This is a genomic window from Cronobacter sp. EKM101R (genome assembly GCF_963888145.1).
GTDB classification, from domain to species: Bacteria; Pseudomonadota; Gammaproteobacteria; order Enterobacterales; family Enterobacteriaceae; genus Cronobacter; species Cronobacter turicensis.
Genome location: NZ_CAWPHW010000023.1, coordinates 326,694 through 384,364 on the forward strand (window position 1 = coordinate 326,694; position 57,671 = coordinate 384,364).

46 protein-coding genes (2 of these 46 cut by a window edge) are annotated in these 57,671 nt (G+C 56.1%); 30 read left to right on the top strand and 16 right to left on the bottom strand.

The window, feature by feature from the left end:
• The 5 genes in view from AACV31_RS14150 to tssF are tightly spaced (at most 53 nt apart) and all read right to left on the bottom strand, a layout consistent with a single transcriptional unit that may run on beyond the window.
• On the bottom strand, positions 1 to 791 hold the 5' portion of the coding sequence (locus AACV31_RS14150; RefSeq protein ID WP_165153269.1) for a GlcNAc-transferase family protein. Its footprint begins 550 nt before the window's first position; the window shows 791 of its 1,341 coding nt (coding positions 1-791); its start codon is at positions 789 to 791; its stop codon lies beyond the left edge, outside the window.
• A gap of 11 nt (positions 792 to 802) precedes the next feature.
• Positions 803 to 1,798 carry a fimbrial protein gene (locus tag AACV31_RS14155; protein ID WP_165153271.1) on the bottom strand — a complete coding sequence of 332 codons (996 nt, stop codon included), beginning with the start codon at positions 1,796 to 1,798 and terminating at the stop codon, positions 803 to 805.
• Between the two features lie 4 nt (positions 1,799 to 1,802).
• Positions 1,803 to 2,846 carry a type VI secretion system protein TssA gene (locus AACV31_RS14160; RefSeq protein WP_165153273.1) on the bottom strand — a complete coding sequence of 348 codons (1,044 nt, stop codon included), beginning with the start codon at positions 2,844 to 2,846 and terminating at the stop codon, positions 1,803 to 1,805.
• A 53-nt stretch (positions 2,847 to 2,899) separates the two neighbouring features.
• The gene (tssG, locus tag AACV31_RS14165; protein WP_075198150.1) at positions 2,900 to 3,928 is read right to left on the bottom strand and encodes a type VI secretion system baseplate subunit TssG; all 1,029 of its coding nucleotides are present in this window, start codon (positions 3,926 to 3,928) and stop codon (positions 2,900 to 2,902) included.
• Positions 3,928 to 5,808 (bottom strand): type VI secretion system baseplate subunit TssF, encoded by a 1,881-nt coding sequence (gene tssF, locus AACV31_RS14170; protein WP_165153275.1) that lies wholly within the window; start codon positions 5,806 to 5,808, stop codon positions 3,928 to 3,930. The genes tssG and tssF overlap by 1 nt, the downstream gene beginning before the upstream one ends.
• A gap of 561 nt (positions 5,809 to 6,369) precedes the next feature.
• Between tssF and tssH the strand changes: the two genes are divergently transcribed.
• From tssH to AACV31_RS14260, 18 genes are all read left to right on the top strand, one after another.
• Positions 6,370 to 9,051: a type VI secretion system ATPase TssH gene (gene tssH, locus AACV31_RS14175; RefSeq protein WP_165153581.1), complete on the top strand. Its 2,682-nt coding sequence runs from the start codon at positions 6,370 to 6,372 to the stop codon at positions 9,049 to 9,051.
• 73 nt (positions 9,052 to 9,124) lie between these two features.
• Complete coding sequence (locus AACV31_RS14180; RefSeq protein WP_075198148.1) at positions 9,125 to 9,655, top strand: fimbrial protein; 531 nt, start codon at positions 9,125 to 9,127, stop codon at positions 9,653 to 9,655.
• A 90-nt stretch (positions 9,656 to 9,745) separates the two neighbouring features.
• Positions 9,746 to 10,504, top strand: a complete 759-nt coding sequence (locus tag AACV31_RS14185; RefSeq protein WP_165153277.1) for a fimbrial biogenesis chaperone — start codon at positions 9,746 to 9,748, stop codon at positions 10,502 to 10,504.
• Between the two features lie 93 nt (positions 10,505 to 10,597).
• Entirely contained in the window at positions 10,598 to 13,201 is a 2,604-nt protein-coding gene (locus AACV31_RS14190; RefSeq protein WP_105538614.1) for a fimbria/pilus outer membrane usher protein, read from the top strand.
• Positions 13,201 to 13,782: a fimbrial protein gene (locus AACV31_RS14195; RefSeq protein WP_165153583.1), complete on the top strand. Its 582-nt coding sequence runs from the start codon at positions 13,201 to 13,203 to the stop codon at positions 13,780 to 13,782. Before AACV31_RS14190 ends, AACV31_RS14195 begins: the two co-directional genes overlap by 1 nt.
• Before the next feature lie 96 nt (positions 13,783 to 13,878).
• Positions 13,879 to 14,409: a type VI secretion system contractile sheath small subunit gene (gene tssB, locus AACV31_RS14200; protein WP_165153279.1), complete on the top strand. Its 531-nt coding sequence runs from the start codon at positions 13,879 to 13,881 to the stop codon at positions 14,407 to 14,409.
• Positions 14,410 to 14,431: 22 nt separating this feature from the next.
• Positions 14,432 to 15,928 carry a type VI secretion system contractile sheath large subunit gene (tssC, locus tag AACV31_RS14205; RefSeq protein WP_165153281.1) on the top strand — a complete coding sequence of 499 codons (1,497 nt, stop codon included), beginning with the start codon at positions 14,432 to 14,434 and terminating at the stop codon, positions 15,926 to 15,928.
• 158 nt (positions 15,929 to 16,086) lie between these two features.
• Positions 16,087 to 16,572 (top strand): Hcp family type VI secretion system effector, encoded by a 486-nt coding sequence (locus AACV31_RS14210; protein ID WP_007791657.1) that lies wholly within the window; start codon positions 16,087 to 16,089, stop codon positions 16,570 to 16,572.
• A gap of 136 nt (positions 16,573 to 16,708) precedes the next feature.
• Positions 16,709 to 17,287: a type VI secretion system lipoprotein TssJ gene (gene tssJ / locus AACV31_RS14215; protein WP_255491218.1), complete on the top strand. Its 579-nt coding sequence runs from the start codon at positions 16,709 to 16,711 to the stop codon at positions 17,285 to 17,287.
• The gene (tssK, locus tag AACV31_RS14220) at positions 17,274 to 18,620 is read left to right on the top strand and encodes a type VI secretion system baseplate subunit TssK (protein ID WP_075198144.1); all 1,347 of its coding nucleotides are present in this window, start codon (positions 17,274 to 17,276) and stop codon (positions 18,618 to 18,620) included. The genes tssJ and tssK overlap by 14 nt, the downstream gene beginning before the upstream one ends.
• Positions 18,620 to 19,963 carry a type VI secretion system protein TssL, long form gene (gene tssL / locus AACV31_RS14225; protein WP_165153283.1) on the top strand — a complete coding sequence of 448 codons (1,344 nt, stop codon included), beginning with the start codon at positions 18,620 to 18,622 and terminating at the stop codon, positions 19,961 to 19,963. The genes tssK and tssL overlap by 1 nt, the downstream gene beginning before the upstream one ends.
• An 83-nt stretch (positions 19,964 to 20,046) precedes the next feature.
• On the top strand, positions 20,047 to 23,760 hold the full coding sequence (tssM, locus tag AACV31_RS14230; RefSeq protein WP_255491219.1) for a type VI secretion system membrane subunit TssM: 3,714 nt from the start codon (positions 20,047 to 20,049) through the stop codon (positions 23,758 to 23,760).
• Positions 23,761 to 23,773: 13 nt separating this feature from the next.
• On the top strand, positions 23,774 to 24,433 hold the full coding sequence (locus AACV31_RS14235) for a hypothetical protein (RefSeq protein ID WP_185155284.1): 660 nt from the start codon (positions 23,774 to 23,776) through the stop codon (positions 24,431 to 24,433).
• 40 nt (positions 24,434 to 24,473) lie between these two features.
• A complete protein-coding gene (locus AACV31_RS14240; protein WP_165153287.1) occupies positions 24,474 to 26,831 on the top strand; it encodes a type VI secretion system Vgr family protein in 2,358 nt (785 codons plus the stop codon).
• A gap of 57 nt (positions 26,832 to 26,888) precedes the next feature.
• Positions 26,889 to 27,149 carry a PAAR domain-containing protein gene (locus tag AACV31_RS14245; RefSeq protein WP_075198140.1) on the top strand — a complete coding sequence of 87 codons (261 nt, stop codon included), beginning with the start codon at positions 26,889 to 26,891 and terminating at the stop codon, positions 27,147 to 27,149.
• Positions 27,150 to 27,154: 5 nt separating this feature from the next.
• On the top strand, positions 27,155 to 27,925 hold the full coding sequence (locus tag AACV31_RS14250) for a TagK domain-containing protein (protein WP_165153289.1): 771 nt from the start codon (positions 27,155 to 27,157) through the stop codon (positions 27,923 to 27,925).
• Positions 27,926 to 27,947: 22 nt separating this feature from the next.
• Complete coding sequence (locus AACV31_RS14255; protein ID WP_165153291.1) at positions 27,948 to 28,739, top strand: type VI secretion system accessory protein TagJ; 792 nt, start codon at positions 27,948 to 27,950, stop codon at positions 28,737 to 28,739.
• Between the two features lie 9 nt (positions 28,740 to 28,748).
• A complete protein-coding gene (locus AACV31_RS14260; RefSeq protein ID WP_075198137.1) occupies positions 28,749 to 29,231 on the top strand; it encodes a type VI secretion system baseplate subunit TssE in 483 nt (160 codons plus the stop codon).
• A gap of 483 nt (positions 29,232 to 29,714) precedes the next feature.
• Here AACV31_RS14260 and AACV31_RS14265 read toward each other — a convergent pair whose 3' ends face one another.
• Both AACV31_RS14265 and AACV31_RS14270 read right to left on the bottom strand, forming a co-directional pair.
• Complete coding sequence (locus AACV31_RS14265; RefSeq protein ID WP_165153293.1) at positions 29,715 to 31,622, bottom strand: methyl-accepting chemotaxis protein; 1,908 nt, start codon at positions 31,620 to 31,622, stop codon at positions 29,715 to 29,717.
• Between the two features lie 264 nt (positions 31,623 to 31,886).
• On the bottom strand, positions 31,887 to 33,002 hold the full coding sequence (locus AACV31_RS14270) for a YbdK family carboxylate-amine ligase (protein WP_165153295.1): 1,116 nt from the start codon (positions 33,000 to 33,002) through the stop codon (positions 31,887 to 31,889).
• Between the two features lie 182 nt (positions 33,003 to 33,184).
• Between AACV31_RS14270 and AACV31_RS14275 the strand changes: the two genes are divergently transcribed.
• Complete coding sequence (locus tag AACV31_RS14275; protein ID WP_165153297.1) at positions 33,185 to 33,898, top strand: GNAT family N-acetyltransferase; 714 nt, start codon at positions 33,185 to 33,187, stop codon at positions 33,896 to 33,898.
• Here AACV31_RS14275 and entD read toward each other — a convergent pair.
• Both entD and AACV31_RS14285 read right to left on the bottom strand, forming a co-directional pair.
• Positions 33,867 to 34,535 (bottom strand): enterobactin synthase subunit EntD, encoded by a 669-nt coding sequence (gene entD, locus AACV31_RS14280; protein WP_185155285.1) that lies wholly within the window; start codon positions 34,533 to 34,535, stop codon positions 33,867 to 33,869. The two genes, AACV31_RS14275 and entD, sit on opposite strands and share 32 nt — an antisense overlap.
• Before the next feature lie 35 nt (positions 34,536 to 34,570).
• On the bottom strand, positions 34,571 to 36,844 hold the full coding sequence (locus AACV31_RS14285) for a TonB-dependent siderophore receptor (RefSeq protein ID WP_165153301.1): 2,274 nt from the start codon (positions 36,842 to 36,844) through the stop codon (positions 34,571 to 34,573).
• Between the two features lie 279 nt (positions 36,845 to 37,123).
• Between AACV31_RS14285 and fes the strand changes: the two genes are divergently transcribed.
• From fes to AACV31_RS14300, 3 genes are read left to right on the top strand one after another with little or no spacing between them, the layout of a single operon-like run.
• The gene (gene fes / locus AACV31_RS14290; RefSeq protein ID WP_165153303.1) at positions 37,124 to 38,368 is read left to right on the top strand and encodes an enterochelin esterase; all 1,245 of its coding nucleotides are present in this window, start codon (positions 37,124 to 37,126) and stop codon (positions 38,366 to 38,368) included.
• A 3-nt stretch (positions 38,369 to 38,371) separates the two neighbouring features.
• Positions 38,372 to 38,593, top strand: a complete 222-nt coding sequence (locus AACV31_RS14295; protein ID WP_012815731.1) for an MbtH family protein — start codon at positions 38,372 to 38,374, stop codon at positions 38,591 to 38,593.
• Position 38,594: 1 nt separating this feature from the next.
• A complete protein-coding gene (locus AACV31_RS14300; RefSeq protein ID WP_165153305.1) occupies positions 38,595 to 42,509 on the top strand; it encodes an enterobactin synthase subunit F in 3,915 nt (1,304 codons plus the stop codon).
• 146 nt (positions 42,510 to 42,655) lie between these two features.
• On the opposite strand, the gene AACV31_RS14305 is transcribed toward AACV31_RS14300, so the two are convergent.
• From AACV31_RS14305 to AACV31_RS14315, 3 genes are read right to left on the bottom strand one after another with little or no spacing between them, the layout of a single operon-like run.
• The gene (locus AACV31_RS14305) at positions 42,656 to 43,198 is read right to left on the bottom strand and encodes a 1,2-dihydroxy-3-keto-5-methylthiopentene dioxygenase (protein WP_075199683.1); all 543 of its coding nucleotides are present in this window, start codon (positions 43,196 to 43,198) and stop codon (positions 42,656 to 42,658) included.
• Positions 43,195 to 43,884 (bottom strand): acireductone synthase, encoded by a 690-nt coding sequence (gene mtnC / locus AACV31_RS14310; protein WP_165153307.1) that lies wholly within the window; start codon positions 43,882 to 43,884, stop codon positions 43,195 to 43,197. Before mtnC ends, AACV31_RS14305 begins: the two co-directional genes overlap by 4 nt.
• Entirely contained in the window at positions 43,881 to 44,495 is a 615-nt protein-coding gene (locus tag AACV31_RS14315) for a methylthioribulose 1-phosphate dehydratase (protein WP_165153309.1), read from the bottom strand. Before AACV31_RS14315 ends, mtnC begins: the two co-directional genes overlap by 4 nt.
• A gap of 136 nt (positions 44,496 to 44,631) precedes the next feature.
• Here AACV31_RS14315 and AACV31_RS14320 point away from each other — a divergent pair, with 136 nt between their 5' ends.
• Positions 44,632 to 45,792, top strand: a complete 1,161-nt coding sequence (locus tag AACV31_RS14320) for a pyridoxal phosphate-dependent aminotransferase (protein ID WP_075199684.1) — start codon at positions 44,632 to 44,634, stop codon at positions 45,790 to 45,792.
• Here the strand turns inward: AACV31_RS14320 and citR are convergent.
• Positions 45,787 to 46,749, bottom strand: a complete 963-nt coding sequence (gene citR, locus AACV31_RS14325; protein WP_075199685.1) for a DNA-binding transcriptional repressor CitR — start codon at positions 46,747 to 46,749, stop codon at positions 45,787 to 45,789. The genes AACV31_RS14320 and citR overlap by 6 nt on opposite strands.
• A 487-nt stretch (positions 46,750 to 47,236) precedes the next feature.
• Between citR and ahpC the strand changes: the two genes are divergently transcribed.
• Positions 47,237 to 47,800 (top strand): alkyl hydroperoxide reductase subunit C, encoded by a 564-nt coding sequence (gene ahpC, locus AACV31_RS14330; RefSeq protein WP_012815738.1) that lies wholly within the window; start codon positions 47,237 to 47,239, stop codon positions 47,798 to 47,800.
• Positions 47,801 to 48,061: 261 nt separating this feature from the next.
• Positions 48,062 to 49,627 (top strand): alkyl hydroperoxide reductase subunit F, encoded by a 1,566-nt coding sequence (ahpF, locus tag AACV31_RS14335; protein WP_007767969.1) that lies wholly within the window; start codon positions 48,062 to 48,064, stop codon positions 49,625 to 49,627.
• Positions 49,628 to 49,794: 167 nt separating this feature from the next.
• Here ahpF and uspG read toward each other — a convergent pair whose 3' ends face one another.
• Positions 49,795 to 50,223: a universal stress protein UspG gene (gene uspG, locus AACV31_RS14340; protein WP_075199686.1), complete on the bottom strand. Its 429-nt coding sequence runs from the start codon at positions 50,221 to 50,223 to the stop codon at positions 49,795 to 49,797.
• 242 nt (positions 50,224 to 50,465) lie between these two features.
• On the opposite strand from uspG, the gene AACV31_RS14345 reads away from it, so the two are divergent.
• Complete coding sequence (locus AACV31_RS14345) at positions 50,466 to 51,698, top strand: zinc-dependent alcohol dehydrogenase (RefSeq protein WP_012815741.1); 1,233 nt, start codon at positions 50,466 to 50,468, stop codon at positions 51,696 to 51,698.
• A gap of 67 nt (positions 51,699 to 51,765) precedes the next feature.
• Here AACV31_RS14345 and rnk read toward each other — a convergent pair whose 3' ends face one another.
• Both rnk and AACV31_RS14355 read right to left on the bottom strand, forming a co-directional pair.
• Entirely contained in the window at positions 51,766 to 52,176 is a 411-nt protein-coding gene (gene rnk, locus AACV31_RS14350; protein ID WP_007767977.1) for a nucleoside diphosphate kinase regulator, read from the bottom strand.
• Positions 52,177 to 52,327: 151 nt separating this feature from the next.
• The gene (locus tag AACV31_RS14355; RefSeq protein ID WP_165153311.1) at positions 52,328 to 53,704 is read right to left on the bottom strand and encodes a GntP family permease; all 1,377 of its coding nucleotides are present in this window, start codon (positions 53,702 to 53,704) and stop codon (positions 52,328 to 52,330) included.
• A gap of 399 nt (positions 53,705 to 54,103) precedes the next feature.
• Between AACV31_RS14355 and AACV31_RS14360 the strand changes: the two genes are divergently transcribed.
• From AACV31_RS14360 to AACV31_RS14375, 4 genes are all read left to right on the top strand, one after another.
• The gene (locus AACV31_RS14360) at positions 54,104 to 55,369 is read left to right on the top strand and encodes an ABC transporter substrate-binding protein (protein ID WP_161577201.1); all 1,266 of its coding nucleotides are present in this window, start codon (positions 54,104 to 54,106) and stop codon (positions 55,367 to 55,369) included.
• 463 nt (positions 55,370 to 55,832) lie between these two features.
• The gene (locus AACV31_RS14365) at positions 55,833 to 56,786 is read left to right on the top strand and encodes a carbohydrate ABC transporter permease (protein ID WP_041923317.1); all 954 of its coding nucleotides are present in this window, start codon (positions 55,833 to 55,835) and stop codon (positions 56,784 to 56,786) included.
• Positions 56,786 to 57,631, top strand: coding sequence for a carbohydrate ABC transporter permease (locus AACV31_RS14370; protein WP_007767996.1), 846 nt, complete (start codon positions 56,786 to 56,788; stop codon positions 57,629 to 57,631). Before AACV31_RS14365 ends, AACV31_RS14370 begins: the two co-directional genes overlap by 1 nt.
• Positions 57,632 to 57,634: 3 nt before the next feature.
• Positions 57,635 to 57,671, top strand: partial view of an ABC transporter ATP-binding protein gene (locus AACV31_RS14375; RefSeq protein WP_012815747.1) — the 5' end (the start) only. The gene runs 1,079 nt beyond the window's last position; 37 of the gene's 1,116 nt are visible here — the first part of the coding sequence; the start codon lies at positions 57,635 to 57,637; its stop codon lies off the right edge, out of view.

Sequence of the window (57,671 nt, forward strand, 5' to 3'; positions counted from 1 at the left end):
GCCTGATTGCTGTGATCCCCCCAGACTTTCGGGTGCTGTCGACGTCCATAAAAATGCCAGAGCATAATCTTATCAGGGCAGTAAATATCGTAGCCGCTGGTCCAGGCGCGCGCCGCCATGGCTATTTCTTCCCCCGCGAAAAAGATAAGCGGATCGTTTGGCACCTCTTTCACAAAGCTGCCGTCCGCAAAAATAAACCCGCCTGCCAGATAGCCGCAACGCAGGGGAAAGGACGGCGTTACCGGCCGGGAAGACAGCATAACAATGCCATGTGCAGTAAATTCCCGGAAAATCAGCCGACTGATATAACGTTTTTTGTCTTCATTATTTTCAGGGTCATAAGGCGGCGGGTAGGTAGACAACACAGGTTTAGGGCTACAGGCACGCAGTTGTTCAACCGTGTTAATCATCTCCTCATCCCAGTTTTCAGTGAAACGGCAGTGGGAATCGACCTGGAGAAAATAGTCTTCGTCATCAAACCGGGCTTCGGCCATATGGCGCGCCCAGCAGGCCCCCTGACTGGCATAATAATGCAGGCTGATAATCTGAATGACCACGCCTGCGAAACTGAGCTTATATAAAGCGCCACCCTCATAGCTTTCCACAAACGCTACGGTAAAACCGTGGTTAAGAAAATACTTAATATCGTTATCGTCCTGCCAGCATACCGTGATATGCAGTCGGGCAGGGTTAATCGCCATCTCCAGCATATTTTTAAGCGTGGGAATAAGCTCAGGATCCCGATAGCTGGCGATACTGATAAATATCGTCGACGTCTTATTTTTGTTCATTATTCAGGCCGTTATTTTATTTGCAGGATAACTTCGGCCTCTGCGGTGAAATCGCCGTTTGCAGGGTGAAGAACCCCTGCGGTCGGCTTAAGGTGCGCTTTCCAGTGAAACGTCGCCGGGGTATTTGCCACAACATTAGCCAACAGTTCGCTGGTACTGCCATCTAATAACATCGTCTTTCCCTGACTGTCTTTGATTTCAATACCAAGCCGGTCGCTATTACCTGCACTATCTTTTACTTTAATATACTGTTTATCTGACGAGGGCGTATTACTGGTAATGGCTGCGATGGCGGAATAGTTACCGTAATCAGACTGGCAGGTAATATCAAAAGAAAGATCCTTTTCTATGCCGTCCGCGGTGAGGTCGGCTGAGGTAACAAGACCGAAATCCACGACTTTATTGTTGTTGAAAGCACAGGCTGGCGTACTGATCACCATTATCTGCCCGATATTCAGTTTTTGCGCGTAGCTACTGATATTATTCATTTCAACCCAGTTATAAGCGATATCGCCGGGGGGTAAAAGAATGTCGCCGTTCGGATCCTTTAGTGACACCCGTGGTTGCGTTTTATAAAGCTCAATGCGGAAATAGGAGCCTGTGGAATAAATGAACCGCCCCAGCGGAGTTTGAAAGCTCATCTTATTTTCAGAGGGGAAATCACCGAAAGCGGAACCGTTGTTCCAGCGCAGTTTTATCCCAATACCGGGTACGGACGTTGGGTAAATTTTTGTACTGGTATCTTGCGGACCAAGATTATAGGGGCTTTTGCCAAATGGCGTGCCATTCAGACAATTAATATAAGAAATCTGAGTGCTTTGCAAAGAGGAGTCATAGCTAAATATGGGTACAGAGGTACTGGTTTGTGCATCAGCATCGATTCGTATGGTCTGTGAGGGAATGGATAATGTGGTGGGACCAACGCCATCACTCAGGTCGACCTGACAAGCCTCTGCGTTGAAAGCAGTAAAAGCAAACAGCGCAACAATGAAAAGCGATTTTTTCATCTTTTTATTCCTTTTCAGCATCCAGTCGAGAAATTAATTCTGCGGGGATAAACTTCAATAATTCATTAAAGCTCATACCGATAGTCTGTTCGGTAAAAGCGAGCAGAGGGATAACAGGGCTGCTTGGTTCAGAATTAAGAAACCAGGCGCGGATTTCTTTAATTCTGGAGAGCGCCTCTGCCCGGGTGCGAATATTTTGCTCTTTCCCGGACGCTATTGCCGGTGCCGGTTCCTCTCCGGATATTGTCAAAGAGGGCAGAGCATCATTTTCTGGAATAGCCGGCATTAGCACTTCAGGTTGTGGCATTGAGAGTGATGGCTGCCCACTATGCGAGGAAAACAGCATAAGCAATTGGCTCAGTTGTGGAAAGTCAGGCAAATCAGTACCTGCAAAGCCGGGTAATATGCTTTTTATCCGATCGAGCCACGCTTGTGCTGCCTGCAAGGAGTTAATGACAGGATCGTTATGCGTTTTCCATTCATGGCGTAATGTGGAAAGCATAATTTCAGGTAACGCATCACTTTCACGCGGCACGGCATGGGATTTTTCAAATATCTTAAGCGTAATTTGCGTACCGGCCGCTTTAGGCAATATCTGGTTACGCAGGTCGCCAATAAGACCGTGAGTATCTTCCAGCTCGTTCAGGGCGTTAATCCGCATTAAAGGATCAAACTCGCCTTCGTCATAGAGTTGAGGATGAATATCGTCGGGCCACCGTTTAATTAAAGAAAACAGGGCGGTGAGTCCTTCTTCAAGCGCGGGCAGGCCAATCTGTCTCAGACGACAACGTATAAGGATAATCATTAACCTGAGATCTTTGCTGCGCTGAAAAAGGGCATGGCAATCCCGTTCGGCCTCCGCCCAGTTCACTGGTTCTGCCGCCTCGGTGAAATGACCATATTCCGCGTCAAGTCTGGGCTGCAGACGTGACAGCAGCAAAATGAAGTCGGGATCATATTCAAGGTTCACACCGCAGGAAAGCGAGCCAGGCAGAGGCCGCATAAGCGGCTGATAATATTCAGGCACCTGCAGGGTATTTATATCCATAATAATGTTTATCCTTTACGGTACGATATATTGCCATTGAAAACCGTTGCCACTCAGCCGTTTAGCTTAAACTCGGGCTCGAAACACATGCCGTAGAGCGGTTTAAGTGACGCTTCTCTGGCAAGCCAGCTGGCATAACCCAACTGATGTGCGCCATCCAACGAGGTACAAGGCACTTCCTGTGCCTTGAGAAGCAACTGCACCTCCCAGGCATATTCAAAACCGATGAAGTTGCGTACCCATTCTTTCAGGACAGGGAGATCCTGCCCCCATGGACTAAAACGCAGGTATTGCTCAAGAGTAAGCGGCCCGATAATGAGCTGAAATTTATGCTGACGATCCAGTACGGTTTCGCCCAGAATCGCGCTTTTACCGAGCAATATCGCGGTGTCGCCGTTGCCAAGATGCGTCTGATCGGGGCGGTCTAACTGGATCCAGTGACCGACAAATTCTTTTATCTGGACAGGCACCTGGAAGTAATCCTGCAGGGCGCCAAGCAATCCTTCGGGGTTGCGGGGCTCACGGACAAGATGGGCGCACGAGGTCAGGCGAGCATGGGCAGGAAGAGAGGAATGGGCAATTTCCTGAAGATCCAGACCAGCAAGACTGCCGACATAAAAGGCAAATTTTTCATCATCCGTTCTGTCAAGCGTCGCGGTATCCTGCGCAATGAACCAGGCGCGATAAAAATGTGAGAGCGCCCGGTGATGAAACAGATCGACAAAATCCGCCAGCGCATAATCGTGATTCTCCATCCGGCTATACGTCAGCTCGGTAAAATGGAGCGGCATTGCGCCTTGTGCGCCCCACACGCCCGGACAGAAAATGTGCAGATTGACTTTGCCGTCACGCCAGTTCAGTTGTGCGATTTCGCGTGGCGCGAATGCCATATGCGCGCGTTGTCCAATTCTGAAGCTTTCCTGTGAAGGCAATGCGGCGTGCCCGACAGGCGGCTGATCGGGCGTTTTTGCCGCAATAGCGCGCAGCGTGCTGATGAAGCCTGATTTCCAGGGAGTATCACTTTGACACCAGGCATTCAGATCCGTGGGCAGAGGCGCTTTCGCTGTGAGTACAGATGCCATTACAGGATCCCCCGTCTTCCGGGACGCGCTTTCCAGCAGCTGATGCGTCCTCGCTGCATAGATACTAATTCCGTTTCGGTGAAAACATTAATCGCGGCGTGCCGGGCGACGTAATTTTCCATAATGAGCCCAAAGAGATACGGGCTAATACCGGAGAAGCCCCTTTCATCAACGGTAAGCGTGCAGCGGACGCCTCTGCCATAAATAAGCAGGCCGTTGTCTGGCAGGCGGCGAATAACCGGCTCGCTTTTACATCCCACCAGAGCATCTATATGAGTGTTGGCCTCACTGTCATATTGGCTGACAAACAAACGCAGCATCTTACGTAGCGCTTCTCCGCCTGGGCTGTGATCCATGTCCGCCAGAGGCTGGTAATTGAAACTGAGTTGGCGAATCAGCCGCCAGGCTGATTCATCCTCGGCAAAAGGCGGTTGGGGTACGGAGGGGGTACACACAAATCTTGCGCCCTCAACGGGGGCGGCGTCCGTCATGGTGAGTTCAAAATTTCCCGTACGGGCAAGCAGCGCGGGAAGATCGCGGTTAGTGACCAGCGCATCGACAGATAAGTAGCGGATGGCGTCACCATAGGGCGCTTCGTGCTGGTCGACAAGCGAGATGAAAACTTCAGTTCCCCGGTATGACGTTCGCGTTTCGTAATGGCGGACGCTCTTTTCCTGCGTTCTGGGGCGTCTGGTGTATGAAAAGTAGCGCCCGGCATTGCCGTGGTGATAATGGCGAGTCTGAAACAGCGGATTGAATACTACTTCGTTACTGGTTTCTGCCTGCTGTCCGATAACGTTATTGATGGAAAAGACTTCGTAATCCAGCGGACGGCTGCGATCGGCGACGACATGAAATTCATTTAATGCTCTGTTAATTTCCACCTTGTCCATTTGTTTAGGAAACAGGTTAATCACAGGCGTACAAAACAGCAGAAACCGTGAAGCGGTAATATGGCCGACCAGCTCCTGGGGTGCGTTATCCAAGAGAATGATGATCTCCGCTTCATTACTTTCTATCTTTTTTAGCCCCTTGCTTAACTGGGTAAGCGTAAAAAAGTAAAAACGTTGTCGGCAGGCAAAGTACTCCTGGATAAGCGTATGACCATGAAAAATATTCCACTGAGCAGGTAGTAATCCCTGCTCAGGCGTCAGGCCCTCAAAAGCTAACGGCTCTTCTGTAACAAGCGTGTCTTCGATTCCCCCATGCGACTGGCCGCGAATCATCATCGCAACATTCGCGGTATGGATAAGCTCGAAGATATGTGAAACAACGCGTTCATCTCCGTCGATATAAATGGGAAGTTGCTCAAATCCGCTAAGTTGTGAAAAATGCAGGCCCTCATGAATTTTGAGCCTGATACGCAGCGCGCCTTTAAGCCTCTGCAGCGGCAAATTGAATTTTGCAGACGCCGGAATATCCGGTGGTAAAGAGGTCAGTCGGGCTTCCGCGATTTCCAGTGGCCAGAGCGTAACATTATGGCCGCTGCGAAATTCACAACGAGTTGCTTCGCCGGGAGCAATCGGGGTGTAGAACGCACTGTGGCGAGGCACGATATAGCCCTGCGTTAAGTCGCCTTCCTTTAAATCAGGTTTCAGTTGCACCACACCCATAGAGGGGATCGGGGATGTATAATTAGGATAAATAATGTCCAGCAAACGCTGCGTAAATAAAGGAAATTCCGCATCCAGTTTAATCTGCATACGCGCGGACATAAAACAGAATGCTTCAATCAAACGTTCTACATACGGGTCCGCTATTTCTATGCCATGCATCCCCAAACGTGCTGCTATTTTGGGATGGCGCGAGGCGAATTCTTGCGCCATTTCACGCATATAGGTGAGTTCTTTATTGTAATAATCAAGAAACTTATTATCCATGTTCTACCCTGATTAAACATAAGTCGTTAAAGGACTACTCCGGTATACCTCACCCTTTTATGCGCTTGCCCGCTACGTTTGAATGTAATGGAGCTTTAACGTCATTCGCGCCTTACAGACTAAACAGAGTTATAAAGCCAGACAGATAAATGGTGATGCTATCACGCTCGGCGCGATAACAGCGTAAGCTACTCAAACATTCATCAAATATATATTGAAGGTTCCATTTATAGATTAACTGGGAATTTCTGAGTCGCTTTTTTGGATATCATTCCTGATAAAAGTATGTCACGCCAGTAAAACTCGCTCAACGCATAACACAAAATCAAATAGCTTTGCTGATGTGTCCTTTTTAAATAAATCCAATATAAACAGTGTGTTATGTTTTATTGTTGACTGTTTTTAGGAATTTAACTTGGATTGATTTCTTAAATGGTTCCTGTAACAGGATTAGGTCTTTATCTCCGTTTGTTTTTTCTCTATTTTCTAAAAAAAGAAATGGCGCAATCTGGTAATCAGGCTGCAGTTCTTTCCGAAAACTATGTTAAGAGAAAACATCACGTGACTATCTCAAGGAAGAATCTTTTTTCAACGCTGGGCGAAACGCTTTTCAGGAGCATTGAAAGCGCAACGACCTTTTGCAAGTTACGTGGTAATCCTTATGTTGAACTAGTTCACTGGATTAATCAGCTTTGGCATCAGGAGGACAACGATTTAAAACACATCGCACATTACTTTAATGTTGATAGCGAAGGACTGGAGCGTGGGTTAAGTTATTCCATTGAACGTTTGCCTGGTGGCGCGACGGCGGTTTCTGATTTCTCTTATCTTATTGAACTCGCTATTGAACGAGCCTGGATATATACCAGCCTTGAGCGTTGTGAAAATAAAATACGCAGCGGCCATCTTTTAATGGCTCTTCTTACCACTGTAGAGCTGCGCCGCGCGTTACTGGCGGTGGCGGCTCCTCTTGATAAAGTGGTTCTTGAACAACTCAGTCATGATTTTGACTATATAACCCGTCATTCACCTGAGGCGCAGGAAAGAGAATCGAATGCTTTTCTCAGCAGCCAAAGCGCCGTGCCGGGTGAAGCCAGCGGGGCTATCAAGCTACAAGGCACCGGAAGTCTTGCGCAATATTCGACCGATCTGACTGCGCTTGCCAGGGAGGGGAAAATTGATCCTGTGCTGGGGCGCGATCGCGAAATCAGCACGGTTATCGATATCCTGTTACGCCGCCGTCAAAACAACCCCTTACTCACCGGCGATGCTGGCGTTGGTAAAACCGCCGTTGTCGAAGGACTGGCACGCGCTATTAGCAGCGGCGATGTTCCTCCGTCGCTCTGCGATGTGCGCTTATTAAGCTTAGATATTGTGGCGCTCTCTGCGGGTGCCAGTATGAAAGGGGAGTTTGAAGCTCGCCTTAAAGCTGTGCTGGAAGAGGCTGCTTCATCCGAACAGCCCGTTATTCTATTTGTTGATGAAATACATAACCTGGTTGGGGCCGGTAATAGCGCAGGTACTGGCGATGCGGCAAACCTGCTGAAGCCAGCGTTAGCCCGGGGGCAATTACGGACTATCGGAGCCACTACCTGGAGCGAATTTAAACGGCATATCGAAAAGGATCCGGCACTCACGCGTCGGTTCCAGGTTTTGCAGGTGGAAGAGCCGGATGAAAACAGCGCTACAGATATGTTGCGTGGGATGGTACCGGTGCTCGAATTGCATCATAACGTCTGGATTTTGGATGAAGCATTGCGCGCCGCCGTAAAACTTTCGCATCGTTTTATCCCTGCGCGACAGCTGCCGGATAAAGCCATTAGCCTGTTGGATACAGCCTGTGCAAGGGTAGCTGTTGGGCAGCATACGCCGCCACGCGTACTGCAGGATTTAAAATATCAAATTGAATCTGCAAACAGGCAGCTTTCGCTAGCTATCAAAGCCAGTACTTTCGGTAAGGAAGATCAAGCCTCTATCGATACATTAAAAAGCGTTATTGCGCTGAGGTCTAAAGAGGCTGATTTACTTGAGTCGCGTTGGATACAGGAAAAGACGAGTGTCAGTAAAATTATCGCTGCCCGGGCGACGTTGCAGCATCTTTACCAGAATGAAGAGATCGATCGCGCAGAGCGGGAGGCATTAAAGCAAGCGCTTTTAGAGACAGAGGCTGAGCGCAATGCGATTCGTCATGAGCAGGCGATGGTTCACACGGAAGTCAGTGCAGAAGTCGTTGCTGCGATTGTCAGCGAATGGACCGGCATCCCGATAGGCCAGATGCTGCAGGATGAAATGAATGTTGTTCGTGAACTTCCTGTGCGCCTTGCCGAACGCGTTACTGGCCAGCCTTTTGCTCTGAAACAAATCAGCGAACGCATTTTAATGGCACGGACAGGGTTAGCCGATCCTGTACGTCCTACAGGCGTCTTTATGCTCACCGGGCCATCCGGGACGGGGAAGACCGAGACCGCGTTGACCATTGCGGAAAATATGTATGGTGGTGAGCATAACCTTATCACCATCAATATGAGTGAATATCAGGAAGCGCATACCGTTTCAGCGTTAAAAGGATCGCCGCCTGGGTATGTGGGCTACGGTGAAGGAGGGATCCTTACGGAGGCTATTCGCCGTAAACCATACAGCGTTATTTTGCTGGATGAGATCGAAAAAGCGCATCCTGATGTTCATGAGCTTTTTTTCCAGGTATTTGATAAAGGGCGTATGGAAGATGGTGAAGGTCGACAAATCGATTTTCGCAATACCATCATATTATTAACCAGCAATGTCGGTAGTGAAAAGATTAGCCTGTTATGCCGTGATGAGAATACTGTGCCTGATGAGGAAGGCTTACTAACGCTGCTGAATAATGATTTATTAAAAGTGTTTCCTGCTGCTTTTCTCGGAAGGGTGACGGTAATCCCTTATCTGCCGCTAAAAAACGATGCGTTGATGTTTATCGTGAAGATGCAGCTTAAGCGAGTGGCTAATCGTCTGTATGAAAACCATAACGTAACGCTTCAATATAATGATGAGGCCATCAGATATATTGTTGAACAATGTCATGTGGCCGAAACCGGTGCGCGGATATTAATTCGTTACATCGAGCAAAAAATTATACCAAAGATAGGAGGGATTCTTATGGATAGCGCTCTTAAAGCAAGGCTTTTGGGCGTGACGATTAGAACAGGAACAGAGTGTCTCCTGATTGAGCCTTATATCAACGATGACATTGCTGAAATAAATTAAGAAATGCAGTAACCGGGAACCATACAAGGATGGTTCGTTTTCGAAAGTTGAATTGAACAAATGAAGGATTATTATGCGTAAAATAAATCTCGTATACTGTGCATTGGCGCTTGGCTTAATTTCAGGTTATGCGGAGGCCGTATCACAGGGGACAGTAACATTTAATGGGAAGCTGATCGCTGAAACCTGCGAAATCGACACAAACGATGTTGATAAAACTGTCACTCTACCTACCATTTCTACGCAGACGCTTGCCAAAGCGGGAGATGAAGCGGGTAGTACTACTTTTACTATTAAAGCGGTCAATTGCCCTGCTGCCATTACTAAAGTAGCGGCTCATTTTGAGGCCCTTGACTCAACCGGATTCAACCCTGTTACCGGCAATTTGACAAATGCCGCCGCAGCGGGAGCCGCAAAAAACGTTGAAGTACGGTTATATAACACTGACTCCAGCGTGATCTCCGTTGGTGAGACGGGCGCCGCGTTTGACGTACAGTCTGACCAGACGGCTGAGATGCGTTATATCGGCGGCTATTATGCCTCTGCGGCTACAGAAGCTGGCGACGTCACTGCCAAAGTTAATTACACGTTAAGTTATCCCTGACAAGTATGTATGGCGATCCGTGAAAACGGCTCGCCATTAATACTAACTGCTGCATCATATTCACGACAAATAATTAATTAAGGCTTTGCTATGTCTTTCAATCTTACAAAGATAATGGCTGTTTTTTTGTGTGGTATTTCTGTCTGCTCAGCCTCAATGACAATTAGCGGCACGCGAATTGTATTTCCTGGTGATGAAAAAGAAACTAGCGTTCGTACTACAAATAAAGGCAGTCAGCCCGCTTTAGTCCAGGTTTGGGTCGATGATGGTAAAGCCGATGCTGATATAAATGCAGTAAAAATTCCTTTCGTCGTTACGCCGCCGGTTTATCGCGTGGAGCCAGGCAGGGGACAAAGCGTACGTCTCGTTTATAATGGAATGAACTTACCCCAGGACCGGGAATCGGTTTATTGGTTTAATATGCTGGAAATCCCTCCGGCACCTGCTGGCGCTGTGAAGAAAAACCGTCTGGAACTGGCGTTTCGCACGCGAATAAAAATTTTTTTTCGACCGCAAACACTGTCCAGCAATAGCGAGGGAAGCGTTGATAAACTTCACTGGAAGCTAATTAATGACAATGTTAAAGGCACAGGCATAGAAGTGACCAACCCCACACCGTATTTTTTCTCTTTTGATACTGCGAAGCTAAATACCTCGATGGGTAAAATTGATTTAGCAATGGATATGGTAGCCCCAGGTGCTACTGAAAGGTTTTATTCCGTTAAGAATATGAATGCCCCGGCATCTGTTAGTTCAGTGACATTTTGGTTTTTGAATGATTATGGTGCCTCTGTCATGAAAACCCTCAAGCCTGGTGCTGGGGGAGATTTGAAAATTTCTGAAAAATAAAAACAAGCCAGTAATGCATTCTGTGCCTGACATTAACTCAGGAGTTCACAATAAATATGCCGGAGGTCATTCTCTTTGGGAGAAGCTAAGATTATGAACAGAATTTATTTTAACCGAATACACCTTCTTCCAGTATTTCAAGGGATTGTTTTTAACCTTAAACCCTTTATTAGTGTATCCATAACCGCCTTTTCCACACTGGTGATATTTAACGTGGCGGCAAAAGAAACCAATGCTGTTACTGCAGCAGAATCGGTTAATTTCAACCAGTCTTTTATACATGGAGAAAAGTTTGATATCTCCCGTTATACTGAAGGCAACCCTGTCCCTCCGGGTACTTATGACGTAACGATAATTGTCAATGGGCAAAACCACGGACAGCATGGTATTCGTTTTGAACAATACGCAGCCGAGAAAAACGCCCGTCCCTGTTTGCTTCTCAACCAACTGGAAGAAGCTGGCATTCGCCTGGAACGTCCCATTACTGATAAACAACTTGAGGATACCCGCTGCTATCGCTTCGATGAGCTGATCCCCAAAAGCCAGGTGAATTATAATCCTGCCGATTTTGAGCTAACGCTTGAGGTGCCACAGATAAATTTAATACCCCAACCGCGAGGCTATATCGATCCCAGCCGTTGGGATGCAGGCAGCACGGTGGGATTTTTGGATTACAGCAGTAACTTTTACAGCCTCTTTCAGAATGCGAATAATGGCGGAGATGGCGATTCCTGGCAAGGCAACCTCGGCTTATTAACCGGCCTGAATTTTGCGGGCTGGCGGTTGCGTAAACGCATAAATTCCGACTGGACTAATGACAAAAGTCTTCGTACACAAAATCTGGCAGGTTATGCGCAAACCGATATCACACCACTCAAAAGCCAGATGACGCTGGGAGATTCGAATACTTCTGGCGATCTCTTTGACAGCTATAACATTCGGGGCGCGCAGCTTGAATCTGACGAGCGAATGTTGCCTGAGAGTTTACGTAATTATACGCCAGTGGTGCGCGGTATTGCGGATACAAACGCGAGGGTCAAGATTACTCAGCGTGGCCAGACCATTTATGAAACCGTAGTGCCACCGGGTGCGTTTGAAATCACCGATATTGGCGCGATGGGTTATGGCGGCGATCTTGAAATGACCATCATCGAAGCCGATGGCCGTCAGCGTATTCAGAACATCCCTTTTTCTGCGCCGCCGATGCTTTTACATCAATCGGTTTCGCGCTTCGCGATTTCAGCTGGCAAACTAAAAGATGATGCCGTTCATGACGAACCCACTATTTTTCAGAGTGTTTATCACTATGGTCTGACCAGTAATTATACCGTTTACACGGGTTTTCAGATCTCCGGTCACTATTATTCAATGGCTGTGGGGCATGCCGTGAATACGCCGATCGGCGGGATATCCATGGACATTACCCATGCGAAAAGCGATCTGGCGGATTCAAAAGAGTCCAGCGGCAACAGTTTTAAAATTGGTTTGACAAAATATGTTAGCCCTACGGATACCAACCTGACGCTGGCTGCTTATCGATATTCCTCTAAAGGCTTTTACAGCTTCAGGGAGGCCAGCATTGCGCGTTCGGGGGATGATGAAGATTACAACGCCAGTGATTACCGGACCCGGCAGCGTCTGACGGCAAATATTTCGCAGTCGCTCTGGAGTGGCAGCTTTATCAACTTTAGCGCCAGCATTTACCGTTACTGGAATAACCGGGAAGCCTCAAAGCAGTACTCCGTTTCCTGGACACAGGCGCAGCGCTATTTTTCCTGGACGCTTAGCGCGATGAGAACGCGTGATGAAGATGATAATTATGACGATACGTATATGGTTACCATCAATGTTCCTTTAGGCCGGGGGGCGAATGAAAAGCCGCTCTTTAACTCGTTATATTCGACTGTATCAAACACTGATTCCGGGGATTCTCTCTGGCAGCTTAATGCCACCGGCACCCAGGGCCAACAAAATGAAATTAACTATGGTATTGGCACTACGATTAATAAAAATGACGATACGCCCAGTGAGGAGCAGCTAAGAGGAAATATTAGCTACGATTCACCGGTAGGGCAGTTCGCGGCGACGGCCTCAATGAACAACCGCTCAGCGCGCCAGCTATCAGCAACGGCGAACGGTAGCCTGGTTGCGCATAAAGGTGGGATCACCGCAGGCCCGTCGATTGGCGACTATCCATTCGCCGTTATTGGGGTACCGGGTGGCGAAGGCGCAAAAGTCTTTAACGGACATGGCGCAAAAGTAGACGGTGCGGGTTATGCGATTGTTCCGTCCCTGACGCCCTATCAGGAAAATATTGTCTCGATCGATTATTCCGGCTTACCAGATACGGTTGATGTTCTGGAAAACCAAAAAACGGTCGTCCCGCGTATGGGATCGGCAATTACGGTGGATATGAAAACCCTCGTCGGACGTCCAATGATACTCATTGTTAAAGATGCTGCCGGGCAATTTTTACCAATAGGCGCACAAATTGTTGATGATAAAAATGTCAGCCAAAGCATTATTGGTCAGGGCGGTATGGCATTCGTGCGAGGATGGGACCCGGAAAAACAAAATCTTTATACCGAATGGGATAAAAATAAATGTCTCGTAAGAACGACGGGTACGAAACAATATGCGCATGATTTACCGGAAGGCAAAATCGTGCAGATGGAGGTGACATGTATACCGCAATAATGTCATATCGGTTAATACGTACTTTATCTGAAGCAGGTTTGCTATTGATACTTTTCTGTTATGCCGGTTTTTGTTTCGCGGATAAATGCGTGAATGCTGGCGACTGCAAAATCAATGTCTCTTTTACCGGGACTTATATGGAAGAAACATGCGGCGTCAGCATAAATAATGCTTCTTCATCCGAGACGATTACGTTGCCAGTATTGTCAACCACTGTATTGCAAAAAGCAGGCGCAGAGGCGGGAAGCCAACAGTTTTCTGTGACGCTTACCCATTGCCCGATTGATAAGTCGGTGATGTTGAGATTTGTGAATGATAACGGTTTTGCTGACGTAAAAACCGGTAATCTTATTAACGAAGCCGGAACCGGTTATAGTGAAAATGTTCAGGTCAGGCTACGTAAAGCCGACGGTACTCAAATGAGCATTAACGATGAGACCAGTACTCAGGAGTACGTTATCCCGGCAACAGGGGATGATATTACGCACTATTACATTGCCGCCTACTATGCAGCCGGGTCAGGTAACGTTACTCCAGGCGAAGTCGGTACGCTTGCAAATATAGACATAATTTATAAATAACGACGCTTGTGAGAACGCGTTCTTATTTTTAGAGATTTGTAACATAAGGCTTTAACTATTTTTATTGCTGTTAACCGGATAGGGATGAAGGTATATATGGTAAGTAAAAGTAACTCGCAAAAATTTATTGCACGGAACCGGGCGCCACGCGTACAGATTGAGTACGATGTGGAAATATACGGTAGTGAAAAAAAGATTGAGCTCCCTTTTGTTATGGGGGTGCTGGCTGATTTATCGGGTAAGCCTCTGGAGCCGCTGCCTGCCGTCGCAGACAGAAAGTTTCTGGATATCGATATCGATAACTTCGATGAACGCATGAAAGCAATGAAGCCTCGTGTGGCTATTTGTGTTCCAAACACGCTTTCCGGCGAAGGGCAACTGATGGTGGATATTTCTTTTGAAAGCATGGATGACTTTTCTCCGGATGCCATTGCGAAGAAAATTGAGCCATTAGCCCAATTACTGGAGGCACGAACGCAATTAGCCACGCTGCAAACTTATATGGACGGCAAAGCCGGCGCTGAAGGGCTGGTAATGCAATTACTGAATGATAAATCTTTACTGAAAACATTAGCTTCCTCGCCGAAACCGCAGCAGGCTTCAGCTGAAATCGAGCGGGAAGAGTAAGCGGAGATAACGGAATATGTCCATGACTCAAACACAGAAATCCCATAGCGCCGCTGCGTCTGCCGTTGAAATCGATGATTTTAATGCGCTGCTTGCAAGAGAGTTCAAACCACGTTCGGATCAGACTCGCTCTGCCGTTGAAGGGGCCGTCAAAACACTGGCGGAGCAGGCGCTGGTCAATGCCGTCACGCTATCTGATGATGCTTACAAGTGCATTGCATCAATCATCGCGGAAATTGACAGAAAACTCTCCGAGCAAATCAACCTTATCTTACATCACGACGAGTTTCAGACGCTGGAGAGCGCCTGGCGCGGCCTGCATTATCTGGTCACCCATACCGAAACAGACGAAAAGTTAAAGTTACGCTTTCTGGATATTTCCAAAACCGACCTGCGCCGTACGATGAAACGCTATAAAGGCGTCGCATGGGATCAAAGCCCGCTATTTAAAAAAGTCTATGAAGAAGAGTACGGGCAGTTGGGCGGCGAGCCCTACGGTTGTCTGGTTGCCGACTATTATTTCGATCACAGCGCGCCTGATGTCGATCTCCTGGCCTCGCTCGCTAAAGTGGCGGCATCTGCGCATGTTCCCTTTATTACCGGCGCTTCGCCATCCGTGCTGCAAATGGAATCCTGGCAGGAGCTTTCCAATCCACGCGATCTGACAAAAATCTTCACGCAGAATCTTGAGTATGCGGCCTGGAACTCGCTGCGCCTGGCGGAAGATTCTCGCTACATCGGTCTTGCCATGCCGCGCTTCCTGGCACGCTTGCCCTACGGCATTCGCACCAATCCGGTTGACGAGTTTCATTTTGAAGAAACGACTGACGGCGCAGACCATTCAAAATATGTCTGGTCAAATGCCGCCTATGCGATGGCTGTTAACATCAATCGTTCCTTTAAAGAATATGGCTGGTGTACGCTCATTCGCGGCGTTGAAAGTGGCGGTGTCGTGGAAGGGCTACCGTGCCATACCTTCCCGACAGACGATGGCGGCATTGACATGAAGTGCCCGACGGAAATTGCTATATCCGATCGTCGCGAAGCTGAACTCGCTAAAAATGGTTTTATTCCGCTCGTGCATCGTAAAAATACCGATTATGCCGCCTTTATTGGCGCACAGTCTTTGCAAAAACCCGCTGAATATTATGATGCAGACGCCACGGCCAACGCGAATTTATCGGCGCGTTTACCCTATATGTTTGCCTGTTCGCGTTTCGCACATTATTTGAAATGTATCGTCCGCGATAAAATCGGTACTTTTAAAGAGCGCGACGACATGCAGCGCTGGCTGAATGACTGGATCATGAATTATGTCGACGCCGATCCCACTAACTCGTCGCTGGAAACGAAATCGCGCCGTCCGCTCGCCGCCGCTGAAGTTATTTTGGAGGATGTGGAAGGAAATCCGGGTTATTATCAGGCGAAATTCTTTTTACGTCCCCATTTCCAGCTTGAAGGCTTGACGGTGTCATTACGCATGGTCGCGAAACTACCGTCATTGAAACATGTTTCCTGATATTTTACATCATAGTAGCCGGTAAGCCGGAAATTTTATAACAGCAAGTATGACAGGAATAAAAAGCAGGTTGATGCTGCCTGTGACGGGCCTCATCGCTTGTTTTTTAAGGTGGCGTTATTCGCCATATATATCTAACCGTGCTCAAGAGGAATGATATGGCACAGGATATGTTTATTAAAATTGATGGTATCGAAGGGGAGTCTTTAGATGCCACTCATAAGAATGAAATTCAGGTTCTGGCATGGCACTGGAGTGTTTCGCAGCATTCTAATATGCATAGCGGTTCCGGTGGGGGTTCCGGTAAAGCGACCGTGGCTGACTTCTGCTTTGAGCACTATGTTGATAAGGCCACGCCTAATCTGGTGAGTTACTGCCTGACCGGCAAGCATATTAAAAATATACAGTTTGTTATTCGTAAAGCGGGCGGCGATCCGCTGGAATATCTGCTGATCAAATTCACTGATGTCATTATTACCGGCGTGGATGTTATGGGCTCGCTGGAAGATGAAACACGGCCGCGTGAATCGGTACGCTTCTCGTTTACCAAAATGACTGAAGATTATGTGATGCAGAATGCGGAAGGTCAGAAAGCGGGTGTTATTTCTGCCAGCTATGACGTTAAAGCTAACCTGCACGGCTAATTAAGGCCGCAAGGGCTAAAACTTGCCGTTAAATGACGGCAAGTTTTTACGCCTGAGAGGTATTTATGGCGATCAGAATTCATTACGTAATAAGACATGGCTCAATAAACATGGCTGATTTAATGAGTTATTTCGAATGATGTCTGGCTGGAATTTATTTGCCCGGGCGACAGAGTTTCGCCCCGCCAGCTCGTCTGGCTGGCGGGCTTGCCTGTTTATCGCGCTGGGCATGATATCGGCGTGTCGGTCCGCACCGCCCGACGACAACGAAAATAAGGTAGCGTTAACGCTGGTTGCTGGCGCGAATATGAACCCGAATGTGCGTGGCGTGGCGAGTCCGCTGAAAGTTTTTGTTTATGCGCTCACTCACGATGAAGCGTTTCTGGACGCGGGTTACCTGACAATTACCGGTTCACCCGATCCTGAATTAAAAAAAGAGATGCATCCATTATGGGAAGGCATTTTGCGCCCCGGTGAGACAAAGCACATCACCGTCGCGGTGGACGATACGACCCACGCGCTCGGCATTGTTGCCGCTTATCGGGACATTCAAAAGGCGCAGTGGAGCGAGACGTATCAACTGACTGAAAAGCAGCAGCCCGCCTGGTACCAGTCGCTCTGGCCATGGCAGACCGAGGCGCCAGCGCCAACTGTCGACGTCAGCTTCGATAAATTACATATCACTATCAATGGATTGAACCGTGAGAACGAATAAAGTTATCTGGAGTGAAGGTCTGTTTTTACGCCCGCAACTGTTTCAGCAGCAGGAGCGTTATCTGGAGTATTTCTCGCATAAGCGAGCCGCCACCATAACTCCCTTTTTCTGGGGTTTTTCGCGTTACAGCATTGATAAAGAAGCGCTCGCCTATGGCAAGCTCGTTCTGCATTCGGGCAGCGGCGTTTTCCCCGACGGCACGCCTTTCGATATTCCGGAGCATGTTTCTCCACCGGAGCCGTTAACGATCCGTCCCGAGCATTTAGGGCAACGACTCTTTCTGGCCGTGCCGCTGCGCCTTGATAACAGCGACGAAACCATTTTTGATCAGCATGATGTCAGTTCGCTTGCGCGCTTTTGTGCCTTTGAAACGCAGCTGACCGACGCCAATGCAATTCGTCAGGGACCAAAACCGGTCCAGATGGGGCGTCTTCGCCTGATGCTGACGCCTGAAAGCGAGATGACGGAGTCCTGGATTGGTTTGCCGCTGGCACGCATTCGCGCCATCCAGCCGGATGGCAGCGTGTTATTGCATGAACAGGACTATATCCCGCCGGTCACCAGCTGCGCGGCGAGCGCGCTGCTCGTTGAATGGGTAACGCATCTTAACGGGCTCGTTAAATTGCGCGCCGAAATGCTGGCAGGCAGGCTCTCGAACAGCGACGGCAAAGCCAGCGCCAGCGCGGAAATCGTCGATTACCTGTTGCTGCAAATCTTTAATAAATACGAACCGGTGTTGGATCATCTGCGTCACGTGCCGGAGCTTCCGCCGATTGCCCTGTATCAGGAGCTGGCGAAGTTTGCTGGTGAATTGTCCACTTTCATTCGTACCAAAACGCGGCGACCACGACCCGCGCCAGGCTACGACCATGCGCGGTTGTACCCCAGCATTCGACCGTTAGTCGATGAAGTTCATGAGTTACTGAATCAAATATTGATTCGCGCCGGGCAGATTATTCCTCTGCATGCGAAAGGCAATGGCGTCTGGAGCGCGGCGGTTCTGCCTGGTGAATTGCGTACTTTCTCAAATCTGGTACTGGCCGTGAATGCGCAACTGCCGGCAGATGTTTTACAACAGCATTTTTCCGCGCAGGCAAAAATTAGCGCGCCCCAGCAGTTGCATGAACTGGTGCGGTCGCATTTGCCCGGTCTTGAGCTTCTGGCGCTTCCGGTGCCGCCGCGACAGATCCCCTATAACGCAGGGCATGTCTATTTCGAGCTACAAAAAAGCGGCGCCTTCTGGGAGGCCATTGCGGTTACCGGCGCGCTGGCCATGCATGTCGCCGGTGAATTCCCTGGCCTCAAAATGGAGTTGTGGGGGATCCGTGACTGATGAGCACACTGGATGCGTTAACCCCTGGCGATGAAGCGCTAAGCCTTCAGGCATTAGGTAAATTCCTTGTGGATGAGCAAAACGGTTCGTTCGATTCACAGGCGGCTTTAACTGACCCTTTAAGTGGCGAAAAAGAAAGCGCTTCGGCGTGGCGTTATCACGCTCGCCTCAAAACGGAGAGCATTCAACAGCGCGTCGCAAAAGTGCGCGCCGCGCAAATTCCGCTGCTGGAAGCCGCTCTGCCGCTATTACGCGCGCTCAGTGAAATGCCGGAAACCATTCCGGCGGTTCGTGACGTTGAATCACTCAAAGATATCCTGAAACACGAAATCACGGTTTTCGGGGTGGTCTGTGATGAGGCCGATATTCCCTGGAAAAAAATGGCCATTGTGCGCTATTGCCTGTGCACGGCGCTGGATGAGGCGGCCCATGCGACGCGCTGGGGCATTCAGTCAGGCTGGTCGCAAAGCAATTTGCTCAACCACTTCGAAGGAGATAACGATGGCGGGAATAAATTCTTCCTGCTGGTGGGCAGGCTTTCTGCCAGTCCACATGAATTTCCCGACGTGCTCGAAATTATGTTGCATATCCTGGGGCTGGGTTTCGAAGGGCGCTACAGCATTATTGACGATGGCGAGCGACAACTGACTCGTATTCGCCAGCGGCTGTTAACGCTGATACAGAGCACGCGCGAGACGCTTCCTCCGGCACTTTCCCCTCATGCTTATTGCGATGGTCATACGTCGCGCCGACAGATTTTCTTTCTGCCGGTACGGGTGTCGCTGGCGGTCTGTAGTTTTCTGGTCGTCGCGCTGTTTCTGGGCTGCAAATATTACTTGTCAGTGCCGCAGGAGTTATTCACACAGCAGCTACTGGCGATGCAGCGTTTGCCTGTTACCGAGCCTCGCCCGGCAGAGCGGCTACGCCTTGCCGTCCTGCTTAAAGAAGAGATTGCCCGCCACTGGGTCAGCGTGGATGAGTCGCAGCGGGAAAGCCGCGTCATCTTTCATGGCGATTCCATGTTTTCGTCAGGCGCGGCCAGCGTCAGGCCGGATCGCGTCGACATTATTCGCCGCGTTGCCGCTGAAGTGCAGCGGGTGGATGGCGCGGTGGTGATTATCGGCCATACCGATTCCACGCCCATACGCAGCGGGGCCTTTGCCAGTAATCAGGCGCTGTCGGAAAAGCGGGCGGAGGCGGTTGCCGCCTATTTCCTGGCTCAGGGCATTGCGCCTGAAAAAATCACGCCCAAAGGTGCCGGAGACACGCAGCCGATTGCCAGTAATCACGATGAGAAGGGACGCTCGCAAAACCGACGCGTTGAAATTTTTGTGACCTATTAACGAGAACGACAATGACTTTTTTGAATCGGTTATTTTCCGGTCGGTCTTTAACATTCCTGCTGATGGCGGCCTGGTTTTTTCTTATGGCCTGCGCGATCGGATACCTGGGGCCTTATATCGGTTTTGGCGAGGCGCGGCCTTTTGCCCCGGCGGGTGCGCGCCTGCTGTTTATTGCGCTCGCGCTCCTGTGGCTCGTCGCGCTCTGGTATGGCATTCCGCTCTGCCTGCCCGGCGCGTTAACCGTCTGTGCAGCCATCTGGGTCGCGGGGCCGTATGTGCTGATCGGGGAGCGCTATCCCTTACAGCGCGCGGCAATCCGGCTGGCGGCTATCGCGGCCATTATGACGCTGGTGCTTCTTTATGCGGCCTGGCGGCTGTTGCTGTTCACGCTTAATCATCCTGAATGGATTGAGAAATTACGCTTTCGCAAAAACGCCAGTACGCCCAATGCGGCGCTCTCAGAGGTGGCGCGTATCATCCGGGACGCGCAAAAATTCAGTCGCCGCATGTACGCGCAGGAAAACCGCTGGCGTCGTTTTTTTTCTGCGCGAACCGGGCGCGACGCACCGCCTTGTTGGCTCGTTCTTGGTCCGGAAGGCGCGGGAAAAACCTCGCTGGTTCTCTCATCGGGGCAGGAATTTCCGCTACCCGAGCAGTTAAACCGCACCGGTAAAGAAAATCCGCCCACCGCCAGTTGCGAATGCTTTTTCGCCAATGACGCGCTGTTTATTGATACCTCGGGTAAATATGTCACTCAGGCGGGCGAGAATCGCCAGGAATGGCAGGGGTTGCTACAGGCTATACGTAAATATCGCCCGGCGACAGGCATCAACGGCGCGCTGCTGGCATTTTCCGCACGCGATATTCTGGGCCTGCCCCGGACGCAGCAACTGGAACTTGCCGCCACGCTGCGCGCGCGTCTTGAAGATTTACGCACGATCCTGGGCGCGTGCTTTCCCGTTTATCTTATCGTCACGAAAATCGATGAACTGACCGGGTTTGACGCCTGGTTTCGTCACTTAACTGCTCAGGAACGCGAACAGGTATGGGGCGTGACGTTTCCGTGGGGCGGCGCCAAAGGCGCGCCGACGCCTGAGAATGCTATCGCCGATGAGCTGCGGCTGCTGGAGAACCGGCTTTGCAATGCGGTCAGTGTTCGTCACCAGGAAGAGTACGCCGTGGCGGACAGAAAAAAAATGTATGCGGTTCCGCAGGATTTCCGGTTGCTCGCACAGAGCCTCACGGCGCTGGCGCGCCCCATTTTCTTCGCCTCCCGCTATGATGAGACGCAGGTTTACAGCACCCTGCGCGGGGTCTATTTCACCAGCAGCTGCCAGCCGGAAAGCCTGACGCTTCGCAATAGTACGACGCTGGTGCAGACGTGGCGGCAGTCGGTAACGCAAGCGGGCATCGACGCCAGCGTCTGCCTGCCAGAGGCGACACCTGAAGACGAACGGCCCGGCCCGGAGGTGGTGTGGGGAAAACGCTATTTTTTGCGGCGGCTTTTCGCCGACATCATTATTAAAGATGCGGGACTCGTGCGCTATAACCTGCGGGCGCAGTCAACGTATCGCGTTCGCAATCTCGCCGGTCACGTTGTCTGTTTAACGCTGTGCTTTTTCCTCGCCAGGGGATTGTTAACGAGCTATGCGCACAACCGCGCCTACCTTGAGGCGGTCAGCCGCCACGCGAAGCAGCTACAGAGTGAGGTACACGCTTTTATTAACACGCGCGATCTTCCGCTGTTGCCGACACTGTTAAATACGGCCCGCGATCTTGCCGCGTTTCCGGGGCTTGTTACGGACGAACCGGAGACGGCGTGGCGCTACGGGCTGTATACCGGGGCCGCCGTTTCAGAACAGGCCGACACGTTGTATCACTATTTTCTGCAACGTCTGCTGTTCCCGCTGATTGAGCGCGACGCGACAGCGCGTCTTAACGACGCGCTTCAGGGCGGCGATCAGACACGCCTCTTCGACGCTCTGAAACGTTACCTGATGCTGACCGGCGAGGAGCGGTTCGATCTCAACTATCTCATCGACAGCATTACGCAGGCCTGGAGCGAGAACGGGAAAATCGCGGCTTTCGAAGAGAAAACGGTCTTTACCCGTCATCTGAATGCGTTGTTCTCACAGCCGGAATGGCGGCGCTTCGGCCAGCCGCGCGATGAAAATCTGGTCAGGGCGGCGCGAAAACGGCTGGCGCAAACCACGCTGACGACAAGGCTCTGGGGCAGAGTCCGCGATCAACTGGAAGCCGATGCGCCTCGGGATCTGACCCTTGACCAACTGGCGGGCGAGTCGTCGGCCCATATTTTCACGCTGTCTGATAAGACGCTGCTGGCGCGCGGTATTCCGGGGCTGTACACCCAGGAGGGATACCATCAGATTGTTAAAAAAAAACTGCCGCTGCTGCTGACCAGCGCCTTTCAGGACGATCGCTGGATCATGGGTAATGACAAAGGCGGCCTGATCAACCCGGTGGTGCTGCGCAATGACGTGCTGGTGCGCTATCTGGATGAATACGCCGGTTACTGGGAGCGTCTGCTTAACGGGGTCACGCTTCTGCCCGTCGACGCCGCGCAAAGTGCGGGTATGGCGCCCAACATTTTTATGCTGCGCACGCTGGCCGCGGCTAACTCTCCGCTGGTGAGCCTGGTGCGCGAGGCGGTAAAGCAAACCACGCTGACGGCGAAAGGGCCGGATATCGCCGAAACGCTTAATCTCGCGAACCGCAGCGCGCTGTTAAGTAACGCCAAAAGAGTGAATGACCAGATGGCTTTTCAGGAGCGTCGGTTGCTACAGGAGCGGGTCGATAACCGTTTTGCGGCCCTGCGGGAGTTTTATAGCGGCAGCCCGCAGCCGGATGCCAAAACGGGGAGCGTGAGCGTGATGCCTGGCTCGGCGTTTAACCGGGTCATAGGCGAGCTTAACGATCAATACACGCTGTTCGTGATGTATGACAACGCGCTGCAAGCCGGCGATCCGCCTGCGCTTTCCGAGGCGGCCAGACGGCTCGCCGTGGAATCGGACACCTGGCCTGCGCCGCTTAAAAATATTATCGCGCCGCTGCTTAACCATTCGTTTCAGAAAGTGGAAGGAGAGTCGTTGACGCAACAGCAAGGCGCGATCGCGGCCGGGCCAGGCGAGCTGTGTCGTCGCGGCATTGAAGGGCGCTACCCGCTAAGCGACAGCGACCAGGAGATCAGCCTCAATCAGTTCGAGCGTTTTTTCGGCGCAGGCGGCGCGCTGGACGCTTATTTTCAGGCGCACCTTGCCGACAGCGTGGATACGACGGCGAGCCCGTGGCGTTACAAAGGCCGCGCGCAGGGAGAAGGGCTTGGCTTATTTGAGCAGGGCGCCGCGCTTCGCAGCGCGTTATTCCAGGGAGAAAACGGCAGAAAAGTCGCGCTCGATCTCTCGGTAGCCGTGGTTTACATGGACCCTTCCATCACGCGGCTACAGATGCAGTTCGATGATGTTAACGCGGAATACTCTCATGGACCGGTCACGCCGCTGTTCTTTCACTGGCCGGGCGGACAGTCGGCGAACCCGATACGTCTGGCCGCCCGGCCCGCGCAAAAAGCGGCAACCTCTGAGCTTTCGCTGGAAGGTCCCTGGTCGCTGCTGCATTGGGTGGATAACGCAAGCCAGGTGCGACAGGCGCCTGACGGGAAAACAATCCTGACGTTTTACCTCAATAAACGGCGTGTCGATTTTGAGGTGACAGGCCTGAACTGGGCAGGGCGCTTTGTGCCGGATCTGCTGAAAAGCTTTGCTTGCCCGGCCGCGGCGTAATGGGGGAATAAGCATGTCTGGAAGGAGGATATTTCCCGTTCGCATTACCAGCGTGCAGGAAGGGCGTAGCAGGTTTCACTCGCGGGCGCGGCGCGACCTGATCTCGCTGCTGAAAGCCCATGCGCCGTTGCTGACGCCGCTCGATGGCGCGCCGGGCGTTGATGACTATCCATGGTGCTTCGCGCTGGTCTTCCGACGCCGTTATTACCTGGGCGCGTTTCTTACGGGCGGTCGCGACGACGTGACGTTGCTTGCACTGGTTTCTCCTCTTCGTCATCAAGCGTTCCTGCGCCATGCGGCGCAAAGGCAAAGCCTCGCCTTCTGGCTCGCACGGATCCTGTGTCTGCGGGTTGAAGAACACCCGCGCATTGGGGAGAGCAGGGCGGTACGGCAGTGGGTGCGGGCGTTACGGTGGTCGTTCGCGCCCCGTTGGGTGCGCGGATGCATGCATCACGCCCGGCGTTTTGGGCGGCGCTCCGTGGCGCTGCTGAGGGAGCAGTGCGCAGCGGATTATCGTCTCGGCCCTGAGGCGGGTGTCGACGCGATGCCGTGGCGGGACTGGCCCGAATGCGCCGCAGAGGGAAACTATTTCTGGATCTGGAGACAAAGCCGACACGGTAAATATATCGACGCGCAGCGGATAGCTATTACACAAACAGGGAGGCAACGGTGAAAACGCCGTTGCGTGATTCACGCCAATATCAGGTGCCATTATGTCGCGTACAACGCAATTAAGCAGTCCGGCAATGCCTTTTCTTGCCGGTGAACCGGCATTAGTTCTTTCTAAATTAACCGGAGAAGAAGCGCTTTCCACGTTATATACCTACACCCTGACTGTTAAAACGCCCGCCAGTGCCGCCATCTCCTGGCAGGCGGCGTCAAATATCGATTTCAAAGCCCTGGTGGGTAAAGAAATGACGGTTGTGATGGAAATTGACGGCAGCGGGCTGGATCAAGGGGCGGGCACTGGCCGGGGGCGTCGCGAAATATCGGGGCTGGTAGAGCGCGCCCGCTATACCGGGCGTGACGCGAATCAGGCGATGTTTGAAATAGAGCTCCGGCCCTGGCTATATCTCGCGACGCTCACCAGCGACTTCAAAATTTTTCAAAATAAAAACGTGGTAGAAATTATCGATGAGGTGCTTGCAGATTACGCTTTTCCCTGTGAGAAGCGTCTGAGCGGCACCTATCCGCCGCTCGATTTTCAGGTGCAATATGGCGAAACGGATTTCACTTTTATCCAACGCTTAATGGAAGAATGGGGCATTTACTGGTTTTTTGAACACAAAGACGAGAAGCACCGATTAATTCTGGTCGATCATGTGGGCGCGCATAAACGCGCTGAAAGCCAGGCCTATCATGTTCTGCATTATTTACCCGAAACGCCCAAAGCGGGCGAAGAGTATATTTCTCATTTTACGGCGCAGGAAACGATTACGACCGGGCGCTGGGTGACTAATGATTACGATTTTACGAAGTCCCGCGCGGATATTTTGTCACTCGACAGCAAACCGCGAAATACCAGTTTTAATCAGATGGAGATGTATCACTGGCCGGGGGATTACGCGCAGCCGGGCATTGGCGAACAGCTGGCGCGCGTACGTATGGAAGAGCGCGGCGCGCTGGGCTCACGCGCGACAGGCGAAGGCGAGCTCAGAGGCGTCGTCTGCGGCTGTAATTTTGTCTTAAGCGGTTATCCCGTCGCGAAAGCCAACCGAGAATATCTGGTGATCGCCAGCCGCCTTGAGATAGAGGATAACGCGCAGGTCAGCGGCTATGAAGATTATCGCTGGCATTGTCATTTTCTTGTTCAGCCGACCAGTAAAATCTACCGGCATCCGCTGCAAACGCCCAGGCCGCGCACGCGCGGGCCGCAGACGGCGATTGTCGTCGGGCCGCCTGGCGAAGAGGTCTGGACGGATAAATATGGCTGCGTGAAAGTGCGCTTTGTCTGGGATCGCTACGGTAAAAACCGCGAATCGGACTCCTGCTGGCTGCGCGTCAGTCAGTCGTGGGCGGGCAATAACTTTGGCGGCATTTATATCCCGCGTATCGGGCATGAGGTCATTGTCGATTTTATTAATGGCGATCCGGACCGGCCGCTGATCATCGGCAGTCTGTATAACAACATCACGATGCCGCCCTGGGATCTGCCTGGCAATGCGACCCAGAGCGGGATGGTCAGCCGTACCATCGGCGGCGGGCGAACCAACTTCAACGGCATTCGCTTCGAGGATAAACCCGGTCTGGAGCAGTACTGGGAGCAGGCTGAGCGCAATATGGATCGTCTGACGAAAAAAGATGAAACCCAGACGATTGGTGAAAATTCAAAACTTTCCGTGGGCCTGAACCGGGATGTTTTCGTCGGTGCGAATTACGTTAAAAAAATTCTCGGTAGCTGCCGCAAACTCATTGGGCTTGGCGCATTTATGCAGGTCGGGCTGACGCGTGAGGTGATGGTCGGCGGGGCGCAGGCGCATCACATTGGCGGCGCGAATTCCCTTAACGTCGGCGGCGCGGATTTAACGAACGTCGGCGGCTACAGCGGCACCTCGGTCGGTGGCGCGTGGCAGGTGGCGGCGGGCGGCGCGGCGACCGTAGCGGCGGGCGGGGCGATGTCGTTAAGCGCCGGTGGGGTGCTGACTATCACCGCCAGCACCATCAAAATCATCGGCAGCAGCCAGGTGGTGATACAGGGCGGGCAGGTTCAGCTCAACCCCGGCGACGGGGGCTGCTCCTGCGGTAACGGCAGCGGTGGCGGTATGGGCGCGCTGGCAAGTCTGGCGGGTCTGATGCCGCTGATGGGCATTATGGTGTTACCGCTTCCGCTGCCGGTACTGCCCATTCCTGTCCCCATCCCGGTACCCATCCCGACACATAGTCCAACCGAAGCGCCTACAGATACGCCCACCGAAAGCCCGACGGAGACGCCGACCGAAACGCAAACACCGACGGAAACGCCGACGGACACACCGACCGAAAGCCCGACGGAGACGCCGACGGAAAGCCCAACGGAAACGCCAACCGAAACGCCAACGGATACGGAAACCGTGCCGCCCAATCTATGGTAACGACACGCCTCAGGCTGGCGGAGGGGCCGCCAGCGTTTTATTCGCTAAGGAAAATCGATGCAAAATGCAGCACGGGCAGGGGATGCCATCAGCCACGGCGGCGCCGTTTCTAACGGCTCCGGCAATGTCTCCATTAATGGTGCGCCAGCGGCGATGCAGGGCGCGAGCAGCGCCAGCTGTTCCATTCACGGATCCTCGGCCGTTTCATCCGGCTCGGGATCGGTCTTTATTAATAATAATCCGGCCGCCCGCGTTGGTGATACCACGGGCTGCGGCGCCGCTATCTCCAGCGGCTCCGGCGACGTACTTATCGGGTAGCGGCCATGCACATCCGGTTTATCTGGCCTGAAAACGGCGCCGGGATCACGCTTAACGAGCAGCATCAGGAGGTCTGGCTCGATATCGACCACGGCGCGTTTTCGCTTATCCCTGGCGGGCATATGCGCAATAGCCTCGTTTTTTCACTGCGCGGAACGCAGCCTGACATGATGCTGTCCGGGAGCGATTATGTCTGTCTCGCGGGTGACGAACACCTTGCGCCAGGCCAGCCTTACCCGTTGCGCTACGGCCTCACGCTTCAGGCAGGGCGATACGCGTTACAGGTAACGATGGCGACGGCGACGGATGCGACCCACGCCGATGAATGGGCGGTGCGCGACGTCGACGCGCTGCTGGCGCGCAGCATGCGCTACGTCGACTGGGCGCGCCCGGCTGAGACACAGGCTGGCGACGATATCCTGAAAATCCTGGAAAGCGAATATAAGCGTTTTCTGGCGTGGGGCGAGCAGCGCCGCGATACGACGCCTGCGCCTGTACGCACGCGGCTGAAATATGCCTCTGGGGATTTCACGCTGCTGCGCGAACAGATGCAGGATAAAACGTTGACCGAATGCATTCTGGGCTCATCGCATTTTATTACGCACGTGCTTGAGGCGTTATCCGGTCTTGAGCCGGAGCCCGGCGTCTTTGACCCGCCGCGCTATGACATCCTGAAAATCGTCGCGCGGGACGCTCAGCACATCAAAGCACACACACGGCTTCCTGCCCTGACGGTGCGGGAATTTCATCAACCCGATCTGGATAGCTTGTTATAAACCTTGCAGGGACGACATCACGATGGAAATAACACTTAAGGAATTACTGAATCACGCCACGTTTCAAACCCACTTAACAGAGGCAATTTCTCGTGTAAAAGCGCAGCCTGACAACAGCGCGGCGCGAGAGCTGCTGTTCAAATTGTACTGTATTGAAGGCGACTGGCATAACGCCCTGGCGCAGCTGGAAATAGTAAAGCTGCTGGACAAGGAATATACGAAGCGTGTGGAGCTTTATAAGAATCTGGTCATGAGCGAGTTATTACGCGCCCGCGTCCTGGCCGGTGACATGGCGCCTGTGGGACTGGGGGGGCAGATGCCGGAGTGGGTAGCGCGGCTTCATGACGCGAATCAACGGCTCGCCGCAGGCGATGAGGCGGATGCTGAACGCCTGCGCCAGCAGGCGTTTGAGATGGCGCCGCTGACGCCGGGCGATGGCGATGGCGTCGCGCCATTTAGCTGGATAGCCGACGGTGACGGACGGCTCGGACCGGTATGCGAGTTCATCTGCGCGGGCGGGTATCGTTGGGTGCCGTTTGCGGCGCTGCGCGAACTCAACATCCTCCGCCCCGTCGATGTCCTGGATCTGCTCTGGCTGCCGGCGCAGGCGACGCTCGCAGACGGACAATTTCAGGGTTATATCCCCGCTCGCTACCCGCTGATGACGGACGCCACGCAGGAAACGAAACTGGGCAGCCTGACCGACTGGCAGCCCATTTCCGATTCGCTCTGGATCGGACGCGGCAGGAAGATGCTGATTACCGATAATGCGGAATATGCCCTGCCGGATATCCGCGAACTGCGGTTTGATTAAGGCGCGCCGATGGAGAGAAAAAAGCAATTCGCGCCGACGCTGCTGGACCGGCTGCTGGACGAGGAGCCGAAAGCCCGCCACGAGGCGCATGATGCGAGCTTTATCAGCGCCAGACATTACCGTCAGCGGGTGCTGCGCGACATCGACATCTTACTTAACAATACCAATATTGAGGCGCTGATCGATCCTGAACGTCACCCGGCTGTCATCGACTCGGTGATAAACCACGGCCTGGCGCCATTATCCGGGAAATACGCCACGCCGCACAGCGGGTCTGCGGTGGAGCAGGCCATTCGCAACGCCTTGCTGCGCTTTGAGCCGCGCATCATCGCGTCGTCGCTGGTGGTGCGCCCGAAACGTCAGCCAGCCGTTGGCACGACGTTGCTGTTTGAAATAGCCGCGTTGCTTTACTGGCAGCCTGAGCCGATCGGGCTGATGGTGAGTGGCAGTTATGATACCGAAACGGAAAAAACGACGCTGACGGCGTTATAAGCAAAAAAGAGGCTTTGCGCCTCTTTTTAATGGCCGAATTACAAACGGCGGAGAATGAAAGGTGCCAAATCCTTCTGGCTGAGGGTATTAATCCGTTACGGGTGGTCTGTTATTATTCACAGCGCGCCATTAAATAACGCGCACACAGAAATAACAAACACGCTGATTTGCGAAAGGATAAAACATTTCGCGCCGAAACTATATTCCATGTTTCGCTCTCCCGGAGCATTTCAGAGGCTGTGTTGAGTCAATAGGTCAGTCGTTGCGGGACGTTATAATTACTGTGCCGTAATGGCGTGAAATCCCGTCAGTAATGACTGCAATGCAAATAATAAAAAAGCCGCAGGTGAGCGCGGCTTAAAACCTGTATTCAGGTGGCTGCGGATATTAGGGCATTAACCCCTGTTAATCAAGTAATGGGGCGATATTCCCCAAAAAACCACTATATTTTGTAGCCGTGCAAACACGGCTACAATATTACGTTTACGCCACCACAAACCGGTTAACCAGCTGTGACATAGTTTCAGACTGATTATCCAGCGTCTGGCTGGCGGTCGCAGCCTCGGACACCAGCGCCGCGTTCTGCTGCGTCACCTGCTCCAGCTGGTTCAGGGCTTCGTGCACCTGCGACACGCCAAGCGACTGCTCAGCCGCGGCGCGGGCGATATCGCTGATAAACGTCCGCATCCGGGCCGTATTAGCCACGGCGGCATCCAGCGCGTGGCCGGAGGCATCGACATGCTCCACGCCTTCGCCGATTTTCGCCATGTTGTTCGCCACCAGCTCGCGGATAAGCCCCGCCTCCCGGGCGCAGCGCTGCGACAGCGTGCGCACTTCGGAGGCCACCACCGCAAAGCCGCGCCCCAGCTCTCCGGCGCGCGCCGCTTCCACGGCGGCGTTGAGCGCCAGCAGGTTAGTCTGGAAAGAGATATCGTCTATCGAGCCGACAATTCGCGAGATCTGCTCGCTGGAAGCCTGAATATCCGCCATGCTCTGGCGGGCAGAGTGCGCCACCACGCTTGCGCTCTGCATCTCTTCTTCCATCAGGCGCGTCAGGCGCTCCGCCTCGTGAGCGTTGTCGGCGGTCTGGGTAATGACGGTCGTTATCTGCTCCATGCTGGCGGCGGTTTCCACCAGCGATGCTGCCTGTTCATCGGTACGCTGCGCCAGATCCTGGTTGCCCGCGGCGATGTCGGCGCTGGCGTGACGCAGGACGACGGCGCCGGTTTTGATCTCGGCGACGATGCGCTGAATATCTTCAATAGCGCGGTTGTAGGCGCGATTCAGGGCGGAGAGCTCATCGCTGCCCGGCACGTCCAGACGGCGCGTTAAGTCGCCTTCCATGCCGTCAATGGCAGTGAGCGTCACGTGCAACTGACGATGAATGCTGCGCGCCACGACCACGGCGAAGCTCATCGCCACGATAAGCGCCAGCAGCGTGATGATGAGAAAGCGCTGCCAGCCTGCGCGGGCATCGCTCGCGAGCGCGCCCGCGGTGGCGAGAAGCTGCGCGGAAGCCGCGTTTTCCAGCGTGCGCAGGGTATCGATACGCTGCGTCTGCGCCTCAAACCAGCTGCCCGGCGAAATGCCAAACCCGCCGCTCGCGGCCTTATCCAGCGCGGTCTGACGCAGCGCCAGCGCGCGGGTCGCCGACGGCAGCGCGAGTGCTGCATCGATGCGCTTCACGCCGTCAGCGTCGGAAAGCTGGCGCGAGGCGGCAAGCCACGCCTGCTGTTTGCCCACCACTTCGCTCAGACGCGCCACCTGGCCGTCGGCAAAACGATCGGCGAAGAAAATGCCGGAGAGCAGCGCGCGCTCGACGCCCGCCTGTTCTTTCATACTCAGCAGGCTGTAGTAAACCACCATCTGGTTCACAATCACCCCGGCGTGGCTTAAGTGCGTACTGCGCGCCACCAGCTCCAGCACGGTGCTGATGGTATCGGTATAAAACGCCACGCCCTGCGGCGCGGGAACGGAAAGGGCGGTTATCTGCTGGCGCGTGTCGTCGAGCATCGACACCCGCTGGCGGAAGGCGCGGATGGCTTCACCCACGCTGCCTTTCAGGCTCGCTTCATCGGTGTTTTTCATGGCGGCGTTAAAGGCCACGAGCGCGCTGTCCGTCTGGCCGCGCTGCGCGGTCAGCTCACTGCTGAACTGCGCCCCTTTGCTGCCAAGATAACCGGCGCTCAGGCCGCGCTCTTTTTGCAGCTCATGCACCACATCGCCAGCGCTTTTCGCAAGGCGCGTCACTTCTTCGACATTGCGCATCTGCCGTTCGGTATCGATACGTGACAGCATCCCCGCGCCCGCCAGCCAGAGCAGCGCTATTAATAACGGTAAAAGCGCGAGGGCTAATTTGGTTTTCATAGAGAGGCGATATATCCATGACATAAGCGTCATTCCTGTATTGCGATAAAGATCGTTATATTTGCTATCGGTAACATCAATAAGATGCTTTAATCGCTGCCGCTGCGTTCAGGGCTATAAAATAACTAAAAAGAGTTATTCTGATGATCCAGAATAAAAAAGGGCGAGTTATAGTTTTCAGAAAAGATAAAAGCCAGCGATGAATAGCGGGATTATCGGGGCAGGTGGCTCCCTGACTAAGGTAAATACCCTTAATCAGTCAGGAGCCAGTCAGAAATAAAAGGATTGTCAGGCGGCCCAGATTTCACCGTTCAGGCGCACCAGTTCCGAGAGCGAACCGCCATTAGCGGTAAATTCACGAATGCGGTGTACGTCGCTGTCGTTATTTTTCACGTAGCGATCGATAGCCTCCAGCGCGCTGCCAGCCTTAAGCGGACGCGCGTAGCGCTCAAGCTTGTCGAGCAGGCGCGTAATATCCTCGCTAATGGTGCGCTGTTCGCCGGTACTGACATCCGTGAGCATTCCGTCAAGACCATAGCGACAGGCCTGGAACCGGTTGAACCGGTAAATAAGGTAATCCTCAGCCTTATGTTTATAAGGGCGCTCTTCAAGCAGCCAGTGGGAAAGCGCCTGAATAAAGCCCGCGATATTCACGGCGCGCTCCAGCGTTAAGGGCGTATCCATCACGCGCACTTCCACCGTGCCAAAGCCAGGGCTCGGGCGAATATCCCAGTGCAGATCTTTAATCGACTCCACCACCTTTGTGCTTTCCAGGCGCGCGTACATTTTCTCGAACTGCGTCCAGTCGGCGGCAAACGGGGCCGGGCCGTTATCCGGGAACGCGGAGAAAATATTCAGCCGTGACGAGGCGAAGCCGGTGTCTGAGCCCTGCATATGAGGCGAAGACGCCGACAGCGCCACAACATGCGGCACAAAGCGCGACAGCCCGTGGAGCAGATAAATAGCCTCTTCCCCGTTGCGACAGCCCACATGCACATGCTGGCCGAATACTGTGGCCTGTTTGATGAGATAGCCGAACAGCTCCAGCGTGCGGGCGTAGCGTTCGCTGGCGCAGACCTCCTGGCGCTGCCACTTCTGGAACGGGTGCGTGCCGCCGCCGCTTATCATTAAATGATGCTGCTGGGCGCAGGCGAGAATTTCACGCTGCATCGCGGCGAATTCCGCCGCCACCTGGTTGATATCGCGGCAGACGCCGGTCGCTATCTCCAGCATGCTTTCGGTGATGTCGTGTTTTACTTCACCCGCCGTGACGCGGCTCTCCAGCGCGCTAATCAGCGTCGAGGAATCCTGGCTTAAGTTAAAACCGGGCGGGCTGACCACCTGGAGCTCCAGTTCAACGCCCAGGGTGTAGGGTTCAGAGGGGGCAAAAGGTTTGAGGGGCATGTGAAGCTCTCTTATCAGTGACAGTTCTGCTCCAAGTATAGTCATGCAAAATCATTCAGTTGCGACCAGATTGTTCAGATAAAACCGAGTTCCTGCGCGCGGTTTTTCGACGGCGTTATCGCTATCTTCCTGGTTTCACTCCTGTTATAACTTTTTATTAACAACCATCAGGAGGAGTGCTTGTGGCTTATTTCAACCATTACGATCAGCAGGTCGGAAAGCCCGTTCCGGACTGGCAGGGCGCACGAATGCTGGAGCGCGAGACGCTTTCCGGGCGTTATTGCACGCTGGCGCCGCTCAATGCCGATGCGCACACAGCCGCGCTGCTCGCGGCGTATCAGGACGCGCCGGATGACCGCGACTGGACGTGGCTCGCAAGCGATCGCCCCGATACGCTGGCGCAGTGCCATGAGTGGGTGACGCAAAAAGTGAGGGATCCGTCGCTGGTGCCTTTCGCGGTAATCGATAACGCGCGCGGCGAGGCGGTGGGGCTGGTGTGCTTTATGCGCATCGACAAAGCTAACGGCGTTGTGGAGATAGGCCACGTGACCTGGTCGCCGCGCATGAAAAACCGCGTTACCGGCACCGAGGCGCTGTGGCTGTTGATGCGCGACGCCTTTGAGCACGGCTTCCGGCGCGAGGAATGGAAGTGCGATTCGATGAATACCGCCTCGCGCCGCGCCGCCGAACGGCTCGGTTTTATCTATGAAGGGCGGCTGCGTCAGATGATGGTGCGTAAAGGCCGCAACCGCGATTCCGAGTGGTTTTCGCTGCTTGACAGCGAATGGCCGCAGGTGAATGCCGCGCTGCGCGCCTGGCTGTCACCGGAGAATTTCACCGCTGATGGCGTGCAGAAACAGCCGCTCAGTCACTTCCGGGCCAGTTCACAAGCGTGAGGATCTGCTGCGCCTCCTGACGCCAGTACAGCGTGAAGCATCGCCCTGGCGTGAACGGCCCGAGCGGGCAGGCAAGGCGCAGCGTCAACTGATGGTCATCCAGCGCGACGACGTTCGCGCATTCAAAACCGAACCAGTCGCCCACCTGCGGGAACAGCGCTTTAAAGAGGCTCTCTTTGGCGGAAAACGCGAGCGTCAGGGCGCTGGCGAAGGGCAGCGGCGCGCGGCCCAGTAGCAAGCGCTCCTGCGCATCGATAATACCGGGCGCCAGGTCGCGCGCCGTCTGCGCGTCCATCAGGTTTTCGACATCTATCCCGACGCCACCTGGCGCGGCGATAACGGTTGCCCAGGCGCGATGGCCGGTGTGCGTAATACTGCCGGTAAAACCGGCGGGCCAGCGCGGCTCGCGGTGCGCGCCGATGCCCGGCGGTAAGGCGGGCGCGCCCGCTGCCCGCAGTGCGGCGACGGCGGCGATACGGCCCGCCAGATGCTCCGCCTGACGCCGCGCGACGGCGTTCGCCAGCATTGCGTGATGCGGCAGCCACAGCAGATCGTCAGGTGTGAAAGTGTCAGGCGAGAAATCGACGCGCCAGAGCGACTGTCCGGCGAAGGTCAACGGGGTGAGGGTGGTCTGCATCGGAAAAGGGCGGGCATTTCTGCCCGCCGTCGTCATCAGAAGTGGGTGTTGATGCCCATGAACCAGGTGCGGCCCGATTCGTTATAGGTTTCCGCCCCCGCGCCATACATCCAGGCGTTGGTTTTGGCGTTGCCAGTGGTCTGGGCGTTGCCCGCGCGCCAGTGGCGCTTGTCGAAGACATTATCGAGGCCCGCCGTCAGGCTGACGTTTTTGGTCACGTCCCAGGTGCCGCTCAGGCCGACGATGCTGTAAGGGCTCACTTCATTGGTGCCGCTGTCGGTCACGCGCTCGCCCTTATAGTTGTACATTTTCGGCTTCTGACGGCCATACCAGGTAAACGTGCTTTGCAGCGACAGATCGTCGCGTACCTGCCAGCTCAGCGTCGAGTTCAGGGTAAACTCCGGAATGATCGACAGACGATCGCCGGTGGTTTTGTTCTTACTCTGCAACATCCAGGTCAGGTTGTTGCTCCACTGGACGGTATCGGTCACCGGCAGATTCAGCGTGCCTTCAAGCCCTTCCACTACGGCTTTCGGCACGTTCTCCCACTGGTAGAGATCCGTTTTATTGCTGATCGCCGTGACGCGGGTATAACCAGCTTCGATTTTGTCGTGGTAGTCGTTACGGAACCACGTCAGGCCCGCCTGATAACCATCCTGTTTGTACTCAAGACCAATCTCTTTATTGACGCTGGTCTCCGCCTTCAGATCTTCATTGCCCATCAGGTAACAGCCGGTGTTAGTGGCGCTGGCGTAGCAGCCCTGGCCGCGGCTGTAGAGAATGTAGTCATCGTTGGTCTGATAGAGGCTCGGCGCTTTATAGGCGCGCGCGATGCCCATTTTCAGCGTCACGGTGTCGGTCAGCGCCTGCGTCAGGTTCAGCGCCGGGCTCCAGTTGTTGCCAACGATGGTGTGGTGATCGAAGCGCAGCGACGGGGTCAGCGTGGTGCTGTCGGTGAGTTGCATATTGTCTTCGGCAAACAGCGAGAAGATTTCCGCTTTGGCGTATGGGCTGCGGTTGGTGGAATCGACGCCGGGGATCGCGCCGCCGCTGGTGGAGCCGGTCAGCGCCTGAGCGGTCGACGTGCCGTCTTTCAGGCGTTGCTGGTTCCACTCGGTGCCGAGCGTCAGGTTCTGGTTCACCAGCCAGTCGAAGGGAAGGCTCACTTCGCTGTGCAGCAGCACGTCGCTCAGGTTGATATCCGAGAATTTCTCGCTGTTAAACAGCCCTTCCAGACCGCCCGTCAGGCCTTCGCCAAGACGCGAGTTGCGCGTGTGCTCATACTGGGCGTAAGTGTTGGTGGTCACGCCGTTATCCCAGCCGCCGGTCCAGGTGACCGCGTAGTTCTGGCGGTAGAGACGGTTGGTTTCCTTGCCGTAATATTTTTTCACCAGCCCGTTAGTGCTGTTGTCGTTATTGGTGTTCTGGGTGTCGCCCGCGTAGAGGTTGCCCTGACGGCTGTAGCCCGCCTCAAACTCCAGCGCCTGCATCGGCGCGAATTCCCAGCGCACCTGGCCGTTGATGTCTTTATTGACCACGCCTTCACGCCCGGCGGGCAGGGTATCGGCATAGCTGCCGGTGCGCAGCGATTCATGCCCGGCGTTGATGTCCTGCGCGTCGGCCTGGGTTTTCGCCAGGTTGCCGTACAGACGGAAGCTGACGCTGTCGCCAAGCGGTCCGGTCAGGCTGAAGTTGGTGCGTTTTGTCGCGCCTTCGGCTTTATGTTCCGGCACGTCGAAATAGCTGTCCCAGGCGCCGTGCCATTCGTTGCTGCTGCGTTTGGTGATGATATTTACCACACCGCCCGCCGCGCCGTTGCCGTAGCGGGCGGCGGCAGGGCCGCGCAGCACCTCGATGCGTTCGATCATCTCCGGCGGCACCCAGGCGGTATCGCCACGGCTGTCGCGCTCGCCGCGCCAGCCCTGACGTACCGAGTTACGGCTGCTGACCGGTTTGCCGTCAATGAGGATCAGCGTGTTTTCCGGTCCCATCCCGCGGATGTCGATCTGGCGGTTGTTGCCGCGCTGGCCGCTGGTGGAGTTGCCGGTCAGGTTGACGCCCGGCATGGTGCGGATGATTTCCGAGACATCGCGCGCCGGCGGGTTTTTACGGATTTCATCGGCGGTAATGGTGGAGACGCCAGGCGCCTGAAGGTTTTGCTGTGCGGCGGTGACGACAATCGTGTCATCGCCTTCGGTTGCCTTGCCATCCACAATGGCGGTGCTGTCCTGCGCCCAGACGGGCAGCGCTGCGCCATAAATCCCAGGAGTCATGAGCATCGCCAGGGAGAGGGGGAGCTTTTTATTCATCTTTTATCCTGCTGTCTGTGCTGCGGCCCGGAAGTCCTTCCCCACTGGGGCAGGGCGCAACATGGAATATGCCAGAGCCGCTTTACGCAAACCCCGCTCATCCCGGAGCGGCAGCGCGCAAACGCCTGGTCGGGTTAATGTTTTTGAGTGAAAGACGCGCTTCCCACAGCGCGCCAATACGCTATTGCAAATGCAAATAATTATCAATAATATTATCATCAAATTATCTGGACTAGCGTAAATCCATGATATTTATCAAGACTAACAAGGAGCTGGACGGTGGCGGAGCACGCGGCGGGAAGTGAAGCCTGGTGGCAGGCGAAGCAGGCGCAGGGTATACCGGAAATTTCTGATGCAGCCCCGGGCCAGTGCAGTGTGACATTCTGGTGGCGCGATCCGGCGGGCGATGAAACTACGTCTGAGATACAGCGGGTGTGGATTTACATCACCGGCATCACCGATCACCACAAACCCTCCGCGCCGCAGTCGCTCACACGTCTGCCGGGCACCGACGCCTGGTGCTGGCGCACCGAGTTAAACGCCAGCTGGCGCGGCAGCTACTGTTTTATCCCTTCTGCACGAACCGATGATTTCGCGCCCGACGCCTTTGCTGATGCTCCGGCGCGCGGCGCGCTACGCGAAGGCTGGCGCACGCTCCTGCCGCAGGCTGTCCCTGATCCGTTCAATCCGCACCACTGGCGCGGCGGCCGCGGCCACCCGGTCAGCGCGCTGCATCTGCCAGACGCGCCCGCACAGCCGGGGTGGGAGGCGCGCGACGTGGCGTACACGCCCGCGCGGGAATTTCTCTGGCACAGCGAAAGGCTCGGCAACGCGCGTCGCGTGTGGCTGTTTACCACCGGCGGCGATGACGCGCCCCAGACGCGCCCGCTCGCTATTCTGCTGGATGGTCAGTTCTGGGCGCACAGCCAGCCGGTCTGGCCTGCGCTCCAGGCGCTTACCGACGGCGGCGTACTGCCGCCTGCGGTATATCTGCTGGTGGATGTGATTGATACCGTGCACCGCAGCCGGGAGCTGCCCTGCAACGCCGCCTTCTGGGAGGCGCTGTGGCATGAACTGCTGCCCCAGGCGCGCGGTTATACGCAGTGGCGTGAAACCCCGGAAACCACCGTCGTCGCCGGACAGAGTTTCGGCGGGCTCGCCGCGCTCTATGCGGGGCTGCACTGGCCACAGCGTTTTGGCTGCGTGCTGAGCCAGTCCGGCTCTTTCTGGTGGCCGAAACGCGAGGCGAACGGCGAGGGCGGCTGGCTGGTTGAAGAGCTGGCCGCAGGCCGTCTCGACCCGCGCGGGCTGCGTATTTTTCTTGAAGCAGGCGTGCATGAGCCGCTCATTTTGCAGGCGAATCAGCGCCTGGTTTCTTTACTGCGACAGACGACGCAGCCGCTTTTCTGGCGTCAGGTTGAGGGGGGGCACGATGCGCTGTGCTGGCGCGGCGGGCTGACCGACGGGTTGGCCGCGCTCTGGGCCGACATCCCCGCCCCGGCGCGTTTTTCAGGACAGGAGTGAGGTATGGAATTCAGCAATCCTTTCGATAACCCGCAGGGCCGCTTCTGGCTGCTCGAAAATCACTGTCAGCAGGTAAGCCTCTGGCCGGAGCCGTGCGCGCTGCCGCCGGGCTGGCGCGTAGTGTCGCCACCGCAGCCTCTTGAGGTATGCGAGGCGTGGCTTTCGCAACACGGGCAGGCGCTTCAGCCCGCCCATTTCGCACATCAGAACGAGACGCGAGGTTGACGTGACGGACATAACCCTGACGCAGGCAGAGCACGCCATTGACGCGCTGCCGCTGGTGGCGGCGCAGCCCGGCATCTGGATGGCTGAAAAACTCTCAAACCAGAATAACGCCTGGAGTGTGGCGCATTACGTTGAGCTGAACGGCGCGCTCGACGCGCCGCTGCTGGCGCGCGCCATCGTGGCGGGCATGATGGAGGCCGACACGCTGCGGATGCGTTTTGAGGAGCGCGACGGCATCATCACGCAGCGATTCGACGCCTCGCTCACGTTCGCCACACCTGAAATGACCGATCTGCGCCGCGAGGCCTGCCCGCAGACCGCAGCGTTGGCGCTGATGCACGCCGATCTGGAACAGGATCTGCGCGTCACCCACGGCAAACCGTTGGCGCATCACCAGCTGTTGCGGGTGGGGGAGACGCGCTGGCTCTGGTATCAGCGTTATCATCATCTGGTGGTGGATGGCTTCAGTTTTACCGCGATTACCCGCCGTATCGCCGATATTTATCGCAGCCTGCACCGGGGCGAAGAGCCCGACGCCTCGCCGTTCGTCCCCTTTAAAGAGGTGGTCGATGAATACGCCCGCTACCAGGCCTCGGACGCCTGTGCGCGCGACGCCGCCTTCTGGGCGCAGCAGGTACGCGAGCTGCCGCCGCTGGCGACGCTCTCTGACCAGCCGCTTACCGGGCACTCCTCCACAACCTCGCTGATCCGCCGCTCGCTGCGTTTTGACGCCGCGCCTTTCGCCGCGCTGATGGCGAACAGCGGCGGGCTGGCCGCGCCGGACGTGGCGCTGGCGCTGGTGGCGCTCTGGCTCGGTCGTCTTAGCGGGCGCGACGCGTACAGCGCCGGTTTCATCTTTATGCGTCGCATCGGCTCCGCCGCGCTATGCGCCACCGGCCCGGTGCTGAACGTGCTGCCCTGTCCGGTGCGCATTGACCCGACGCAGACGCTGGCGCAGTTCGCCGCCGCCTTTGCGAAGACGCTTAAAACGCTGCGCCGTCATCAGCGTTACGACGCCGAGCAGGTGCTGCGCGACGCGGGAAAAGTCGCGCAGCAGACGCCGCTCTATGGCCCGGTGCTGAACCTGAAAATGTTTGATTACCGGCTCGATTTCGACGGCGTGGAGGGGATCACCCATCAGCTCGCCTCGGGGCCGGTAAAAGATCTCGAAATCGCGCTCTATGTGGATGACCAGGGCGGCGTAACGCTGGAGCTGCTCGCCAACCAGCAGCGCTATGAAGCCGCGCAGATTGAGCGCCATCTCGCCCGCCTGCCGCGTCTGCTCACACAGTTTGCGGCTGACCCGGGGCTTGCGTGCGCGCAGGCGGATCTGCTGGATGAAAGCGACTACGCGCTGATGGCGCGCGTGAACCAGACCGCGGTACAACTGCCGCTGGAGACGCTGAGCAGCCTGCTGGCGAAGCAGGCGCAGGCGACGCCGAACGCCCCGGCGCTTGCGGATGCGCGCTATGCCTTTACCTACCGCGAAATGCGTGAGCAAGTGCTGACGCTTGCGGCGGAGCTGGCGCGCCGCGGCGTTAAGCCGGGCGATGTGGTGGCCGTCGCGCTGCCGCGCTCGGTGTTTCTCTCGCTGGCGCTACAGGCCATTGTGGAAGCGGGCGCCGCCTGGCTGCCGCTCGATACCGGCTACCCCGACGATCGCCTGCAGATGATGTTAGAAGACGCCCGCCCGGCGCTGCTGATCACTGCCGCGTCAGAGCAGGGGCGTTTTACGCACCTGCCGCTTTCAATTTTCTGCTACGACGCGCCGCTGCCGGCCAGCGCCGCGCAGCCGCTTTCGCGCTCGCATCCGGCGCACACGGCCTATGTGATTTTCACCTCCGGCTCGACCGGGCGTCCGAAGGGCGTCATGGTCGGCCAGACCGCCATCGTTAACCGGCTGCTGTGGATGCAAAACCAGTATCCGCTCGGCGCGGATGACGTGGTGCTGCAAAAAACGCCGTGCAGTTTTGATGTGTCGGTGTGGGAGTTTTTCTGGCCGCTTATCGTCGGGGCGCGGCTGGTGATGGCGCCGCCGGAGGCGCACCGCGATCCGCAGGCGCTGCAGGCGCTCTTTGCGCGCTGGCGGGTGACGACAACCCACTTCGTGCCGTCGATGCTGGCGGCCTTTGTCGGCGCGCTGACGTCTGAAGCGGCGATAAGCGCCTGCGCGTCGCTGCGTCAGGTGTTCTGCAGCGGCGAAGCGCTGCCGACCGAACTGTGCCGCGAATGGGAACGGCTGACCGGCGCGCCGCTGCATAATCTCTATGGCCCGACGGAAGCGGCGGTAGATGTGAGCGGGTATCCGGCCTTCGGCGCGGCATTGGCGCAGGTGAAGGGCGCCAGCGTGCCAATTGGCTTCCCGGTCTGGAATACCGGGCTGCGCATTCTTGATAGTCTGATGCGCCCGGTGCCGCCGGGCATGGCGGGCGATCTCTATCTCACCGGCGTTCAGCTGGCCCAGGGCTACCTTGGCCGCCCGGATCTGACCGCCAGTCGCTTTATCGCCGATCCGTTCGCGGCCGGCGAGCGGATGTACCGCACCGGCGATGTGGCGCGCTGGCTGCCGGACGGCGCGGTGGAATATCTCGGACGCAGCGACGATCAGCTGAAAATTCGCGGCCAGCGTATTGAGCCTGGCGAGATTGACCGCGTGATGCAAAGCCTGCCGGATGTGGCGCAGGCGGTGACGCATGCCTGCGTGTTGAATCACCATGCCGAAACGGGCGGCGATGCGCGCCAGCTGGTGGGATATGTGGTCTCCGCCTCCGGCGACGCGCTGGACGTGGCGGCGCTGCGTGCGCGCTTAAGCGAACGGCTGCCCGCGCATATGGTGCCGGTGACGCTTCTCCAGTTGCCTGCGCTGCCGCTCAGCGCCAACGGCAAGCTGGATCGCAAGGCGCTGCCGTTGCCACAGCTCGCGGCGCGCGCGCCGGGCAGAACCGTAGCGCCGGGGATGGAAACGGCGATCGCCTGCGCGTTTTCTGAACTCCTGGGCGTGGAAGTGACCGACGCGCAGGCCGATTTCTTCGCGCTCGGCGGCCATTCGCTGCTGGCGATGCGTCTGGCGGCAAGGCTTACGCGCGAACTGGGACGGGCAGTAACGGTAGGGCAGGTGATGATTGCGCCGACGGTGGAAAAACTCGCGGCCGTCATTGAGACCGCTCAAAGCGACGCGCAGGCGGAGCAGGCGGGCTTTGACGCCATTCTGCCGCTGCGTGAAGGTCGCGGCCCGACGCTGTTCTGCTTCCATCCGGCGTCGGGTTTCGCCTGGCAGTTCAGCGTTTTACAACGCTGGCTGTCGCCGCGCTGGGCGATAACGGGCATTCAGTCGCCGCGCCCGGACGGGCCGATGCAGCAGTGCGCGTCGGTGGATGAACTGTGCGACCGCCATTATGCGACGCTTCGTGAGCAGCAGCCGCACGGACCGTACTGGCTGTTCGGCTATTCGCTCGGCGGGACGATCGCGCACGGCGTCGCCGCGCGGTTGCAGGCGGCGGGCGAGGAGGTGGCGTTTCTCGGGTTGCTCGACACCTGGCCGCCGGAAACGCAGAACTGGCAGGAGAAAGGCGGGCGCGAGCTCGACCCGGCCGTGCTGGCGGAGATTGAGCGCGAGCGGGCGGCGTTTGTGAGCGCGCAGCAGGGGCAGGGGTCGCAAAGGCTATTTGAAACGATTGAAGGCAATTACGCCGACGCGGTGCGGCTGCTCTCTACCGCGCGCAGCGCGCGCTTTGAGGGCGACGCGACGCTGTTTGTCGCCGAACGCACCGTGACGCCGGGCCTGGATCCGTTTAACGCCTGGGCGCCCTGGACGCATAGTCTTGAGGTGCATAATGTGGATTGCGCGCACGTGGAGATTATCTCCCCGCAGGCGTTCGAGGTGATTGGCCCGGTGTTGCGGGATATTCTCGGGTAGTTTTGGCGTTATGGGGTGAGTATGACACCGGGCGCCTGGATTAACGGCGGGTGCGCTTCGCTTACCCACCCTACGAACACCGGGTGTCTGGGTTTATGTAGGGCGGGTAAGCATAAGCGCACCCGCCACGTTACCTCACCCGCCACCTACGCCAGGCGCGGGTACGCTTCGGCTATCGGGCTGCCGGTGAAATTCGCAATCCAGCCTTCCGGGTTATCGAAAATGCGGATCGCCGTGAAATGCGGCTGCGAGCCCATATCAAACCAGTGCGGCGTCCCGGCCGGCACCGAAATCAAATCGTTCTTCTCGCACAACACCTGATACACCTTGTCGCCAATATGCAGACAGAACAGCCCGGCGCCTTCCACGAAAAACCGCACTTCGTCTTCGCCGTGGGTATGCTCGTTCAGAAACTTGCCGCGCAGCGCCTCTTTCTGCGGATTATCGGCGCGCATGCTGATCACATCCCAGCTCTGGTAGCCTTTTTCCGCCACCAGTTGGTCAATCGCATGCTGATAGGCGGTAAGCACCACCTCCGGCGTTGGGTTATCGCCCAGATCGCGGTCGGCCTGCCAGCGTTCGAAACGCACGCCCTGCGCGTTAAGCTGTTCGCGGATAGCGTCGGCGTCGGTGCTCTGCCACAGCGGCTCGCTGGCACCGTTATCGGCAAAAATCGTCAATGCGCTCATGTCGGGATCTGCTCCGGGTGAATGTCATCGAAACTGGATACCTGGCGATGGGTGCTTTGCGTATCAGGCTCGCCGCGGATAAGCTGGATGGTTTTCCAGCCCGCTTCACGCGCGGCGTCCAGCTCTTCGCGGATATCCGAGAGAAACAGCATCTGATGCACCGGCACGCCGGTTTTCATCGCGATATTGCGGTATGACGATACCTGGCGTTTGGCGCCGACATGGGTATCGAAAAAGCCGCTCAGAAGCCCCGTGACGTCGCCCTCATCGCTATGGCTAAAGAGCAGCTTTTGCGCCGGGACGGAGCCGGAGGAGTAGATATAAATATCGATCTCCTGATCGCTCCAGCGGCGAAACGCGGGCACGACATCCGGGTAAAGATGGCCGGTGAAATCGCCGTTCGCGTAGCCTTCGCGCCAGATATACCCCTGAATGGATTTCAGCGCGGGCGATTTACGATCTTCATCCATAAATTTGAAGAGCGTTTCTATCAGCTGATCCACTGACGCCGCAGGCGAGTGGATCTCGCCCCGCAGTTCGTTAAGCAGCAGATTCACCGGTTCGCGCAGCTCGCCCGAGCGGATAAATCGCTCCAGACGCTCGCGCGCATAGGGGAAAAGGACGTTATGCACGAAACGAAAATCGGTCGTGGTGCCTTCAATATCGGTAACGATGGCGCGGATCATGCTCTCTCCAGCAGGCGTCGCTGCATTTCACATTCAAACAGAAATTCGAGCCCCTCCAGATGGCGACGCGCGACAGCGACATCGCTTCCCCAGCAGGTCAGCCCGTGGCCGCGCAGCAGAAACCCGTAGCGCAGCGGGAACTGGCGGTGGTGGCGCTCAATGCGCTCCGCCAGAGCACCAATATCCTGATCGTTATCGAAAATGGCAACAGGCACATCATCAAGATGCGTAATTTCTCCTGCGAGCGATTTCTGCATCTCGTAGCCGCACAAATGAAGCGCGTCGCTTTTCTCCACGCGCGACAGCACCGTTGCGTTAACGGTATGCACATGCAGCACGCAGTTCGCCTCCGGGAACAGGCGATAAATCAGGGTATGCAGGCCGGTTTCGGCAGAGGGTTTGCGGCCGGACGGCGCGAGGTTAGTGGCAATCTCCACCTGCAGAAAATCGTCTGTCGTCAGGCTGCCTTTATCCTTGCCCGATTCGCTCAGCCAGCACCAGCGCGCGTCTTCGCGCAGCGACATATTGCCGCCGGTGGCGGGCGCCCAGCCCTTCGCGCCTATCCAGTGACAGGCGGCCACCAGCTCTTGAAGTTGGCTCTCTTTACTCATCGCATCCCCGCAGGCATATCGTTAGCGTTTAGACGTCTAAGCGTCTTGATTGCCAGAGAGTAGCATCGTGTTATAGTGTCGGCAACAGACAGATAACACCAAAACAACACGACAACGAGCGAAAGGATCAGCCGCCATGAGCCACATCCCGTTAACGCCAGAAAGCAAACTGCCCGCGCTGGGCACGACTATCTTCACCCGCATGAGCGCGCTGGCGCAGCAGCACCAGGCGATTAACCTGTCGCAAGGGTTTCCGGATTTTGACGGCCCGCGCTATTTACAGGAGCGGCTGGCGCACCATGTCGCGGCGGGCGCGAACCAGTACGCGCCGATGACGGGCGTGCAGGCGCTGCGTGAAGCGATTGCCGATAAAACCGAGGCGCTCTACGGCCATCGCCCGGATGCCAACAGCGATGTCACCGTCACGGCGGGGGCCACCGAGGCGCTCTACGCGGCCATTACCGCGCTGGTGCGCCCTGGCGATGAAGTCATTTGCTTCGATCCGAGCTACGACAGCTATGCGCCCGCCGTGGCGCTTTCCGGCGGTGTGTTAAAGCGCATCGCGCTGACGCCGCCGCATTTTCGCGTGGACTGGGCGCAGTTCGCCGCGCTGCTGTCGGACCGCACCCGATTGGTAATCCTCAACACACCGCATAATCCGTCCGCCACCGTCTGGCGAAACGCGGACTTCGCCGCGCTCTGGGCGGCTATCGCAGAGCGTGAGATCTATGTGTTGAGCGATGAAGTCTATGAGCACATCTGCTTTGCCGACGAGGGGCACGCCAGCGTGCTGGCGCATCCGCAACTGCGCGAGCGAGCGATTGCGGTGTCGTCATTTGGCAAGACGTATCACATGACCGGCTGGAAAGTAGGCTACTGCGTGGCGCCCGCCGCGCTCAGCGCCGAGCTTCGCAAAGTGCATCAGTATCTGACCTTTTCGGTCAATACTCCGGCGCAGCTGGCGCTGGCGGATATGCTGCGCGCCGAGCCTGCGCATTATCTCGAGTTGCCCGATTTTTACCGGGCGCGCCGCGACCGTTTCATTCAGGCGCTCGGCGACAGCCGATTTAACATTTTGCCCTGCGAGGGCACCTATTTTCTGCTGGCGGATTACAGCGCTATCTCTTCACAGGACGACGTGAGCTTTTGCGAATGGCTGACCACGGAGGCGGGCGTCGCCGCCATTCCGCTGTCGGTATTCTGCGACGCGCCGTTCCCGCATAAGCTCATCCGTTTATGCTTCGCCAAACAGGAGGCGACGCTGCTGGCCGCCGCTGAGCGTCTGGCGCGGTTATAACGTGGGTTGATCGGGCGTGGCCGCGCTGCGGCTCTGCGCCGCCGGCACGTCGCGCAGGAAGTGCTGCTCAATGAGCGACACGAAGCTGACGAACGACGCGTTGGTTAACGATGCGCGGTTGTAGATAAGGTAGTAATCATACTGCGGCAGGCTGAAGTTAAGCTTCACCGGCCGCAGCCCGAATACCTGACCGTAACGGCGCAGGGCCGGCGCGGGCAGTATGCCGATAAAATCGGTGCTGCCAATCACCGCCATGATCGACGAGAGCGAGTTGCTGGTAAACGCGATTTGCCGCTCGCCGATAAGCTCACCCGATTTCACATGGTAATGTCTCTGTCCTTCCGCCGTACCGTTAAACAGCGTGAATTTCTCTTGCGCCAGCGCCGCGTCGTCAGCGTGATCGCCAAGCCGCGGATGGCTATCGCTGCACACCAGCACCGTCTCTTCACTAAAACAGTGTTTGCAAATCACCGAATGACTGGTGACTGGCGCCATGCCGATAATCAGATCCGCTTTGCGATAGGCCAGCAGATCTTCCGCCGTTTCGCTGGCAAGCGAGGTGTCGTAATGCTCCAGTTCGAAATCGTAATGCTCGCGAAACGCGCTGACCAGATCCGGCAAATGGTCAGCCGCGAGCGCAGGCGGGCAATAAAGGACGAAGTTTTTACGCAGCGGCGCGCCCTGCATCATGTTGATGGTCTGTTCAAGCTGATTGAGATTGTCTTCCAGATAGTGGTGCAGATTAGTGCCGACAGTGGTGGGCGTAATGCCTTTGCCGGAGCGTACAAACAGCGGGTCGTTAAGCTGGTTGCGCAGGCGCTGTAGCGACTGGCTTATCGCCGACGGCGTCAGAAACAGCGCTTCCGCGGCCTTGCTGACGCTGCGATATAAATAGATGCATTCGAAGATCACCAGAAGATTGAGGTCAAACTTTTTCAAATCCTGCAAATTTGCCATGACAGCCTCGCAACGAGACGAAAGGGGATTTTTATGGGTTATTGGTTCTTAGTAAATAATAGATAACAGCGATGTTTTTGCGCAGGCGCGCCGGGGCGTAATCTGAAAAACCGGCCCGCCTTCACACAACCGGCGGATGGCGCTTTTTGTTAAGCGCTCCCTATCACAGCCATAGGCAGGAATAATCTTTGCGTGCGTTGCCCTTTGGGCAGGGGAGTGTTCTAATCGAAGGAACGTATGCGCCGCAAAACACCGCGCGCAACGCTTTTGCCAGTACGCTGGCTCTGCTGTGGCCCGCGGGTCTCTCAGCGCTCAGGCCGCCGTTCAGGTGGCTTTTTTATTTTTCGCCAGATGGCGATAAATGTTCACAAGGTTGGCCCGGATCGGTTGTTAGCTATTGCTTATCGATTTGATAATGCAAACGCATTGGCCCGGGTAGCGAAAATTCGATACCTTACATCCCATCGAAAACACGGAGGAAGTATAGATGTCCTTGATTAACACCAAAATCAAACCTTTCAAAAACATGGCGTTCAAAAACGGTGAGTTCATCGAAGTTACCGAGAAAAACACTGAAGGCCGCTGGAGCGTATTCTTCTTCTATCCTGCTGACTTTACCTTCGTATGCCCGACCGAACTGGGCGACGTGGCTGACCATCACGAAGAACTGCAGAAGCTGGGCGTAGACGTTTACTCTGTTTCTACCGACACCCACTTCACCCACAAAGCGTGGCATAGCAGCTCCGAAACCATCGCGAAAATCAAATACGCGATGATCGGCGACCCGACTGGCGCCCTGACCCGTAACTTCGAAATCATGCGTGAAGACGAAGGTCTGGCTGACCGCGGTACTTTCATCGTTGACCCGCAGGGCGTTATCCAGGCGATCGAAATTACTGCTGAAGGCATCGGCCGCGACGCGTCTGACCTGCTGCGTAAAATCAAAGCGGCTCAGTATGTTGCGTCTCACCCAGGCGAAGTGTGCCCGGCTAAATGGAAAGAAGGCGATGCGACTCTGGCTCCGTCTCTGGACCTGGTTGGCAAAATCTAATTTTTCTTCGGCTTTTGCTGCATAGCGGCGTTGGCATCACTCTCGCGCCCCGGTCACTTACTTTTGTAAGCTCCCGGGGACTTAAGAGTTCGCCGCCTTGCTCTGCAACAAAAATCCTTTGAAAAATACAGGCATTATTACGGGTGCAGTCTTGCACCCGTTTTTTTGAAAACGCTTTTACGCGCTCTCATTTAAGTTGCATCGCGGCGACGCCTGCACTGAGGCGGCTTAAATGAGGAAGCGTAAGCTCAGGAGAAAATTATGCTCGACACAAACATGAAAACCCAGCTCAAGGCCTATCTTGAGCGTCTGACAAAACCTGTTGAGTTAGTGGCCACGCTGGATGACAGCGCGAAATCGGCAGAGATCAAAGAGCTGCTGCTGGAAATCGCCGAGCTGTCTGACAAAGTCTCCTTCCGGGAAGACAACACGCTGGCGGCGCGCAAACCTTCATTTTTGATTACCAACCCGGGTTCTGACCAGGGGCCGCGCTTTGCGGGCTCTCCGCTGGGCCACGAGTTTACGTCGCTGGTGCTGGCGCTGCTGTGGACCGGCGGTCATCCGTCGAAAGAAGCGCAGGCGCTGCTGGAGCAGATCCGCGATCTGGACGGCGATTTTGAGTTTGAGACTTACTATTCGCTCTCCTGCCACAACTGCCCGGACGTGGTGCAGGCGCTGAACCTGATGGCGGTGCTGAACCCGCGTATTAAACATACGGCGATTGATGGCGCGGTGTTCCAGAATGAAATCACCGAACGCAACATTATGGGCGTGCCGGCTGTGTTCATGAACGGCGTGGAATTTGGCTCGGGTCGTATGACGCTTGCGGAAATCGTCGCGAAAGTGGACACCGGCGCTGAAAAACGCGCGGCGGAAGAGCTGAATCAGCGCGACGCTTACGACGTGCTGATTGTCGGCTCCGGCCCGGCGGGCGCGGCGGCGGCGATTTACTCCGCTCGTAAAGGCATCCGTACCGGCCTGATGGGCGAGCGTTTCGGCGGCCAGGTGCTGGACACCGTAGATATCGAAAACTACATTTCTGTGCCGAAAACCGAAGGCCAGAAACTGGCGGGCGCGCTGAAGTCGCACGTAGATGATTACGACGTTGACGTTATCGACACCCAGAGCGCGACGAAGCTTATCCCGGCGGCAAGCGAAGGCGGCCTGCACCAGATTGAAACGGCGTCCGGCGCGGTGCTGAAAGCGCGCAGCGTGATCGTGGCGACCGGCGCGAAATGGCGCAACATGGGCGTGCCGGGTGAAGATCAGTATCGCACCAAAGGCGTGACCTACTGCCCGCACTGTGACGGCCCGCTGTTTAAAGGCAAACGCGTCGCGGTGATCGGCGGCGGTAACTCCGGCGTGGAAGCGGCCATCGACCTCGCGGGGATCGTTGAGCACGTGACGCTGCTGGAATTTGCGCCGGAGATGAAAGCCGACCAGGTATTGCAGGACAAACTGCGCAGCCTGAAAAACGTCGACATCATCCTGAGCGCGATGACCACCGAAGTGAAAGGCGACGGCACGAAGCTGACCGGTCTTGATTATCAGGATCGCGTGACGGGCGCTGTGAAACATCTGGAAGTGGCGGGGATCTTTGTTCAGATCGGTCTGCTGCCGAACACCACCTGGCTTGAAGGCGCTATCGAGCGTAACCGCATGGGCGAAATCATCATAGACGCCAAATGCGAGACCAGCGTGAAGGGCGTGTTCGCCGCAGGCGACTGCACCACCGTGCCGTACAAACAGATCATCATCGCCACCGGCGAAGGCGCGAAAGCCTCCCTGAGCGCGTTTGATTATCTGATTCGTACCAAAACCGCATAACAAGAAAGTAAGACACCTGCGTAAAAGCCGCCCCCAGGGGCGGCTTTTTTATTGGCGAATGTTTAGTGTGAACTGGCGGGTGCGCGTTGCTTACCCGCCCTACAGGTATCTGCGACGTTAAAAGTAGGGCGGGTAAGCGCAGCGCACCCGCCAATAATGTCCGAAACTTAACGCACCACAAACACCGGCACATGGGCGTGGCGCACCACGCTTGACGCGTTCGAGCCCAACAGGTGCGTGCTGATGGACGGATCGCGCGAGCCGATGACCACTACGTCGGCGTGTAACTCTTGCGCCATCGCGTTAACTTCATCGCGCACGCTACCGAAGCGGACATGCGTGCGCAGGCGCGTTTCCGGCAGGGTGAAATGCTGCTTCAGGGTTTGCAGGCGCTGATTCGCCTCGGCCTCTAAATGCTCTTCGAAACGACGGATATCGGCGGCGAAGCGGTGCAGGCTCAGATTCGCCGAGCCCGGCAGCACATGCAGCAGATGAATAATTCCCTCCTCCTGCGCCAGAAACTCCGCGTGGCGAATCGCCTTGTCGCTCAGTTCCATTTCGAACACGTCTACAGGCATCAGAATAGTGTTGTACATCGTCACTCCTCCTTTAGCGGTTATCGACGCCTTTATTAAACCCTGTTTTTGTCATGGATACTTCTGCTGGCCCGACAAATTTATGTTTTTTTACGCAGCGGCTTTCGCCAGGAAAACTCTCAAAGCCGCCGCGCTGGCGGCCGATCCCACGGCTTGCGGCCCATCCGGTCTACCCTTGGTTTAGACCAGATGAACTTTCGCACTGGAACCTGTCTCTTTTTACTGTCTGCCAGGAGGTCGTAATGAAGGCGTTAACCTACCACGGGCCGCATAACGTTAAGGTCGAAAATGTCCCGGACCCGATTATCGAGGCGCAGGACGATATTATTCTGCGCGTGACGGCGACCGCGATTTGCGGCTCCGATTTGCACCTCTATCGCGGCAAAATTCCGCAGGTTCATCACGGCGATATTTTCGGCCATGAATTTATGGGGGAAGTGGTGGAAACCGGCAGCGCGGTGAAGGATATCCGCAAGGGCGATCGCGTCGTGATCCCGTTTGTTATCGCCTGTGGCGACTGTTTCTTCTGCAAGTTACAGCAATATTCCGCCTGTGAAACCACCAACAAAGGCACCGGCGCGGCGCTGAATAAAAAGCAGATCCCGGCCCCTGCGGCGCTGTTTGGCTACAGCCACCTTTATGGCGGCATTCCGGGCGGGCAGGCGGAGTATGTGCGCGTGCCGAAGGGCAACGTCGGGCCGTTTAAAGTGCCGCCGTTACTCTCTGATGATAAAGCGCTGTTTCTCTCCGATATCCTGCCGACAGCCTGGCAGGCCGTGAAAAATGGTCAGGTGCAGAAAGGCTCCCAGGTAGCGATTTACGGCGCGGGCCCGGTGGGGCTGCTCAGCGCCGCCTGCGCGCGGCTGATGGGCGCAGAACAGATCTTTATGGTCGACCATAACGATTATCGTCTGGCCTTCGCTAAAGAGCGTTACGGCGTTATCCCGATTAACTTCGATGAAAACGACGATCCGGCGGCATTTATTATTGAAAACACGCCGGGCAACCGCGGCGTGGACGCCGTTATCGATGCGGTCGGTTTTGAGGCCAAAGGCAGCCTGACGGAAACCGTGCTGTCGAATCTCAAAATCGAAGGCAGTAGCGGCAAAGCGCTGCGCCAGTGCATCGCGGCGGTGCGTCGCGGCGGCGTGGTGAGTGTGCCGGGCGTCTATGCGGGCTTTATCCACGGCTTCCTGTTTGGCGATGCGTTCGATAAAGGCATCAGCTTTAAGATGGGCCAGACGCACGTGCATGCGTTCCTGCCGGAGCTGCTGCCGCTTATCGAGCAGGGGCTGCTGACGCCGGAAGAGATAGTCACGCACTATCTGCCGCTGGAAGATGCCGCGCGGGGCTACAAGATTTTCGAGAAGCGCGAAGAGGAGTGCCGTAAGGTCATTCTGGTGCCGGGCGCCGCGACGCCGGAGGCCGCGCGCGATAAGGTCACCGCGCTGATGAACGCGCCGCTACAGCCGTAAGGTATCGGGGCGTAAAACAGAAAGAGGATGCCCTGGCATCCTCTTATTTTTTGCCGCTAAGCGACCATTAACGGCGATATTCGCCCGCCGCTTCCGGCTGGTAGAGCAACTCAAGCACTTCGATATGCGTTTCGCTGCCGTCCGGCAGCGGCCAGCGGATGGCATCGCCCACGCGCAGCCCCAGCAGCGCCGCGCCCACTGGCGCCATGACTGACAGCGCTTCCGGGCTACTGCCCGCGTTTTGCGGGTAGACCAGCAGGCGCTCGTAGGTTTCGCCGCTCGCCAGATCGCGGAATTTTACCCGGCTGTTCATCGTCACCACATCTTCCGGCATCGCCTGCGGGCTAACCATCCGTGCGCGATCCAGTTCATCGTTCAGCGCGTCAGCCACCGGCAGACGCGCGAACGCAGGCTGCTCCAGCAGGCTATCGAGACGTTCGGCATCGAGTTCGTTGATGATAAGGGCAGGTCGGGACATTTCTTACTCCATGTCGTTGAAACAGGCGGCGTTTCGCCGCTAACAAGCGTCCAAAGAAAAACCCTCACCGTCAAAACGATGAGGGTCCGCGTCAGGGGATGATACTCAGCCTTGCGCGCCGTTTGAAGTGAGCCAGCTCACGAAACGGGGCTTAAAGCAGGATGCTGCCCACCGCCGCCAGCAGGAAAGCGATGGAGCCCAGCAGAGTTTCCATCACGGTCCAGGTTTTCAGCGTGGTTTTCTCATCCATCTCAAGGAAACGGCCCACCAGCCAGAAGCCGGAGTCGTTGACGTGTGAGAGCACCGTCGCGCCGCCCGCGATGGCGATAACGATAAAGCAGAGATCAAACTGGCTTAATCCCGGCGTCGCCTGCACCATCGGCGCGACCAGCGCGGCGGTGGTCGTCAGCGCGACCGTCGCCGAGCCCTGCGCCACGCGCAGAGCCGTAGAGATAACAAACGCCGCGAGAATGACCGGCATCCCGGTATCGGAAAGCACGCCCGCCAGCGCGTCGCCAATGCCGCTGGCGCGCAGCACGCCGCCGAACATCCCGCCCGCGCCGGTCACCAGAATAATGCCGCAGATAGGGCCAAGCGCGCCGTCGCAGATTTTCTCCAGATGCTGGCGGCTGTGATTGCGGCTGAAGACCATCAGCGCGAAGAAGACGGTGATCAGCAGCGCGACCGGCGTTTTGCCGAGCATACGCAGGAAGTTCGCCACGCTGTTGTCGGCGCTGACCCAGCCCAGCACTTTAGCGGTATTCAGGCCGGTATCGAGGAAAATGAGCATCAGCGGCAGCAGCAGGATTGTTAACACCATGCCGAAGGACGGTGGACGATGCGTCGGATCGGTTTCCACTTCGCCAAGGAATGAAGAGGGGAGCTTGATATCGAATTTTTTACCGGCGTACTGGCCATACAGATAACCACCGAAATACCAGGTGGGGATAGCGATAATCAGACCGATGATCACCAGCAGGCCGATATTGGCGCCCAGCAGTTCGCTGGCGGCAACCGGGCCCGGATGCGGCGGCACCAGCGCATGCATGGCCGCAAACGCGCCCGCCGCCGGGAAGGCGTATTTCAGCGTCGAACCGCCAAAGCGTTTCGCCACGCTGAAGATAATCGGCAGCATGACGACCAGACCTGCATCAAAGAAGATCGGGAAGCCAAACAGCAGCGAGGCGACGCCGAGCGCGAACGGCGCGCGGTGTTCGCCAAATTTGTTAATCAGCGTATCGGCCAGCACTTTCGCGCCGCCGGAGACTTCCAGCAGACGGCCTATCATCGCGCCGATCCCCACCAGCAGCGCGACGCCCGCAAGCGTACTGCCAAAGCCCGTCAGCAGCGTGGGCACGACTTTATCAAACGGCACTTTGGTCAACAGCGCCACAACGATACTGACCAGGGTAAGCGCAAGAAAAGCATGCACTTTAAAGCGCATGATAAGTATCAGCAGCAGTACAACGGCCCCGGCGGCAATGCCCAGCAGCGTACCGGCGCCATAAGCATAAGTGGTTTCTGTCATCGTTATTATCCTCAACATGGGTACAGTGAAACCGTAGCCTGGTCGGCGGTTTTCTCACTGATACCGGTAACATGATACCGATAACATGTGGCGGCTTGTAAACAGGGTCTGTCATATTTATTAACATTTTGAGATCACCGTCAAACTCCTGTGCGGGCGGCGCTTTTGCTTTTGACTGCGCATATCCCGCGTCGCGCATCTGTCAAATTTTCCGGTGCGTTTTTTTCACTAAATCGCCAGATTTGTTGGCTATATCGAGCTTTTTTGTCGTGAAGTCGCCGCGAAGTTGCCGCTATTCCATAACGTTAACTAGCTTAGGATCGTGATGATTTGCCGTACATCGCGCTGTAGGCGGCGGCGCAACGCCTCCGCACCCTGTTCAGTGCATAAGAGGACATCATGAAAAAGCTCACCTTCACTTTTCTGACCGTGGCGCTGGCAGGCACCAGCCCATTGGCGTTTGCCGATACCCTGCGCATGGAATGCCCCGTTTCGCCCGGCGGCAAACAGTACTGCCAGTACATCAAAGAGCGCTTCGAGAAGCAGACCGGCAATCAGCTGGAGTTTATTGAGTTCCCGGCGGCCTCTGATGAAAAGCTGGCGCTGCTGCAACAACTCTTCGCCGCCAAAGATGAAAAAGCGGTGGACGTGTTTCAGTCCGACACCATCTGGATAGGCCTGCTGGATAAGCAGACGCTCGATCTCACCGACGCGATGGGCGGCATGGAAAAAGACTTTTTCCCCGGCCCCTGGAAGAACAACACCGTCAATGGACGCCTGAAAGCGGTGCCGTCGTATATCGACACCGGCGTGTTGTTCTATCGCAAAGATTTACTGGAAAAATACAAAGAGCAGCCGCCGAAAACGTGGGACGAGATGACGCGCATCGCCACGAAAATCCAGGCGGAGGAGCGCAAGGCGGGGCATAAAAATTTCTGGGGGTATATCTTCCAGGGCAAATCGTACGAAGGGCTGACCTGTAACGCGCTGGAGTGGATCGATTCATACGGCGGCGGCACGTTTGTTGATGAAAAAGGGAACGTGACCATCAATAACCCGAAAGCGGCGCAGGCGCTGGATATGGCGCGCGGCTGGATGGGCAAAATCACGCCGAAGGGCGTGCTGGGTTACAAAGAGGAAGAGTCGCGCACCGTGTTCCAGAACGGCGACGCGCTGTTTATGCGCAACTGGCCGTATGTCTGGCAGCTGTCGCAGGCCGATGACAGCCCGCTTAAAGGCAAAGTGGGCGTGATGCAATTGCCCGCCGGGCCGGAGGGACGCCAGGCGACGACGCTCGGCGGCTGGCAGTGGTCGATTAACGCCAATACCAAAAACCCCGAAGCCGCCATCGCGCTGCTGAAAATCTTAAGCGATGACGATTCGCAGACGACGCGCCTGAAAATCCTCGGCCATGCGCCGACCCGCGTGGCGTTGTATGAGAACAAAGAGGTGCTGGCGATTGCGCCGGAGCTGACCCAGTTCCGCGATATTTTCGCCCAGGCGGTGCCGCGCCCGGCGACGGTGACCAAAGCGCAGTATCCGCGCGTGTCGAACGCTATTTTCAACGTGACGTTTAGCGTGCTGAACGGCAAGGAAGACGGCAAAAAAGCGACGGCGGATTTGCAAAAGCGTCTGACGCGCGCGAAGGGCACCGGCTGGCGGTAAGCCCTGGATGACGCGGCGGCTGGCGGGTGCGCGTGGCCTGCCGCTGTGGAATCGGTGTTGTTCGGCGGGTGCGCTTCGCTTACCCGCCCTACGAGTTCGCGACTGGTTTTTGTAGGGCGGGTGCGAGTGGCCTGCCGCTGTGGAATCGGTGTTGTTCGGCGGGTGCGCTTCGCTTACCCGCCCTACGAGCTCGCAACTGGTTTTTGTAGGGCGGGGGCGCGTGGCCTGCCGCTGTGGAATCGGTGTTGTTCGGCGGGTGCGCTTCGCTTACCCGCCCTACGAGTTCGTAACTGGTTTTTGTAGTTTGGCGGGTGCGCTTCGCTTACCCACCTTACGAGCTCGCAACTGTTTTTTGTAGGGCGGGTAAGCGAAGCGCACCCGCCGTGCGGCGTTAACCCCGAGGCTCGCTCGTCGGGATAAGGGCAACATCATCGTGTCCGTCAACATGCTCAACGGAGCGCCTATGAAATCCGATAGCCTTACGTCGCCGCCGGTCCCCCGGCGGCACAACGCCTCCTGGCACCAGCGCCGTCGACGCGTGGCGTGGGGGCTGGTTTTGCCCTCGCTGCTCCTGCTGGCGCTGGCGGCGGGCTGGCCGCTGGTTCGCACCATCTGGTTTAGCTTCACCAACGCCATGCTCGACGCGCCTCAGGATTACCAGATGGTGGGTGTGGCGAACTACTTTGCGCGCAAGGATGGCGTGAGCATCGGCGTACTGAGCGACCCGCTCTGGTGGCAGGCGGTGGGCAACACGCTGTGGTTCACGTTCACTTCGGTGACGCTGGAGCTGCTGCTCGGCATGCTGCTGGCGCTGCTGATGAACGAGAAATTCCGCGGGCAGGGGCTGGTACGCACCGCCATTCTTATTCCGTGGGCGATCCCGACGATTGTCAGCGCCAAAATGTGGGGCTGGATGTTCCACGATCAGTACGGCGTGGTGAACGATCTGCTCGGCAAAATCGGCCTGCCGTCGCATCTCGCCTGGATTGCCGAGCCGTCGCTTTCCATGTGGGCGGTGGTGATCGCCGACGTCTGGAAAACCACGCCCTTTATGGCGTTGATGCTGCTGGCGGCGCTACAGCTCATTCCGGCGGATCTCTATGAAGCGGCGAAAGTGGACGGCGCCAGCCCCTGGCAGCGCTTTAAGCGCATCACGCTGCCGCTGATTATGCCTGCGCTGGTGGTGGCGCTGATTTTCCGCGTGATGGATTCGATGCGTATTTTCGATCTCATCTACGTGCTGACCTCCAACAGCGAGGCGACGATGTCGATTTCCGGCTACGCCCGCGAGCAGATCGTCTCCTATCAGGATATGGGCATGGGTTCCGCGGCCTCGGTGCTGGTCTTCATGATGGTGGCGGGCATCGCAGCCTGCTTTATCCGCGTCGCGCGCCTGAACGACAAGGAGAAAAACTGATGAAAATCACGCGCTGGCAGCGCAGGGCAGGGCATAAGGCGGTGATTTTTATCGGCGCGCTAATGGCCTGTCTGTTCTGCGTTTTTCCCTTCTATTACGCCATCATCAGCTCGCTGCGCGCAGGCCAGGAGCTGTTTACGCCCGCCTATTTTCCAAATAGCTGGCACTGGGATAACTATGTCGTCGCGCTGGTGGATAACGGCATCGCCCGCAGTCTGCTGAACTCGGTGCTGGTGGCGGTGGTGACGGTGGGGCTCTGTTTGCTGGTGTCGGTGACGGCGGCTTTTGCGCTGGCGCGCGTGCCGTTTCGCGGGCGTCGCGTACTGCTTTTTACCATTCTCTGCGTCTCGATGTTCCCGCAGGTGGCGGTGCTGACGGGCATGTTTGAGCTGGTGCGCTTTCTCGGGCTTTACGATTCGCTCGGCGCGCTGGTTATCTCCTACACCACGTTTTCGCTGCCGTTCACCGTCTGGGTGCTGACGACGTTTATGAAGTCGATTCCGGTAGAGCTGGAAGAGGCGGCAATTGTCGATGGCGCGAAAACCGGCACCATTATTCGCCGCGTGTTTGCGCCGGTGCTGGCGCCTGCGCTGGTGACGACCGGGTTGCTGGCGTTTATCGGCGCCTGGAATGAATTCATGTTCGCGCTGACGTTTATTATTTCGAGCGACAAGCGCACCGTGCCGGTCGCTATCAGTATGTTCAGCGGCGCATCGAGCTACGAGCTGCCCTGGGGCAGCATTATGGCCGCGTCGGTGGTGGTGACGCTGCCCATTATTGTTCTGGTGCTTATCTTCCAGAAACGCATCGTCAGCGGCCTGACCAGCGGGGCGATTAAGGGGTAAATCATGGCGCAACTTCGTTTAGAAAAAGTACAAAAACGCT

Coding starts and splice junctions, on each gene's coding strand:
- tssL (WP_165153283.1), top strand. CDS start 18,620: ATGAGCACACTGGATGCGTTAACCCCTGGCGATGAAGCGCTAAGCCTT.
- ahpF (WP_007767969.1), top strand. CDS start 48,062: ATGCTCGACACAAACATGAAAACCCAGCTCAAGGCCTATCTTGAGCGT.
- AACV31_RS14370 (WP_007767996.1), top strand. CDS start 56,786: ATGAAAATCACGCGCTGGCAGCGCAGGGCAGGGCATAAGGCGGTGATT.
- AACV31_RS14320 (WP_075199684.1), top strand. CDS start 44,632: ATGAGCCACATCCCGTTAACGCCAGAAAGCAAACTGCCCGCGCTGGGC.
- AACV31_RS14365 (WP_041923317.1), top strand. CDS start 55,833: ATGAAATCCGATAGCCTTACGTCGCCGCCGGTCCCCCGGCGGCACAAC.
- AACV31_RS14160 (WP_165153273.1), bottom strand. CDS start 2,846: ATGGATATAAATACCCTGCAGGTGCCTGAATATTATCAGCCGCTTATG.
- AACV31_RS14210 (WP_007791657.1), top strand. CDS start 16,087: ATGGCACAGGATATGTTTATTAAAATTGATGGTATCGAAGGGGAGTCT.
- ahpC (WP_012815738.1), top strand. CDS start 47,237: ATGTCCTTGATTAACACCAAAATCAAACCTTTCAAAAACATGGCGTTC.
- AACV31_RS14305 (WP_075199683.1), bottom strand. CDS start 43,198: ATGAGCGCATTGACGATTTTTGCCGATAACGGTGCCAGCGAGCCGCTG.
- AACV31_RS14315 (WP_165153309.1), bottom strand. CDS start 44,495: ATGAGTAAAGAGAGCCAACTTCAAGAGCTGGTGGCCGCCTGTCACTGG.
- mtnC (WP_165153307.1), bottom strand. CDS start 43,884: ATGATCCGCGCCATCGTTACCGATATTGAAGGCACCACGACCGATTTT.
- AACV31_RS14245 (WP_075198140.1), top strand. CDS start 26,889: ATGCAAAATGCAGCACGGGCAGGGGATGCCATCAGCCACGGCGGCGCC.
- AACV31_RS14360 (WP_161577201.1), top strand. CDS start 54,104: ATGAAAAAGCTCACCTTCACTTTTCTGACCGTGGCGCTGGCAGGCACC.
- tssF (WP_165153275.1), bottom strand. CDS start 5,808: ATGGATAATAAGTTTCTTGATTATTACAATAAAGAACTCACCTATATG.
- tssG (WP_075198150.1), bottom strand. CDS start 3,928: ATGGCATCTGTACTCACAGCGAAAGCGCCTCTGCCCACGGATCTGAAT.
- tssB (WP_165153279.1), top strand. CDS start 13,879: ATGGTAAGTAAAAGTAACTCGCAAAAATTTATTGCACGGAACCGGGCG.
- AACV31_RS14270 (WP_165153295.1), bottom strand. CDS start 33,002: ATGCCCCTCAAACCTTTTGCCCCCTCTGAACCCTACACCCTGGGCGTT.
- entD (WP_185155285.1), bottom strand. CDS start 34,535: ATGCAGACCACCCTCACCCCGTTGACCTTCGCCGGACAGTCGCTCTGG.
- citR (WP_075199685.1), bottom strand. CDS start 46,749: ATGGCAAATTTGCAGGATTTGAAAAAGTTTGACCTCAATCTTCTGGTG.
- AACV31_RS14240 (WP_165153287.1), top strand. CDS start 24,474: ATGTCGCGTACAACGCAATTAAGCAGTCCGGCAATGCCTTTTCTTGCC.
- AACV31_RS14260 (WP_075198137.1), top strand. CDS start 28,749: ATGGAGAGAAAAAAGCAATTCGCGCCGACGCTGCTGGACCGGCTGCTG.
- AACV31_RS14235 (WP_185155284.1), top strand. CDS start 23,774: ATGTCTGGAAGGAGGATATTTCCCGTTCGCATTACCAGCGTGCAGGAA.
- AACV31_RS14255 (WP_165153291.1), top strand. CDS start 27,948: ATGGAAATAACACTTAAGGAATTACTGAATCACGCCACGTTTCAAACC.
- tssC (WP_165153281.1), top strand. CDS start 14,432: ATGACTCAAACACAGAAATCCCATAGCGCCGCTGCGTCTGCCGTTGAA.
- AACV31_RS14295 (WP_012815731.1), top strand. CDS start 38,372: ATGGAATTCAGCAATCCTTTCGATAACCCGCAGGGCCGCTTCTGGCTG.
- tssM (WP_255491219.1), top strand. CDS start 20,047: ATGGCCTGCGCGATCGGATACCTGGGGCCTTATATCGGTTTTGGCGAG.
- tssJ (WP_255491218.1), top strand. CDS start 16,709: ATGATGTCTGGCTGGAATTTATTTGCCCGGGCGACAGAGTTTCGCCCC.
- AACV31_RS14265 (WP_165153293.1), bottom strand. CDS start 31,622: ATGTCATGGATATATCGCCTCTCTATGAAAACCAAATTAGCCCTCGCG.
- AACV31_RS14285 (WP_165153301.1), bottom strand. CDS start 36,844: ATGAATAAAAAGCTCCCCCTCTCCCTGGCGATGCTCATGACTCCTGGG.
- AACV31_RS14355 (WP_165153311.1), bottom strand. CDS start 53,704: ATGACAGAAACCACTTATGCTTATGGCGCCGGTACGCTGCTGGGCATT.
- uspG (WP_075199686.1), bottom strand. CDS start 50,223: ATGTACAACACTATTCTGATGCCTGTAGACGTGTTCGAAATGGAACTG.
- AACV31_RS14345 (WP_012815741.1), top strand. CDS start 50,466: ATGAAGGCGTTAACCTACCACGGGCCGCATAACGTTAAGGTCGAAAAT.
- AACV31_RS14250 (WP_165153289.1), top strand. CDS start 27,155: ATGCACATCCGGTTTATCTGGCCTGAAAACGGCGCCGGGATCACGCTT.
- AACV31_RS14195 (WP_165153583.1), top strand. CDS start 13,201: ATGTCATATCGGTTAATACGTACTTTATCTGAAGCAGGTTTGCTATTG.
- AACV31_RS14185 (WP_165153277.1), top strand. CDS start 9,746: ATGTCTTTCAATCTTACAAAGATAATGGCTGTTTTTTTGTGTGGTATT.
- AACV31_RS14190 (WP_105538614.1), top strand. CDS start 10,598: ATGAACAGAATTTATTTTAACCGAATACACCTTCTTCCAGTATTTCAA.
- AACV31_RS14155 (WP_165153271.1), bottom strand. CDS start 1,798: ATGAAAAAATCGCTTTTCATTGTTGCGCTGTTTGCTTTTACTGCTTTC.
- rnk (WP_007767977.1), bottom strand. CDS start 52,176: ATGTCCCGACCTGCCCTTATCATCAACGAACTCGATGCCGAACGTCTC.
- AACV31_RS14180 (WP_075198148.1), top strand. CDS start 9,125: ATGCGTAAAATAAATCTCGTATACTGTGCATTGGCGCTTGGCTTAATT.